The following is a 55742-nucleotide window of genomic DNA, read 5'->3' as shown; positions in this document are numbered from 1 at the left end:
AGCGCCTCGCTCTATATGCCGGGTAACAGCATCACCTCTGCACTGGCTAACGAATTCGCTGAAGCGGAGTCCGGGCTGCACGTTGCCGCGCTGATGGAGCTGGGGCTGATCCTGTTTGTGATCACCTTTATCGTGCTGGCGATTTCGAAAGTGATGATCCTGCGTCTGGCGAAAAACGAGGGGGCACGCTGATGGCTACGCTCGAAATGCAAACCACGACGGCGCTGGCCGAGTCGCGCCGTAAAATGCAGGCGCGTCGCCGCATGAAAAACCGTCTCGCGCTGACGCTGTCGATGGCAACCATGGCGTTTGGCCTCTTCTGGCTGGTCTGGATCCTTTTCTCCACCGTGACGCGCGGTATCGACGGCATGTCGCTGGCGCTGTTCACCGAGATGACGCCGCCGCCGAACACCGCGGGCGGTGGGCTGGCAAACGCCCTGGCGGGCAGCGGCCTGCTGATCCTCTGGGCGACCGTATTTGGTACGCCGCTCGGTATTATGGCGGGCATCTACCTTGCCGAGTACGGGCGTAAATCCTGGCTGGCCGAGGTGATCCGCTTCATCAACGATATTCTGCTCTCTGCCCCCTCTATCGTGGTGGGCCTGTTTGTCTACACCATCGTGGTGGCGCAGATGGAGCACTTCTCCGGCTGGGCAGGCGTGATTGCACTGGCGCTGCTGCAGGTACCGATCGTTATCCGCACCACCGAGAACATGCTGAAGCTGGTTCCGGACAGCCTGCGTGAAGCCGCCTATGCGCTGGGCACGCCGAAATGGAAGATGATCTCTGCGATTACGCTGAAGGCCTCTATCTCCGGCATCCTGACCGGCGTGCTGCTGGCTGTGGCACGTATCGCTGGCGAAACCGCGCCGCTGCTCTTCACCTCCCTCTCCAACCAGTTCTGGAGCACGGATATGATGCAGCCTATCGCGAACCTGCCGGTCACCATATTTAAGTTTGCCATGAGCCCGTTTGCCGAGTGGCAACAGCTGGCCTGGGCTGGCGTATTGATTATCACCCTGTGCGTGCTGCTGCTGAACATCCTGGCTCGCGTCATCTTCGCGAAGAAGAACGGTTAAATTTTGCGGCGTGGCTCCGGCCGCGCCCAGTTGAGGAAAAGAGTAAATGAGTATGGTTGACACCACCTCCGGCAAGATTCAGGTTCGCGATTTGAACTTCTACTACGGGAAGTTCCACGCCCTGAAAAACATCAACCTGGATATTGCCAAGAATCAGGTAACGGCGTTTATCGGCCCGTCAGGCTGCGGTAAATCCACCCTGCTGCGTACTTTTAACAAAATGTACTCCCTCTATCCAGAGCAGCGCGCCGAGGGTGAAATTTTGCTGGATGGCGAGAACATTCTCACCCACAGCCAGGATATCGCTCTGCTGCGTGCCAAGGTGGGGATGGTGTTCCAGAAGCCAACGCCGTTCCCGATGTCTATCTATGACAACATCGCCTTCGGCGTGCGCCTGTTTGAAAAGCTCTCTCGCACCGATATGGACGAGCGCGTGCAGTGGGCGTTGACCAAGGCCGCACTCTGGAACGAAACCAAAGATAAACTGCACCAGAGCGGGTACTCTCTCTCCGGTGGTCAGCAGCAGCGTCTGTGCATTGCGCGCGGTATTGCCATTCGCCCGGAAGTGCTGCTGTTAGATGAGCCGTGTTCAGCCCTCGACCCTATCTCTACCGGGCGTATTGAAGAGCTGATCACCGAGCTGAAGCAGGATTACACCGTGGTGATCGTGACCCACAACATGCAGCAGGCTGCACGTTGCTCCGACCATACGGCCTTTATGTATCTGGGCGAGTTGATTGAGTTCAGCAACACGGACGATCTGTTCACCAAGCCCGCGAAGAAACAAACAGAAGACTATATCACCGGCCGTTACGGTTGATCGGGAGAGCACCGTGGATAACTTAAATCTTAATAAACATATCTCCGGCCAGTTTAACGCTGAGCTAGAGAGCATTCGCACCCAGGTGATGACCATGGGTGGGATGGTAGAGCAGCAGCTCTCTGACGCGATCACCGCCATGCACAACCAGGACAGCGAGCTGGCCAAGCGCGTTGTTGCCGGTGACCATCAGGTCAACATGATGGAAGTGGCGATCGACGAGGCCTGCGTGCGGATTATCGCTAAGCGTCAGCCGACGGCGAGCGACCTGCGTCTGGTGATGGCGATCATCAAAACCATCGCCGAGCTGGAGCGCATCGGTGACGTCGCGGATAAAATCTGCCGCACCGCGCTGGAGAAGTTCTCCCAGCAGCACCAGCCGCTGCTGGTGAGCCTGGAGTCGCTGGGCCGCCACACGGTGCAGATGCTGCACGACGTGCTGGATGCCTTTGCCCGTATGGATCTTGATGAAGCGGTGCGTATCTACCGTGAAGACAAGAAGGTGGATCAGGAGTACGAAGGTATCGTGCGCCAGCTGATGACCTACATGATGGAAGACTCACGTACCATCCCAAGCGTGCTGACCGCGCTGTTCTGCGCCCGCTCTATCGAGCGTATCGGTGACCGCTGCCAGAACATCTGCGAATACATCTTCTACTTCGTGAAGGGGCAGGATTTCCGCCACGTAGGCGGCGACGAGCTGGACAAGCTGCTTGCCGGGAAAGATCCGAAAGAGTAATTCGCTGTAAAATGCCCGGTGGCGCTGCGCTTACCGGGCCTACATGACTACCGCGTGACGTCCCAGCCACGCGCTTTCCACAACGCCGGCAGCTGCGCCAGATCGGTAAAGGTGGTCACCTTCGGGTGATCGATCGGCTTGTTGTGCGGATCGGCGCAGAAGTAGAACACCTCCATCCCGGCATCAATCCCTGACTGCGCCCCTGCTGCAGAGTCATCCACCAGAATGCACTTTGTCGGATCGACGTCCAGCGCGCTGGCGGCATGGAACATTAGGGCCGGATCCGGCTTCCAGCGCTGAATATCGTAGCCGCTGAACAGCAGATCGGGGAAATAGTGCAGCATCCCGAGCTTGCCAAGCGAGTGCTGCATTTTGCTCACCGGACCGTTTGACACCACGCACATTGGTACGCTGACGGATGCCAGCAGCGCATCTGCCCCGGCAATCATCTCCAGCTCGGCATCGAACAGGCGTGCGACCTCGGCGCGGTAGATCGGCTCCAGCTCTGCTTTTTCCAGGGTTACCCCGTGCTCGGCGTTGATAATGTCGATAATTTCGTAGAGCTTAACGCCCTTAAAGCGTTTAAAAATCTCCGCCAGATCGAGCGTAATACCAAACTGCGCGAACATATGCACGTACGCGCGGGAACAGATCACCTCGCTGTCGACCAGCGTGCCATCACAGTCGAAAAAAATCGCTTCTATTTGGGACATGCCGTTTCCTGTTTTATTACAAGTTTAACGTTTACTTGCGGCAGATTCCTCCGCGCAATCGATGCCGTATAAGCAAACGCAATGAAAAAAAGTGTGTGATAACCGTCAATATTGTCGCATTTTGGTATAGGATAGCGACGAATTTTCCTTCCCTGTTCGGAAATAGATAATGAGCCAACAACACACTACCCAGGCCGCGGGCCAGGGGTTGCTCGACCGCGTGTTTAAACTGCGCGAGCATGGCACCACGGCACGCACCGAGGTGATCGCCGGTTTTACCACCTTCCTGACGATGGTGTATATCGTCTTTGTTAACCCACAGATTCTGGGTGTTGCTGGCATGGATACCAGCGCGGTATTCGTTACCACCTGTCTGATCGCCGCCTTTGGCAGCATTCTGATGGGGCTATTCGCTAACCTGCCGGTAGCGCTTGCGCCTGCGATGGGTCTGAACGCCTTCTTCGCCTTTGTGGTCGTTGGCGCAATGGGCCTGCCGTGGCAGGTCGGAATGGGGGCCATCTTCTGGGGCGCTATTGGCCTGCTGCTGCTGACCATCTTCCGCGTCCGCTACTGGATGATTGCTAACATCCCGGTGAGCCTGCGCGTTGGCATCACCAGCGGTATCGGTCTGTTCATCGGCATGATGGGTTTGAAAAACGCTGGCGTGATCGTGGCGAACCCGGAGACGCTGGTGACCATCGGCAACCTGACCTCTCACAGCGTGCTGCTGGGCGTGCTGGGCTTCTTTATCATCGCCATTCTGGCCTCGCGTAACGTCCACGCGGCGGTGCTGGTCTCCATCGTGGTGACCACCCTGCTGGGCTGGTGGCTGGGCGATGTGCACTACAGCGGGATTATCTCCGCGCCGCCGAGCGTGACCAGCGTTGTCGGCCACGTTGATCTCGCCGGCTCGTTTAACCTTGGCCTCGCAGGCGTGATCTTCTCGTTTATGCTGGTCAACCTGTTCGACTCCTCCGGAACCCTGATTGGCGTCACCGATAAGGCCGGTCTGGCAGATGAGAAGGGTAAGTTCCCACGTATGAAGCAGGCCCTGTTTGTCGACAGCGTCTCCTCTGTCGCGGGCTCCTTTATCGGCACCTCGTCGGTCACTGCCTATATCGAATCCTCTTCCGGCGTCTCCGTCGGCGGGCGCACCGGCCTCACCGCCGTCGTGGTAGGCGTGCTGTTCCTGCTGGTGATTTTCCTGTCGCCGCTGGCCGGGATGGTACCGCCGTATGCCGCTGCGGGTGCGCTGATCTACGTTGGCGTGCTGATGACCTCCAGCCTCTCCCGCGTGAAGTGGGACGATCTGACCGAAGCCGTGCCGGCGTTTATCACCGCCGTGATGATGCCGTTCAGCTTCTCGATTACCGAAGGCATTGCGCTGGGCTTCATCTCCTACTGCATCATGAAGATTGGGACCGGACGCTTCCGCGACCTTAGCCCTTGCGTGATCATTGTTGCGCTGCTGTTTGTGTTGAAGATTGTGTTTATCGACGCGCATTAACAGCGAAAAACAGGCCCGGCAGGCTCTTGGCTGCCGGGCTTTTTTTATGCCCTGACTTTCTTGATGTAATCACCAAACGCCGTCAGCTGGCCGGTCAGATGGTCCAGAGTGCTCTGATCGATAACCTCGCCCGTCTGCGGATCCACCTTGTTCTGGATCACCCCGCCCATAAACTCCGGCTTGTTCATCACCATCGCGTCGAGGAACACCAGAATCTGTCGCAGATGATACTGGCAGCGCGCGCCGCCGATAGCGCCCATTGAGCTGGTCTGGATCAGCACCGGCTTACCGGCCAGCGGCTGCGCGGGCAGGCGTGACAGCCAGTCAATGGCGTTCTTCAGGCCGCCCGGTACGGAGTAGTTATATTCCGGCGTCACAATCACCACGCCGTCAGCGTTGCGGATCTGTTCGGCAATGGCCTCAACGCTCTGCGGGAAACCCTCTTCCTGCTGGATATCGGCATCGTACAGCGGGATATCGGCGATGGTCGGCAGCGGCGCAACCGTCATGCCTTCCGGCGCGATTTTCGGCAGCGTACGGGCCACCATTGCATTGAATGAGCCTTTACGCAGGCTGCCAAGTAACGTAACGACGTGCAGTGAATCAGACATCTTTACTCCTTACCGGTAAATGTAGTGAAGCGAGTTACGCAGGCAGGCTGGTAAAACGCATCAGGCGGGTAGCGGGATTGTTCGCTCGGGTTTGAATATCTGACAGGCCGCGCCACCCCCGCTTCGTATCAAACTCCCAAATCTTGAGGCTTTCAATGGCGGGCGAAACCGCCACGGACCAGATTAGCACGTCCTCTGCGTCGCAGAGCACCTCAATCGGTGCAACCTGCGCTGCACGCAGCTTGCCGGAGCCTGGCAGCAGCTGCAGAAAGCCTGGCGCGTCCTGCGTCTGCCCGGCCATTTTCAGCACGCTCTGCCGCAGGGTCACGATCTGCGACTGGGCCTCGTTGGGATCGCTCTGGTTGTTGATCCACAGCCTTTCGTTGCTGGAAAAAACCCGTGGTTCCTGAGCGTGAGGGCTGTGAAAACCCCGCGTCGCTCGCTGTAACGCCATATTCAGACCGCACAGGCCGCTGGTGGCGATGGCGACGCCGACCATGTTTCCGACATAGGCCAATGAAAAATGGGGCAGGCTGCGATCGGCAAAGACCGGGCGGCCATTGGACTGGATGATGATTTCAGGCAGCTCGCTTAACCCGTAGAGCATAAATACCAGCTCGGCGAGCAGGGCGCGGGAAGCTAAGTAGCGGGTACGGTGGTGTTCCGGCAGCGCCCGGGCCCGATCGTGACAGGACGAGGGCAGGCGGACAGAGACCAGCTGTCCATCGGTAAGGATCCCTCTTGCAAAATGTGTCGCCATTTTTCACTCCATGATAATGGTTAGCCCGCTCGCAACGGTAGAAGCAGTATGTCGTATTGTGTGCAGGTTTTAACACGGATAAAAGGGGGTAAAAAGCACTCTGCGGGACTTTTACAATTCATGTGATAAATAGAAGGAAGGAGGAGAGGATCGTCATCCATTGCAGCTGAATATTGAGGCGTGCGTCGAGCTCCACTATGTAGCCGCAAGAAGCTGTGTTTCTGTTCCTGGCGAGAAAGAAGTGAAGATACGGGGTAAACGCGCATCAGAACCGTTGTTACGGCTTAAGCAACCTCTACCGGTACTCCTTTCATGCTGCTTTTCATTTTTAAAAAATAAAAAATGAGGGGAGAGCAATTATACAAAATATAAATTGGTAAGTGTTCACTTATATTTTTTATCGCAAGGTTTAGAGGGAACGCAATTTTAAATTTATTCGTGTAGGTAAAATTAAAAATAATCTTCCAGGATAAAAACGCATAAAAATAATTGTCATTGAAAATTAATCGGTCGTACAATGCGATTAAATAGATATCTTAAGAGGTTTTTATGGCTTTCATGTCTTTATCTACAATGGCCGCAAAAAGCGGCCGGGTGGTACAAAGTAACTACGTTACTGTTACCCAGCGCAGACGCACTGCTGGCTCTGTTGAACTAGGATTCAGAATTAGTCGGGGTGCAATGGACACCACAGGAATCGAGATAGGCGATCGTGTTGATATCCTTTACGATAATGAATCATCTGTGTGGATGATAAAGGCTGTTCTGGAGGGGGGCTTTGGCGTTGCAGGGCAGAAGAATAAATCAGGTGAATATTCATCGTGTGTAATCAGAATCACGTACAGGCCAGGATTTCCTCGTTTGTCTGACGATGGTGATATATCTGTAAAACAATTCTCACAGGACTCAGAAACTAAGATGGGGACAGGAAGGATCATTTTCAAACTCGGTGATGAATAGCGCGATAACGAAGCAAGGTGGAGGGCAACTTCACCGTAATGTTATGATGGGGCTTATGGGTTTAAGTTTTCTTATCATGCGTAAATCATTTAAAGTGCTTGGTAGTGTCACTATTTTTGCTGCCGCAGCGCTGGCCTATGTCTGGCCTTATATCGTAATGGAGTTCGCCGGGAGCGCACACTATAACGCCCGATCTTCTAAAAGAAATACCACGGATTTCTCCCCGTTATGACTTCGACTTTGCCAATATCACCGGTCCGGCATCATGGACAGCCCTAAGGCGCTATTAGTTTCGGTTATCTATAACTCCTAATCCATGTATGCCGTCTTTTTATACTCGGCGGCGCTCCGCGTACACGGGGTTGGGGTCTGGCAGGTTTGGTAGGCCGGGCAAGCGGAGCGCCGCCCGGCGTTTAGCACTTACTTCCCGATACAGAAGCTTGAGAAGATCCGTCCTAACAGGTCGTCGGAGGTAAATTCGCCGGTGATCTCGCTCAGGCTCTGCTGGGCGAGGCGCAGCTCTTCCGCCAGCAGCTCGCCTGCCCACGCGCCGAGCAGCTGGGCTTTGCCCTGCTGCAGGTGCTCTGCCGCCAGCTCCAGCGCCTGCAGATGGCGGCGACGGGCCAGGAAGCCACCCTCCATCTGCGTATCAAAGCCCATGCTCTGCTTAAGATGGTTACGCAGCACGTCCATGCCTTCGCCGGTGTAGGCGGAGAGGCGGACAAGTGAGTGACCATTCACCTCGCTGAGCCCCAGCGTTTCGCCGGTCAGATCGGCTTTATTACGTACCACGGTGATCGGCAGCTTCGCGGGCAGGCGGGCGATAAAGTCCGGCCAGATATCGACCGGATCTACGGCGTCGGTGGTGGTGCCATCGACCATAAACAGTACCCGGTCGGCCTGCTCAATCTCCTGCCAGGCGCGCTCAATGCCGATGCGCTCGACTTCGTCGCTGGCATCGCGCAGCCCGGCAGTATCGATGATATGCAGCGGCATGCCGTCGATATGGATATGCTCGCGCAGCACGTCACGGGTGGTGCCGGCAATATCGGTCACGATAGCCGCCTCGCGCCCGGCCAGGGCGTTCAGCAGGCTCGATTTCCCGGCGTTCGGGCGACCGGCGATGACCACCTTCATCCCTTCACGCAGCAGGCTGCCCTGGCGCGCTTCCGCCCGTACGGCATCGAGATCGGCCATCACACCGTTAAGCTGCGCTTCGATTTTGCCATCGGAGAGGAAGTCGATCTCCTCGTCGGGAAAATCAATCGCGGCCTCTACGTAGATCCGCAGGTGAGTGAGTGCTTCCACCAGATGATTAACACGGGCAGAGAAGGCGCCCTGAAGCGAGTTCAGCGCCGAGCGTGCGGCCTGTTCCGAGCTGGCGTCGATCAGGTCGGCAATCGCTTCGGCCTGGGCCAGGTCCAGCTTGTCGTTGAGAAACGCGCGCTCGGAAAACTCGCCAGGGCGGGCGATGCGCAGGCCGGGCAGGGTCAGGATACGCTTTAACAGCAGGTCAAGGATCACCGGCCCGCCGTGTCCCTGCAGCTCCAGTACGTCTTCGCCGGTAAAGGAGTTCGGGCCGGGGAACCACAGGGCGATGCCCTGATCCAGCGCCGTGCCGTCCGCGTCGTTAAACGGCAGGTAGTCGGCGTAGCGCGGTTTCGGCAGCTTGCCCAGCACGGCCTGCGCGACGTCGCGGGCCTTGTGACCAGAGATACGCAGAATGCCCACACCACCGCGTCCCGGTGGGGTTGCCTGGGCGACGATAGTGTCGTTATGGCTCATGATATGTCTCTATTGTTACCAATAAAAAGGGCGGTCATCTGACCGCCCTCTCTGTACTTTCCTTTGCCGGGTGGCGCTGTGCTAACCCGGCCTACAGCTTACGATTAGGAGCTTTTCTTCTCGCGGCTATGCAGGCCACGCTTCTCCAGACCGCGGTAGATCAGCTGCTGCTGCAGAATGGTCACCAGGTTGCTGACGATATAGTACAGCACCAGACCAGACGGGAACCACAGGAAGAAGACCGTAAAGATGACCGGCATAAAGGTCATGATCTTCTGCTGCATCGGGTCGGTCACGGTGGTCGGCGACATCTTCTGGATGAAGAACATCGTCACGCCCATCAGGATCGGCAGGATGTAGTACGGGTCCTGTGCAGACAGGTCATGGATCCACAGGGCGAACGGCGCATGGCGCAGCTCAATGGAGCCCATCAGCATGTAGTACAGCGCAAGGAAGATAGGCATCTGGATAACCAGCGGTAAGCAGCCGCCCAGCGGGTTAACCTTCTCAGCTTTATACAGGGCCATCATCTCCTGGCTCTGACGCTGTTTATCATCGCCCAGACGCTCACGCATGGCCTGAATCTTAGGCTGCAGCATACGCATCTTCGCCATGGAGGTGTACTGCGCTTTGGTCAGCGGGTACATGATGCCACGAACGATAAAGGTGATGATGATGATTGAGAAGCCCCAGTTACCCAGGAAGCTGTGGATCCACTTCAGCAGCTTAAACAGCGGCTGAGAGATAAACCACAGCCAGCCGTAGTCTACGGTCAGGTCCAGATGCGGCGCAACGGCAGCCATCTTGTCCTGAATTTCCGGGCCGACCCACAGGGTGCTGGTCAGCGCGGCGGTCTGGCCAGGCTGAACCAGTACCGGTGCAGATTTGTAGCCAATAGCGGCCACGCCGTTGCCCAGGTTGCTGGTGTAGAAGTTGTTCGCGACGTCGCTGCGCGGGATCCATGCGGTGGCAAAGTACTGCTGCAGCATGGCGACCCAGCCGCCGTTAGAGGTCACGTTCAGGTTCTCGTTGTCGGCGATAGTATCGAATTTATATTTTTCGTACTTCTCGTCTGGCGTAGAGTAGGCCGCACCGCGGAAGGTATGCAGCGCAAAGTTGCTGCTGCCGGTGTCGCGATGGGCTGGCAGGTTGATGGATTGCTTCAGCTGGCCGAAGGTTGCGATCTCCAGCGGCTTCGCGCTGCTGTTCGCCACGTTGTAGCCCACGTTCACCGCATACTCACCGCGTTTCAGAGTAAAGGTTTTGGTGAAGGTGTTGCCTGCGGCGTCGGTGTAGGTCAGCGGGATCGCCAGTTCGTTCTGGCCTTCGGCCATCACAAAGGTATCGCTGTTAACGTTATACAGCGGACGCGCGCCGTTTGCCGGGTTATCCGGGCCGTCGCGACCGGTCAGGCCGCTCTGTGCCTGATAGATGAACTCAGGCGTGGTTTCCAGCAGCTGGAACGGCTCGGTAGACTTCAGCTCTTTCGGGTAGCCCAACAGCAGCGCCTGCTCAACATCACCACCACGGGTGTTGATGACAAGCTCCAGCACGTCGGTCTTAACGGTAATGAGTTTCCCCTGGCCACTGGCTGGTACGCCCTGGTCTGCGGCACTACCCGCTGCGGTGGTCGTAGTCTGCGTGGTCTGCTGCGTCTGAGGCTGAGGATTTTTATCCTGCTCCCAGGCTTGCCAGATCATGAAAGACACGAACAACAAAGCGATGACAAAAAGATTGCGTTGCGAATCCATCGTTAGTGTTCTCTGGTATTAAAAGGTCCTGGCGGGACGGGGTCGTCGCCACCCGGGTGTAAAGGGTGGCATTTTAATACGCGTTTCACCGTCAACCAACTGCCTTTTATCACTCCGAACCTGCGCAATGCCTCAATTCCATATTGCGAACAGGTCGGTGTGAAACGACAGTGCGGCCCAAGCAGCGGACTGATCAGGCGCTGATAACCCCGAATGAGGGCTATCAGGAGCCGTGAGCCAGGCGACAGTGGCGGCGCCATAGTTTTTCCAACGCTTCCGTGAGAGCACGGTTATCGAGGTCAGCAACCCCCTTCTTCGCCACCACCACGAAATCCATTGCTGGCAGTTCATGCTGGCGTAAGCGGAAGCTTTCACGCGTCAGACGTTTGATCCGGTTGCGTTCATGCGCACGCTTAACATTTTTCTTGGCGACGGTAAGACCGATGCGGGGATGCCCCAGCGAATTCAGGCGGCCGAGGATGGTGATTTGCGGCGTGCCAGCCCGTTGTGGCTGCTGGAAGACGAATGTGAAATGATTGGGAGTTAACAAGCGTAACTCCCTGGGAAATGCGAGCTTAACCACTCAGGGTTAGCTTTATTACTTGGAAACGGTCAGACGAGAGCGGCCTTTAGCACGACGACGTGCCAGAACCTGACGACCATTTTTAGTAGCCATACGAGCACGGAAGCCGTGAGAACGGTTGCGCTTCAGTACAGACGGTTGAAAAGTGCGTTTCATGGCGATTTCTACCTAAACTTGAATGAATTCACTGAATTTCGCGTCGGTCCGCTGGGCAGTGCCAACGTCTTACGCCTCAGTGTTGATGATTAAAGAGGCCGGATTGTAATAATTGTACACTCCAGAGTCAATTCTCTTTCCTTATATACCGCCTAAATTCTGCTGTTTTTGCTTGAAAAGTAGACGGCAGTCGACGCAAGAAATCAAGCAGCGCGCGCCGGGTGGAGGATTATACGGGCTGAGGGGCAAAGCGCAAGGATCCTTCAGGATCTTCATTAGATCGTTTCGGCCATTTTTTATCGATCCTCATTAATTTTTCCAATATGCGGCCTAAATCGTGCCGCACCGGCACCAGGATCGTTTACACTTAGCCGATTCGGATCGTCCTGTGGATAAATCGTGAAGAATCTGTGAGAAACAGAAGATCTCTTCGGCGGTTTACGTTATGATCCGCGGTCCCGATCCTGCATCCCGGATCCGGATCGGGGCAAAAAACCGCAAATAGCGGTTCGCACGTCACCCTTCAGGGGTCTTTTCGACGTGTGTCTACAATCATTAATTTCAGCTTTCGTCTTTTATTATCGACTTTTGTTCGAGTGGAGTCCGCCGTGTCACTTTCGCTTTGGCAGCAGTGTCTTGCCCGACTGCAGGATGAGTTACCAGCCACAGAATTCAGTATGTGGATCCGCCCATTGCAGGCGGAACTGAGTGACAACACGCTGGCTTTGTATGCGCCAAACCGTTTTGTACTCGATTGGGTCAGGGACAAGTACCTTAATAATATCAACGGACTGCTGAACGAGTTCTGCGGCTCGGATACGCCGCAACTGCGCTTTGAAGTGGGTACCCGGCCGGTTGCCCATACGCTAAAGGAGCCGGCAAGCGTCGCCGCGCCTGCCCAGGTCGCAGCGGTGCAGATGCCTCGCGTCGCCCCTGCGTCGCGCTCAAGCTGGGACAACGTTCCCGCTCCGGCAGAGCCTACCTACCGCTCTAACGTCAACGTTAAACATACGTTTGATAACTTCGTTGAAGGTAAATCGAACCAGCTGGCCCGCGCGGCGGCTCGTCAGGTGGCCGATAACCCAGGCGGAGCATATAACCCGCTGTTTCTCTACGGTGGCACGGGCCTCGGTAAGACGCACCTGCTGCACGCGGTGGGTAACGGCATCGTGGCGCGCAAGCCCAATGCCAAAGTAGTCTATATGCACTCCGAGCGCTTTGTTCAGGACATGGTAAAAGCCCTGCAGAACAACGCCATTGAGGAGTTCAAACGTTACTACCGCTCCGTAGATGCCCTGCTGATCGATGACATCCAGTTCTTTGCCAATAAGGAGCGCTCCCAGGAGGAGTTCTTCCACACCTTTAACGCCCTGCTGGAAGGCAACCAACAGATCATCCTTACCTCGGATCGTTATCCAAAAGAGATCAACGGCGTCGAGGATCGTCTGAAGTCGCGCTTTGGCTGGGGATTGACCGTGGCGATCGAGCCGCCTGAGCTCGAAACCCGCGTGGCGATCCTGATGAAAAAGGCCGACGAAAACGACATTCGTCTGCCGGGCGAAGTGGCGTTCTTTATTGCCAAACGTCTGCGCTCCAACGTGCGTGAGCTGGAGGGGGCGCTGAACCGCGTGATCGCCAACGCCAACTTCACCGGCCGCGCCATTACCATCGATTTCGTTCGTGAAGCGCTGCGCGATCTGCTGGCGCTCCAGGAAAAGCTGGTCACCATCGACAATATTCAAAAGACGGTGGCGGAGTACTACAAAATTAAAGTGGCGGATCTGCTCTCCAAGCGCCGATCCCGCTCGGTAGCGCGTCCGCGCCAGATGGCGATGGCGCTGGCCAAAGAGCTGACCAACCACAGCCTGCCGGAGATCGGCGATGCGTTTGGCGGCCGCGACCATACGACCGTGCTCCACGCCTGCCGTAAAATCGAGCAGCTGCGTGAAGAGAGCCATGATATCAAAGAAGATTTCTCCAATTTAATCCGAACTCTATCGTCGTGATGCTATGAAATTTACCGTTGAACGTGAACACCTATTAAAACCGCTTCAGCAGGTCAGTGGCCCGCTGGGAGGCCGTCCTACGCTGCCGATCCTGGGCAACCTGCTGCTGCAGGTGGCCGACGGCGCGCTGTCCCTGACCGGCACCGATCTGGAGATGGAGATGGTCGCCCGCGTCGTGCTGGCCCAGCCGCATGAACCCGGCGCAACCACCGTCCCGGCGCGCAAATTCTTCGATATTTGCCGCGGCCTGCCGGAAGGCGCAGAGATCGCCGTGCAGCTGGAGGGCGACCGGATGCTGGTGCGCTCCGGGCGCAGCCGTTTCTCACTGTCGACCTTGCCGGCAGCGGATTTCCCGAACCTCGACGACTGGCAGAGCGAAGTAGAGTTTACCCTGCCGCAGGCGACCATGAAGCGCCTGATCGAGGCGACCCAGTTCTCGATGGCCCATCAGGACGTGCGCTACTACCTGAACGGCATGCTGTTTGAAACCGAAGGCGAAGAGCTGCGCACCGTGGCGACCGACGGCCACCGTCTGGCGGTCTGTTCCATGCCGGTTGGGCAGTCGCTGCCAAACCATTCGGTGATCGTGCCGCGTAAAGGTGTCATTGAGCTGATGCGTATGCTCGACGGTGGAGAGACACCGCTGCGCGTGCAGATTGGCAGCAATAACATCCGCGCACACGTGGGCGACTTTATCTTCACCTCCAAGCTGGTGGATGGTCGCTTCCCGGACTACCGCCGCGTGCTGCCGAAGAACCCGGATAAGCACCTCGACGCCGGGTGCGATATTCTCAAGCAGGCCTTTGCCCGCGCGGCCATTCTCTCTAACGAGAAGTTCCGCGGCGTGCGTCTCTACGTCAGCGAAAATCAGCTTAAGATCACTGCTAACAACCCCGAGCAGGAAGAAGCCGAAGAGATCCTCGACGTCACCTACGCCGGGACAGAAATGGAGATCGGCTTTAACGTTAGCTACGTGCTGGACGTACTCAACGCCCTGAAGTGCGAAAACGTGCGTATTCTGCTGACCGATTCCGTATCGAGCGTACAGATTGAAGATGCCGCCAGCCAAAGTGCGGCTTACGTTGTTATGCCAATGAGACTGTAATGTCGCTCACCCGCCTGTTGATCCGCGACTTTCGCAATATCGAAAGCGCGGATCTTGCTCTCTCCCCCGGCTTTAACTTCTTAGTTGGCGCTAACGGCAGCGGCAAGACCAGCGTGCTGGAAGCGATCTATACGCTCGGCCACGGCCGGGCGTTTCGCAGTTTGCAGATTGGTCGCGTCATTCGCCACGAGCAGGAGGCGTTTATCCTGCATGGTCGTTTACAGGGCGAAGAGCGTGAAACCTCCATCGGCCTGACCAAAGATAAGCATGGGGACAGCACCGTTCGCATCGACGGCACCGACGGCCACAAAGTGGCCGAGCTGGCGCTGCTGATGCCAATGCAGCTGATTACGCCCGAGGGGTTTACTTTACTCAACGGCGGCCCCAAATACAGAAGAGCCTTCCTCGACTGGGGATGCTTCCATAACGAAGCCGGGTTCTTTACTGCCTGGAGCAACCTGAAGCGGCTCCTGAAGCAGCGCAACGCCGCCCTGCGCCAGGTGACGCAATACGCCCAGCTTCGTGCATGGGACAAAGAGCTGATCCCGCTGGCGGAGCAGATCAGCCGCTGGCGAGCCGAGTACAGCACCGCTATCGCCCAGGACATGGCGGACACCTGTAAGCAGTTTCTGCCGGAGTTCTCCCTGAGCTTCTCTTTCCAGCGCGGCTGGGAAAAAGAAGCTGACTACGGCGAGGTGCTGGCGCGCAGCTTTGAGCGCGACAGGGCGCTGACCTATACCGCCCACGGCCCACACAAGGCGGATTTTCGCATTCGTGCCGACGGCGCGCCGGTGGAGGATACTCTCTCCCGCGGGCAGCTTAAGCTGCTGATGTGCGCCCTGCGCCTGGCGCAGGGGGAGTTCCTGACCCGCGAGAGCGGGCGGCGCTGTTTGTACCTCATAGATGATTTTGCCTCAGAGCTTGATGACACGCGGCGCGCGCTGCTGGCCAGCCGCTTAAAAGCCACGCAATCACAGGTCTTTGTCAGCGCGATTAGCGCTGAACACGTAATGGACATGTCGGACAAAAATTCGAAGATGTTCACCGTGGAAAAGGGTAAAATAGCAGACTAATCCAAGACAAATTGAGCGAGAAACGTTGATGTCGAATTCTTATGACTCCTCCAGTATCAAAGTCCTGAAAGGGCTGGATGCGGTGCGTAAGCGCCCGGGTATGTATATCGGCGACACGGATGACGGTACCGGCCTGCACCATATGGTATTTGAGGTGGTAGATAACGCTATCGACGAGGCGCTCGCGGGTCACTGTAAAGATATCGTCGTGACGATCCACGCCGATAACTCCGTGTCGGTCTCGGATGATGGCCGTGGGATCCCGACCGGTATTCACCCGGAAGAGGGCGTCTCCGCCGCTGAAGTTATCATGACCGTGCTGCACGCAGGCGGTAAATTCGATGATAACTCCTATAAAGTGTCCGGCGGCCTGCACGGCGTGGGCGTCTCCGTGGTTAACGCCCTGTCGCAAAAGCTTGAGCTGCTGATCCGCCGTGAAGGCAAAGTGCACCAGCAGACCTACGTGCACGGTGTGCCGCAGGCACCGCTGGCAGTGACCGGCGATACCGACGTTACCGGTACCGTGGTGCGTTTCTGGCCTAGCCTGGAGACCTTCACCAACGTCACCGAATTTGAGTACGATATCCTGGCCAAGCGCCTGCGCGAGCTGTCATTCCTGAACTCTGGCGTTTCCATTCGCCTGCAGGACAAGCGCGACGGTAAAGAGGACCACTTCCATTACGAAGGCGGCATCAAGGCCTTTGTTGAGTACCTCAACAAGAACAAAACGCCTATTCACCCGAACGTGTTCTATTTCTCCACAGAAAAAGACGGTATCGGCGTAGAAGTTGCGCTCCAGTGGAACGATGGCTTCCAGGAAAACATCTACTGCTTTACCAACAACATTCCGCAGCGCGACGGCGGTACCCACCTTGCGGGCTTCCGTGCGGCAATGACCCGTACCCTGAATGCCTACATGGACAAAGAGGGCTACAGCAAGAAAGCCAAGGTCAGCGCTACCGGTGATGACGCTCGTGAAGGCCTGATCGCCGTTGTTTCGGTAAAAGTGCCGGATCCGAAATTCTCCTCTCAGACCAAAGACAAGCTGGTCTCCTCTGAGGTAAAATCGGCGGTTGAACAGCAGATGAACGAGCTGCTGAGCGAATACCTGCTGGAAAACCCGTCCGACGCTAAAATCGTCGTCGGTAAAATTATCGACGCGGCCCGCGCCCGTGAAGCGGCACGTCGTGCCCGTGAGATGACCCGCCGTAAAGGCGCGCTGGATCTCGCAGGCCTGCCGGGCAAGCTGGCGGACTGTCAGGAACGCGACCCGGCCCACTCCGAACTCTACCTGGTGGAAGGGGACTCGGCGGGCGGCTCGGCGAAGCAGGGCCGTAACCGTAAGAATCAGGCTATCCTGCCGCTGAAGGGTAAGATCCTTAACGTTGAGAAGGCCCGTTTCGACAAGATGCTGGCCTCTCAGGAAGTGGCGACGCTGATCACCGCCCTGGGCTGCGGCATTGGCCGTGACGAGTACAACCCGGACAAGCTGCGCTATCACAGCATCATCATCATGACCGATGCGGACGTTGATGGCTCGCACATCCGTACGCTGCTGCTGACCTTCTTCTATCGCCAGATGCCGGAGATCATTGAGCGTGGTCACGTGTACATCGCTCAGCCGCCGCTCTACAAGGTGAAAAAGGGCAAGCAGGAGCAGTACATCAAGGATGACGAGGCGATGGATCAGTATCAGATCTCTATCGCGTTGGATGGTGCCACCCTGCACACTACCGAAGGCGCACCTGCGCTGGCCGGTGAGGCGCTGGAGAAAATGGTCTCCGAGTATAACGCCACGCAGAAAATGATTACCCGCATGGAGCGTCGTTTCCCGCGTGCGCTGCTGAAAGAGCTTGTCTACCAGCCGACGCTGCAAGAGGCCGATCTCACAGACGAAGCGAAAGTGACCCGCTGGGTCTCTGCGCTGATCGCCACGCTGAACGAAAACGACGTGCACGGCAGCACCTGGAAGTACGACGTGCGTGAAGACGCCGAGCTGAAACAGTTCGAGCCGATTATCCGCGTGCGTACTCACGGTGTGGATACCGACTATCCGCTGGATCATGAGTTCATTATCGGTGGTGAGTATCGTCGTCTGTGCACGCTGGGTGAGAAGCTGCGCGGCCTGATCGAAGAGGATGCCTATATCGAACGTGGCGAGCGTCGTCAGCCGATTGCCAGCTTTGAGCAGGCGCTGGAGTGGCTGGTGAAGGAGTCCCGTCGTGGCCTGGCGATTCAGCGCTATAAAGGGCTGGGCGAGATGAACCCGGAGCAGCTGTGGGAAACCACCATGGATCCGGAGAGCCGCCGCATGCTGCGCGTGACCGTGAAGGATGCGATTGCTGCCGATCAGCTCTTCACTACGCTGATGGGCGATGCCGTTGAACCGCGTCGTGCGTTTATCGAAGAGAACGCCCTGAAAGCGGCGAATATCGATATCTAATCGGTCTGTTCCCCGGCGGCAGTGACGCTGCCGGGGCTACCACTCCTGTAAATGGGGAATATACCGCTCCGCTCCTGTCCCCCTTTTCCCTCCTTGCACTTACTGTCTTTTGCGCAGAATCACGCTAGCATAAGAGTTAACTCTTTTACGCTGGGGAAACCATGGCTATTAAACTCATTGCAATCGACATGGACGGCACCTTGCTGCTGCCGGACCATACCATTTCACCTGCTGTTAAAAATGCGATTGCCGCCGCGCGTGAGCGTGGGGTCAACGTTGTGCTCACCACCGGGCGTCCCTATGCCGGCGTGCACAACTATTTGAAAGAGCTGCATATGGACAGGCCAGGCGATTACTGCATCACCTATAACGGCGCGCTGGTGCAGAAAGCCAGCGACGGCAGCACCGTGGCGCAGACCCCGCTCAGCTATGACGACTACCGCTACCTCGAACAGCTCTCCCGCGAGGTAGGCTCCCACTTCCATGCGCTCGACCGCAACACGCTCTATACCGCTAACCGCGACATCAGTTACTACACGGTGCACGAATCCTACGTCGCGACCATTCCGCTGGTGTTCTGCGAAGCCGAGAAGATGGATCCGGCCATCCAGCTGCTGAAAGTCATGATGATTGACGAGCCGGCGATCCTCGATCAGGCGATAGCGCGCATTCCGGCAGAGGTAAAAGAGAAGTACACCGTGCTGAAAAGTGCGCCTTACTTCCTTGAAATCCTCGATAAAAGCGTCACCAAGGGCACCGGTGTGAAATCGCTGGCCGATGCGCTGAACATCAAGCCGGAAGAGGTGATGGCGATTGGCGATCAGGAAAATGACATCGCGATGCTGGAGTATGCCGGTATGGGTGTTGCCATGGACAATGCTATTCCGTCGGTGAAAGAGGTCGCTAACTTTGTGACTAAAACCAACCTTGAAGATGGAGTGGCTTACGCTATCGAGAAGTTTGTCCTGAACTAAATTTCGCTCCTCCCGTCCGCTAAAAACCCGCCCACCGCTGTAATGCCAGTCAGTTAAGCCGACTGGCATTTTTTGGCAAGGGCGGGAAGAATATGAAGGGTCGCTAAGGTTTCCGTTCACCTCATGGACGGTGCTCCTTTGGGAAACCTACACACGTGAACGTGCCAGGGTGGCTCGCCGCCACCACCCTGGCGACCCGGGCTCCCGGCAGGGAAAATCGCCGCTGCGCGGGTGCCTCGGCTTATCCCTTCCGGCTTTCGGGTCGGGCGTGAGGTAACTTCCCTGTAAGGCACGCCCTCAGCCCGCATCCATGCGGGCTGCCCCGGCCAGAAGTGAACGCCCCGGCGATTTTCAGCCGGACCCAACACCTCGCTTTAATTCCGAGCCTACAGCGATGTCTTTGTCGCTATAGATTCCAGTCTCACAGCGCGGGTGTTGAGTCCCCGCTGAAACCGGCGAACCGGAGACCGGATGACAAGGACTGGACGCCAGGGAGGGCGGCCAGAGGCGAAACGAGACAGGACAAAATCGCCCGGAGCGATTTTGAACAACGCTTTGCGTTGGCCCCGAAGGGGCGAGTCCTGGGGATGGGACGAGTAATCTCGAGTCGAGCCGACCGTCGGTCAGCCGGACGGGAGGTGAGCGCAGTGCGCAGCACCGGTTTCCCTGCGGGGCCGCGGGGATCGATAAGGGGGCCGCGGTGGCCCCCTTATCACGTTCACGTGTGACACTCGTTATATGTTCTGCCCTACATGAGGTGAACGGAACACATATACCAGAGTCACATATTTCCCTTCTCCAGCAGCTTAACTGACTGGCATTAGCCCACCGCTGCGGGTTTTTTATTGCCCCCCGTTTTTTTACAGTTTATTTACCACGTGTCGTTTTTGTGATCTGGATTGTAGTACAACCCAAAGTGATTGTACTACTATATGTTCACGGTATGGCGAACGACTCGCATATTTGTACTTCAATAGTGCGGACTTTTACGCCGGTAAGGATAAAGTAATGGTAAAGCCTCTTCTTAAAGGATCTGACATGACCATTACAAAAACGGACCGCATCATCGCCACCCTCGGGCGGCAGATTGTCAGCGGCAAATACGTCCCTGGCGCAGGGCTGCCTTCCGAGACCGACCTGTGTGAAGAGTTTGAAACCTCGCGCAACATCATCCGGGAAGTCTTTCGCTCCCTGATGGCGAAGCGGCTCATTGAGATGAAGCGCTATCGCGGGGCGTTTGTCGCGGCACGCAACCAGTGGAACTACCTTGATACCGAGGTGCTGCAGTGGGTGCTGGAGAACGACTACGACCCCCGACTAATCAGCGCGATGAGCGAGGTGCGCAACCTGGTAGAGCCAGCCATTGCCCGCTGGGCGGCTGAGCGAGCTACCTCCAGCGATCTGGCGCAGATTGAGGCGGCGCTCAACGACATGATCGCCAATAACCAGAATCGGGAAGCGTTCAACGAAGCGGATATCCGCTATCACGACGCCGTGCTGCAGTCGGTGCACAATCCCGTTCTCCAGCAGCTGACGGTGGCGATTGGCTCCCTGCAGCGGGCAGTATTTGAACAGACCTGGCGCGGGGACGAGGCCAACATGCCGAAGACGCTTCAGGAACATAAGGCGCTGTTTGATGCGATCCGGCATCAGGACGGCGATGCAGCAGAGCAGGCGGCGCTGACTATGATCGCCAGCTCAACTCAAAGGCTGAAGGAAATAACATGACATCACGCTATATCGCCATCGACTGGGGTTCCACCAATCTTCGCGCCTGGCACTATCAGGGCGATGAATGCCTTGAAAGCAGGCAGTCTGAAGCGGGCGTAACCCGCCTGAACGGACGCACCTTCGAGGCGGTATTAGCGCAGATCACCGAGGGCTGGGCGCGGGAAAACACGCCTGTGGTAATGGCGGGCATGGTCGGCAGCAATGCCGGCTGGGTCAACGTCCCGTATCTCCCTTGCCCGGCCCGCTTTGACGATATTGGCCAGCAGATTACCGCCGTTGCCGACAATATCTGGATCGTTCCCGGCCTGTGCGTCAACCAGGAAGATAACCATAACGTGATGCGCGGCGAAGAGACTCAGCTGCTCGGCGCGCGCGATCTCCAGCCCGCCCAGGTGTATGTCATGCCCGGCACCCACTGCAAATGGGTGCTGGCCGATAGCGAGCAGGTGAGCGACTTTCACACCGTGATGACCGGCGAGCTGCATCACGTGCTGCTTAACCATACGCTGGTGGGTGCAGGCCTGCCCGAGCAGGAGACCTCCCCGGATGCCTTCACCGCTGGCTTAACCCGCGGCCTTGACTCGCCCGATCTGCTGCCTCGCCTGTTTGAAGTGCGGGCTTCCCACGTGCTCGGCGCGCTGGCGCGTGAACAGGTGAGCGAATTTCTTTCCGGTCTGCTCATTGGCAGCGAATTGGCGAGCATGAAAGCCTGGATCGCGCCGCAGCAGACCATCACCCTCGTTGCCAACCCCTCGCTGACCGCACGCTACCAGCAGGCTTTTGACCTGCTGGGCTATAAGACGCAGGCGCTACGCGGCGACGACGCATTTCAGGCAGGTATAAGGAGCATCGCTCATGCAGTGGCAAAATAAACTCCCGCTAATCGCAATTCTGCGCGGCATCACGCCCGAAGAGGCGCACGCCCACGTGGCGGCGGTGATCGAGGCCGGGTTTGAAGCGGTCGAAATTCCGCTCAACTCACCCCGCTGGGAAGAGAGCATTCCCGCAATGGTAAAAGCCTTTGGTGATAAAGCCTTAATTGGCGCGGGCACGGTATTAAAGCCTGAGCAGGTCGATACGCTTGCGGAGATGGGCTGCACCCTGCTGGTCACGCCAAATATTAACCCGGAGATTATCCGCCGGGCGGTGGCGTACGGCATGACAGTCTGCCCCGGCTGTGCGACGGCAACCGAAGCCTTTACGGCGATTGAGGCCGGTGCTCAGTCGCTGAAAATATTCCCCTCTTCGGCGTTTGGCCCGGACTACATCAAAGCGCTGAAGGCCGTGCTTCCGCCGGAAATCCCTGTGTTCGCCGTGGGGGGCGTCACGCCGGAAAACCTGACCCAGTGGCTCAAGGCAGGCTGTGCCGGTGCCGGACTGGGCAGCGATCTCTACCGTGCCGGGCAATCCGTTGAGCGCACCGCGCAGCAGGCAGCCGCATTTGTAAAAGCGTATCGAGAGGCAGTGCAATGAAAATTACTAAACTAACCACCTACCGTTTACCCCCGCGCTGGATGTTTTTGAAAATCGAGACTGACGAAGGCGTGGTGGGCTGGGGTGAACCGGTGATCGAAGGCCGGGCGCGTACCGTTGAGGCGGCCGTTCACGAGCTGGGCGAATATCTGATTGGCCAGGATCCAGCCCGCATCAACGACCTGTGGCAGGTCATGTACCGCGCGGGCTTCTACCGTGGCGGCCCGATCCTGATGAGCGCCATCGCCGGTATAGACCAGGCGCTCTGGGACATTAAAGGTAAAGTCTTGGATGCCCCGGTCTGGCAGCTGATGGGCGGTCTGGTACGCGATAAAATCAAGGCCTACAGCTGGGTGGGCGGCGATCGTCCGGCGGAAGCCATCGCGGGTATTACTAAACTGCGCGAAATTGGCTTCGATACGTTTAAATTAAACGGCTGCGAAGAGTTATCGATTATTGATGATTTCCGTAAAGTGGAAGCCGCGGTAAATACCGCCGCGCAGATCCGCGAAGCCTTTGGCAATGAAATTGAATTTGGCCTCGATTTCCACGGCCGCGTTAGCGCCCCGATGGCGAAAATATTAATTAAAGAGCTGGAGCCGTACCGTCCGCTGTTTATTGAAGAGCCGGTGCTGGCCGAGCAGGCGGAATATTATCCGAAGCTGGCTGCGCAAACCCATATTCCGATTGCCGCCGGGGAGCGGATGTTCTCACGCTTCGAATTTAAGCGCGTGCTGGAAGCGGGCGGTCTGGCCATTCTCCAGCCCGATCTCTCCCACGCCGGGGGCATCACCGAGTGCTACAAAATTGCCGGCATGGCAGAGGCGTACGACGTGGCGCTGGCACCGCACTGTCCGCTTGGCCCGATTGCGCTGGCGGCCTGTCTGCACGTGGACTTTGTCTCCCACAATGCGGTGTTCCAGGAGCAGAGCATGGGCATTCACTACAATCAGGGCGCGGAGCTGCTCGACTTTGTGAAAAACAAAGAGGACTTCAACATGGAAGGCGGCTTCTTCAAACCGTTGATGAAGCCAGGCCTGGGCGTAGAGATTGATGAAGAGCAGGTTATTGCCCGCAGTAAAGATGTCACCGACTGGCGCAATCCATTATGGCGACATGAAGACGGTTCCGTAGCCGAGTGGTAATTTCCTGATTCAAAAAAATAACGATAGCTAACCGCCTGTATATGAACAGAGGGATCGCCTCGTGCATATACGGCTGGGTGAGGTTTTTACTATGAATACCGACCTGTACTCTACAACCTTAAAACAGCTTAATGCGAAAATAATTCCTTTCATCATTATCTGTTATTTTGTCGCTAACCTCGATAAAACCAATATCTCTATTGCGGCATTACAAATGAATGCCGATCTCGGCCTGAGCGCCAGTATGTATGGCCTTGGCGTCGGGATGTTCTATATCTCGTATATTATTTTTGAAATCCCCAGCAACGTTATTATGACGCGGGTGGGTGCCCGGATATGGATCGCCAGGATTATGATTACCTGGGGCATCGTCAGCGCCGGGATGTCGCTGGTGCAAACGCCCACGCAGCTCTACGTCATGCGCTTTTTACTCGGTATGGCGGAAGCGGGCTTTACGCCGGGCATTATTTACTACATCTCCTGCTGGTTCCCGAAAAGTAACCGTGCGCGGGCCATGTCGTTCTTCTACATGGGCTCGGTGATGGCGTCGATTATTGGCCTGCCGATCTCTGGCTCAATTCTGAACATGCACGGCATTGCGGATATTGCGGGCTGGCGCTGGCTGTTTGCGCTGGAGGGCATTCCGGCCATCGCTCTGGGGATCATGGTGCTGTGGCGCCTGCCGCAGACGCCGGATCACGCCGCGTGGCTGACGCCGGAGCAGAAAGGCTGGCTGAAGGCGGAGCTAGAGCGCGACAACGCCGGGGTTGAGGTGGGTAAAAACCACAGCTGGCTGAGCGCGCTGAAAAACAAGACCGTGCTGCTGCTGAGCCTGGTGTGGTTCCTGCAAGCCTTTGGCTCTATCGGTATTACGCTGTTCCTGCCGCTGATCATCAAAAGTATGGCCAGTGACCAGAGCAACATCGTTATCAGCCTGCTCTCTGCCGTGCCCTTTATCGCTGCCTGCTTGTTTATGTATTTCAATGGCCGCCACTCTGATACCACCAGGGAACGTTCGCTGCACCTTGGGCTGCCGCTGATTATCTCCGGGCTGTCGCTGGCTATCGCTATCTACTCCAGCAATCTGCTGGTGGCTTACTTCCTGCTGATCCTCACCGTTGGCTTCAACTTTGCGCTGACGCCGATCTTTTGGGCCGTGACCACCGAGAAGCTGGCTGGCGTTGCTGCAGCGGCCTCTATCGCCTTCATTAACACGGTGGCTAACTTTGTCGGTCTCGGCCTCCCGCCGCTGCTGGGCAAAATCAAAGATGCCACCAACAGCTACCACTATGGACTGCTGATTGTGGCGGTAGCGCTGATCCTCGGCGGCATTATTGGCATCCTGGTCTCGCGTCCGACGCAGCCAAAAGCCGCAAAACGAACCGCTACACGCCTCTCCTGATAGGAAAACGATATGAAACAGAAAGTACTGAAACAGGCGGGTCTGCCGGATGCGCTCACCGCTGAACTGCAAACGCGCTACGACCTATACGATCTGGCTGAGATGGATACCGCTAAGCTCGCCGCTATCGCTGATGAAGTCACGGTGGTGATAACCAACGGCGAAGCGGTGGTGACGCGTGACTTTATCGCCTCGCTGCCTGCCCTGAAGCTGATCGCCGTCTTTGGCGTCGGTTACGATGGCGTCGACGTGGCGGCGGCACGGGATCACGGCGTGGCGGTGACCCATACACCGGGCGTACTGACTGACGATGTGGCCGATCTGGCTATTGGCCTGATGCTGGCAACCTCGCGCCGCATCGTGGCTGCGCAGAAGTTTATTGAGCAGGGCGACTGGTCGGCGGGTGGTTTCCAGTGGACGCGCAAGGTCTCTGGCGCACGTCTGGGTATTCTCGGCATGGGGCGAATTGGCCAGGCCATCGCGCGTCGTGCCAGCGGGTTTGATATGCATATTGCCTACACTGACCGCAAGGCACACAGCGCACTGCCGTGGGATTACGTCGCCGATCTACGCGAGCTGGCAGAGCAGAGCGATTTTCTGATGGTCTGTGCGCCGGGTGGCGCAGAGACAAAAGCGCTGATAAACCCGTCGGTACTCGAGGCGCTTGGCCAGCAGGGCGTGCTGATCAACATCTCACGTGGCAGCGTGGTGGACGAAGCCGCGCTGATCGCTGCCCTGGAGAGTGGCACGATTGCCGGTGCCGGACTGGACGTTTTTGCCGATGAGCCCAACGTGCCTGCCGCGCTGCAACAGCGCGATAACGTGGTCATCACTCCCCATATGGCCAGCGCAACCTGGGAAACGCGTCGGGAGATGTCACGCCTGGTGTTAGAGAACGTTCAGGCCTGGTTTGAGGGTGAACCGCTGGTAACACCGGTTCCCTGATAGTTTTTTTGCTGTAGATCTCTTACCCTGATGCGACATCTGCGCATCAGGGTCTCTTCATGAAACAAATCACCTTCGCTCCCCGCCATCATCAGCTGACCAATATCAATACCTGGACGCCCGACAGCCAGTGGCTGGTGTTTGACGTGCGTCCTTCCGGCGCCTCCTTTACCGGTAAAACCATTGAACGCGTCAACGTGGAGACCGGTGAGGTAGAGATAATCTATACCGCGACTCAGGGCGCGCACGTTGGCGTGGTGACCGTTCATCCCAGCGAAGAGAAGTATGTGTTTATTCACGGGCCGCAGGATCCGGACGAGAGCTGGCAGTACGATTTTCACCATCGCCAGGGGGTAATTGTGCAAGACGGCAGGGCAAGCAACCTCGATGCGCTGGATATCACCGAACCCTATACCCCCGGCGCGCTGCGCGGCGGCAGCCACGTACATGTGTTCAGCCCGGACGGCAGCAAGGTGAGCTTTACCTATAACGACCACGTGCTGCACGAGCGCGATCCAGAGCTGGATCTGCGCAACGTCGGCGTCGCCGTTCCCTTTGGGCCGGTTATGCCTGGGGGCAATCATCCGCGAGAGTATGCTGGCAGCCACTGGTGCGTGCTGGTCAGCCGCACGACGCCCACCCCTGCGCCCGGCAGCGATGAGATCAACCGCGCCTATGAAGAGGGCTGGGTAGGCAACGGCAGGCTGGCGTTTATTGGCGATACGCTGGCGTTAAACGGTGAAAAAGTGCCTGAACTGTTTATCGTCGATCTGCCCGCTGATGAGCAGGGCTGGAAGCGGGCGGGCGAGGCCCCGCTGGCTGGCACATCAACCACGATGCCGTCGCCGCCGGCGGGCGTGCAGCAGCGGCGGCTTACCTTTACCCATCAGCGTCGTTACCCGGGGCTGGTCAACGTGCCGCGCCACTGGGTGCGCAGCAACCCGCGGGGCAGTAACATTGCTTTTTTGATGCGTGATGAGGCAGGCGTGGTGCAGCTCTGGCTGATTGCCGCAGAGGGCGGCGAGCCGCGCCAGCTGACGCATAACGCCACGGACATCCAGTCGGCGTTTAACTGGCACCCCTCTGGCGCAGCGCTCGGCTTTGTGCTGGAGAACCGCATCGCCCTGTGCGATAGCGCGATGGGAACGGTCGCGTTTTTAACCGACACTCACCCTGAGCATCAGCCCTCGGCCGATGCGGTGGTCTTCTCGCCGGATGGTAAGAAGATCGCGTGGATGGCAGCCGTCGCAGGCTTCCGCCAGCTGTGGATGGCCGATACCGGCCTGTAATCGGCCAGAGCGAATTTACGGTGCGGGCATGGCCGCAGGGGGAATAACGGAGTTGGTGGCCAGGTTGGCCTCCTCCGCTTTCTCAACGCGAGATTTTACCGAGTTGTCTTTGCGGAACATATCCCAGGGCAGCAGCAGCGTATCGGCTACGGCGGTAAACGGCATATCGAGGACCACAAATGATTTCACCGCCAGGTTCGCGTCATCATCCATTAGCATTTTTGAACTGGCGCGCGTGCCGGGGTAGAGTCCCTCTTTGCCGCCGGTGTGCGACATCACGCTGGAGCAGCCGCCCAGCGTCACCATTCCGCTGACAATAGCCACTTTTAACAGAACATTTTTCATGATGGTTTTTTTCTTATCATCGTGCACTCCTTGCTTATAACGACCCTTAAGGGAAATGAATAGCTTTCGTGTGCCGCTCTGTGGCGGCAATCGCAATTTAGCGTTAAGTGTCGTAACTCAGTCTATGCCCTGAGTGAGAAAGTGCAAAAAAAAGTCAGACTTCTGCCCTTGAAAATTCTCTCGCTGCACCCATTTTTACAACGTAGTCGGAAGAACATGCCTGCGGGGTGTTCTGGTTTTAAGAGCCTGTCCATAGTGGAAGGTTCAAAAATTTCTCGCTGATTTCAGGAGCTTATTGTATGCGTAACTTCGATCTCTCTCCGCTTTACCGTTCTGCCATTGGTTTTGACCGCCTGTTTAACCTGTTAGAAAACAACCAGAGCCAGAGTAACGGCGGCTATCCTCCGTATAACGTTGAACTTGTTGACGAAAACCACTATCGCATTGCGATTGCCGTGGCCGGCTTTGCCGAAAGCGAACTGGAGATCACCGCTCAGGACAACCTGCTGGTGGTGAAAGGCGCTCGTGCAACCGAGCAAAAAGAGCGTAGCTATCTCTATCAGGGCATTGCCGAACGTAACTTCGAACGTAAATTCCAGATCGCTGAGAACATTCACGTTCGCGGCGCGAATCTGGTCAACGGCCTGCTGTTTATCGAACTGGAACGCGTGATCCCAGAAGAGAAAAAACCGCGCCGTATCGAAATTAACTAATTTCCCGGGTCGCCGTGGCGGCCCAGATCGTACCCTTGCTCGCCGTCAGGGAGCAGATGCGCGTCACACGATGCGTAGAACATTTCTTGCTTCAAAGAAGGAGAAACACCATGCGTAACTACGATTTATCCCCGCTGCTGCGTCAATGGATCGGTTTTGACAAACTGGCCAATGCCCTGCAAAACGCCAGCGAAGGCCAGACCTTCCCGCCCTATAACATCGAGAAGAGCGACGATAACCACTACCGCATTACCCTTGCGCTAGCCGGTTTCCGCCAGGACGATCTGGAGATCCAGCTGGAGGGCACGCGCCTTAGCGTTAAAGGCACCCCGGAAAAACCGGCTAACGAGCCGAAGTGGCTGCATCAGGGGCTGGTGATCCAGCCGTTCAGCCTGAGCTTCACCCTGGCCGACCATATGGAGGTCACCGGTGCCACCTTCAATAACGGGCTGCTGCATATCGACATCAGCCGCAACGTGCCGGAAGCCATTGCTCCCCAGCGCATCGCCATTAGCGAGCGCCCGGCGCTGAACAGCTAATCTGCACGATGTAAAAAGGCCCCGCATGGGGCCTTTTTTGTTTTTTGCCAGGCCATAGGGGAAGGGATACACTGACCTCAGACAAGCATTCTGGAGGCTGAAATGTTAGGCGAAAAACTGGAATTTGCAGGGCTTACCGGCGTTGGCCGTGTTCAGCTGGATCTTGAGCCAGACCAGCATATCTATACCTTTATAGGCGAAAACGGTGTCGGTAAGACCAAGACCCTTGAAGCGCTATTTCAGGTTGCTTTTGTTAGTAATAAAGCGGTAGCGCAAATATGGGATGAATTTGCAGAGCTCGACTTTAAGTTTAGCGCTTTTTTCAAGGAAGACTCCCCTGATATTTCTGTAAATCTAAGTTCCGTAAGCTGTCGTTATATTGCAAACTGGCATCAGGCATGTTTTTCCGCAATGGCACATGATCTCCCTGCTGTTTATTTAGGTGCTCAGGCCAGAGGAGTAATAAAAAATAGTGATATATCGCATAAATTACATCTCGGCACGTTAAAGCAGCGTAGAGAAGAGTATCTGTCCAATGTTATTAGTAAGATGATGACCGACTTCAGCTCTCTCAATATGGGTACCAGTATTGAAGAGTGGTTTGTCACCCTGGCCCGATCGTCCAATCCCTATCAGAAAAAAGAGGATAACCGGGACGTCGAGATTAAAACGGTCATCCGGCTGCTCTCTGAAATCGATAACCGTATCGATTCTGAGTTTATGGAAATTAGCGGAGACGATCGCGTTAGTCTGAAAATTGAAAATCAGAAGCGAGAACTGAGCCAGCTCAGCTCAGGCTTTGCCTCCATTCTCAAGCTCATCCAGGCCATTGTCTCCGGCTACGGCTACTTTACCAATGAAACTAACCTGCAGCATGTTAAAGGGATTGTGTTCATTGATGAAATAGAGAGCCACCTGCATCTCACGTGGCAGGCAAATATCATCCCGCTGCTGAAGACGCTTTTCCCGAACACCATATTTTATATCACCACCCACTCGTCGATTGTGCTGTCACAGCTTAAAGAGGGCGAGGCCTACACGCTTTACAGAGACGATTCGGGCACTGTGAAAAGCAGGAAGATTGAAGCACCGAACAAGGCGGCGTTGGTAGATATCATGAAAGACGTGTTCAAGGTCGATCTTAACCAGATGAAGCTGGAAAACAGCAATGCTGATGAGCAGCAGGAGGCGAAAAGTACTCTTCTACAGTTGCTCAAACAGCAGGAGAAAAAATGATGACAAGGAATGTTTTGCTGGACACTAATTTAATTATCGCAGCCTTTGATCCTCATGGTACAACTTCGCCAGAGATAAAAAGCCTGGCGATTAGACAGCTTTCAACGCTTTTAGAAGATCCCGAAGCTGTGCTTTTTATCACGCCTTTAGTGCGCTATGAGGTATTACGCGGGATTACGTGGCAGAGTGAGGAGCAGTTCCTCGCCATGAAAAACGTATTAAAAGTTTTTACCGAGCTGGATGTCACTCGCGATATCTCAGAGCTGTCGGCTAACCTTTTCCGCTTTGATACTTGGCTAGCCCAGCAGGCAAATGACAGAAACAGAAATGTCGATAAGCGCAAATTCGATGTGTTTCACTACTGTAGCGCCCACTGTAATAGCCTGGAGTTTTGTTCAAATGACACCGATATCGGCAGGATCAGAACGTTACATACCGCTTATGAAGAGGCGTTAGCCTCCTGAAACACCGGTGTTACGTTAACGTCAGGCCAACCACAAGGACACCGCATGAAAATTTCTCGCCTCGGTGAAGCGCCGGACTACCGCTTCTCGCTGGCAAACGAGCGCACTTTTCTCGCCTGGATCCGCACCGCGCTGGGTTTTCTGGCGGCGGGAGTAGGCCTCGATCAGCTCGCTCCGGATTTTGCCACCCCGCTTATTCGCGAGCTGCTGGCGCTGCTGCTCTGTCTTACCTCCGGCGGGCTGGCCGTTTTTGGCTACCTGCGCTGGCTGCGCAATGAGAAGGCGATGCGCCTGAAGCAGGATCTGCCCTATACCTATAGCCTGCTGGTAATTAGCATCATGCTGCTCGTCGTTGCCGCGGTGGTGATGGCGCTGGTCTTCTATGCCGGATAGCCGCAAAGCCCGCCGTGAGCAGGACCCCGGCCTGCAGCCCGAGCGCACGTCGCTTGCCTGGCTGCGCACCCTGCTGGGCTACGGCGCGTTGCTGATGCTGGCGGTAAAGCACAACGGGCAGCAGGCTGGATCGGCTTTCTGGGTGGCGATTGCCCTGCTGGCGGCGGTGGCGCTGATCCTCTGGCGCTACACCCTGAAACGTAACCTGATGGACGTCGGACGCAGCGACTTTCTGCGCCCGTCAGCGGTGCGGGACAAGCTGCTGGTCGCGCTAGGGGTGCTCTCGCTGGCGCTGCTGTTTGCCGCTACCCATTTCCAGCAGATCGCACTTTTTCTTCTCGCTGCGCTACACGCCAGTTAAAAAAGCATGCTAAAAAATAGCGGTGCGTTAACTCACCTTTTCAGGCTACCCGTGTATAAGCTTTCCATTGCTGCTGCGTTACTGCTTGCTACCCCTGCCGTTTATGCTGAGCCGCCGCTGACGGCCGCACGCTATGCGGCGCAGCTCGGTGTCGGGATGGACGTTGACTGGGCGCGCACCGAGCGCGGCATCCGCGAGTTCGATCCGTTAGTCGTGCGGGATTTTGCCGCGCAGGGGATCCGCCATGTCCGCATCCGGGTAGCAGGCGAGCCGACGGAGGCGCGGCTGATTCATCTGCGTAAGCTGGTTCAAGCCTGCGAGCAGTACGGCGTGATCCCGATTATCGCCTGGCAGGCTGATGAGTATAAAAACGATCCGAAACCCGAGAATGAAAAAGAGGTGGTGAATTGGTGGATCGCCGTTGCGCACTACTTTGGTAACAGCTCGCCGCAGTTAGGCTTCGATCTTATTTATGAACCCGCAGACAAGCTGAACCATAATCTCGTCTCGCTCAACCGCGTCTACGAAAAAACCATCAAAGCCATTCATGATATTGACCCACAGCGCATGATCTTTATCGCGCCGCGCCTGCGTGCGGCCCCGGAGGATCTCGCTAACCTGAAGCTACCCGCACACAGCCAAAATTACCTGCTGGCGGAGTGGCATATCTTCCCGTGGGGACCGCTCAAGAGTAACGGCAAGTATCCGTGGACATCGGGCACGGCGGCGGAGAGGTCAGCGATTCGAAATCGCATCAACGTCGCGCTGCGCTGGCAGCAAAAAACCGGCCACGTTAGCTGGGTGGGCGGCTGGGGCGTCGGGGAATCGAGCCATTTTACCCCCACCGCATCGCAAATGGCCTTTGCCACCTTTATGGCCTGTGAGCTGCAGCAGGCAAAAATTCCTTACGCCATCAATGCCGATTCGCAGTTTTACGATGGCGAAGAGGGGGCGTGGCGTCCCATCGCCGAACCGCTGCTGAAGACAATGGTGGCCCCGACATGTGAAAAGCCCGGCGAGAAGCCGGGCCATCATAATGTTAAACAGGCTGTTCGTGATGCGGGACACGCGACGCCAGCGGCAGCCAGCACAGTAAAATCAGCAGTCCCATCAGGGTCATCAATAAACCGAGGCTAGCCTGGCCGGTTTGCGGCATCAGGGCAGAGAGCCATGCCAGCGCGCCGGAACCGATATTCTGTAGACCACCGACCAGCGCGCCCGCCGTCCCGGCGAGGAACGGGAACGGCTCCATTGCGCCACTGGTGGCGAGTGGGAAGAGCATCCCCGCGCCAAAGAAGAACAGCGCCGCCGGGATCAGCAGGGTCCAGACGCTCATTACGCCAAACAGGCCCGGGATCCACATCATCACCCCTGCCAGCAGGCAGCTCATCACCGACTGCCACATCAGGGTGGAGAAGCGTTTATTCTGGCGTCCGGCGAACCATGCGCCAAAGAAGGCCGCCGGGATCGGCAGAATAAACAGAATGCTTACCACCATACTGCTCAGACCGAGCCCTGCGCCCAACAGTACGCCGGAGCAGGCTTCAAATACGGCGATACCCGCCAGGCCACCAATCAGCATCAGCAGATAACAGTTGAATGACCCGCTACCAAAAAGCACTTTGTAGCTGGTGAGCAGTTTTGTGCGCGGTGCGTCTGCGGGGCGGGTTTCGGGCATCCAGCGCGCCATGCTGAAGGTGACTAACACGCACAGCACCAGAAGGAAGGCGAAGCAGGCGCGCCATGACCAGAGGGTATTCAGCAGGCCGCCAATCAGCGGAGCCAGCAGCGGACTCACCAGAATTCCCATGTTTAACAGGCTGTTGGCATGACGAAGCTGGGTACCCTGATACATATCGCGCGGTAAGGTTCGCGCCATCACGCCGCCGACGCCGGTTCCGACACCCTGCAACGCGCTGGCTGCGATTAATACGGTCAGGCTATGGGTGGTCAGGGCAATCAGCGTCGCCACCATGAAGATGCTCATCCCCACTAAAATAACCGGGCGACGCCCTACGCGATCGGACAAGGGGCCATAGACAAGCTGCGAGAGCCCATAAGTCAGCAGATAGGCCGCCATCACGCTCTGCACTGCGCCGTCACGAACGTGAAAGTCCTTTGCCATGTCGGCAATGGCTGGAATGTAGATGGTTTGCGCCATCTGACCGACCGCCACCAGTAACACCAGCATCAACAATAAGTTAACGTTCCTTTGTCTTTTCATGTCGCCGAATATGTTTGCCAAATAAGAGAAATAAAGAATAAGTCACTGCGCATTCCATAAATGCGCGAGAAATCTACCACAGTACGGCGATAAGTTAAGTATCAGGCTGATGAATGGGCAAGAGCGAAAAGGCAGGATTTATGAACAATGTTGGCAACTAATATTGCCTGGGTGTTACGCCAGGCGTAACAGAATAGCTCCGCAGGCAATGCCCAGCGCAGCAGCGATGCGTACGCCAGCAACCCGCTCTTTTAAGAGTAGAAAAGCGATAAGCGCGCCGAAAAGTATCGACGTTTCGCGCAGAGCCGCGACCACGGCCAGCGGAGCTTGGGTCATGGCCCACAGGGCCAGGCCGTACGATCCCATGGTTCCCGCCCCGCCAAACAATCCTTTTTTCCAGTGCAGGCGCAGATAGTTGGACGCTTCGCGGCGGCGCGCCACCATCGCCCAGCAGAGCAGACAGAAGCCGTTCATAAAGAAGGTCCACAGCGTATAGCCCAGCGCGGTGTCAGACAGACGCACGCCGGTGCCATCCACCAGCGTATACCCGGCGATAAAGCAGGCGTTCAACAGCGCCAGCCAGATGCCCTTGCGTGACTGCATGCGGCCATTCAGCGCCATAGCCAGTATCGACAGACAGATGACGCCGATCCCACCCCAGGCGAGCCACGAAAGTGTATCCTCTAATGCCAGGACGCTAATCAGCGCGACCAGCAGCGGGGCCGTGCCGCGCATCAGGGGATAGGTTTGGCTCATATCAGAAACCTGATAGGTTTTTGCCACCAGCACCGTGTACACCACCTGTAACGCGCAGGATACCGCTAAAAAAGGCCAGCTGGCGGCGGAGGGCTGCGGCGAGAAGGGTAGCAGGATCAGGGCGATAAGCGCCGCGGAGCCGCTAACGCCGATCGCGGCGTAGAGTTTATCCGTTCCGGCTTTTACGATGGCGTTCCAGCTGGCATGCAGCAGGGCGGCGAATAATAGAATGCAGAAAACAGAGAGCGTCATAGCGAATCGGGTGATGAATTGTCATACAACTGTAACACTTAACCCTGTTTTAGCCGCGTTTTTGTTTGGCGTTGAAACGTGATCGGTCACACATTTTTATCGCCGCTGCGATAAAACGATTGTCATGCTGCACCGGCTGTGTTTGTATAAATTCAGCTAATAAATAAACAACACAACATACATACAGGTCCCTAATGAACCCAGCCATGCTGACATCGACTCTACTACGCACCGCGCCATCTGCCGCGGTCGTCGTCGTGCGTGTGGTGGTGGTCGTCGGCATAGCGCCGTAGGGTCCGGAACACACGATTCCAAAACCCCGCCGGCGCAAACCGGGCGGGGTTTTTCGTTTAGACCGCCCGGCAAGCCGGCCCAGAAGAAAAGGACTGGAGCATGGGCACAACTTCGCAGGCAAGGCGCTTTACGGGCGCGCAGCTGATCGTTCATTTACTGGAGCGCCAGGGCATCACCATCGTCACCGGCATCCCGGGTGGCACGGTGCTGCCCCTGTATGACGCCCTGAGTCAAAGCACGCAGATCCGTCACGTACTGGCTCGCCACGAGCAGGGCGCAGGCTTTATTGCCCAGGGCATGGCGCGCACCCAGGGGAAACCCGCCGTCTGTATGGCCTGTAGCGGGCCGGGGGCCACCAACCTGGTGACCGCCATCGCCGACGCGCGCCTCGACTCTATTCCGCTGGTCTGCATTACGGGCCAGGTACCCTCGTCGATGATTGGTACCGACGCCTTCCAGGAAGTGGACACCTACGGCATCTCTATCCCCATCACCAAGCATAATTATCTGGTGCGCGACATCCGCGAGCTGCCGCAGGTGATCGCTGACGCGTTCCGCATTGCCCAGTCAGGCCGTCCCGGCCCGGTGTGGATAGATATTCCTAAGGATATTCAGACCGCAGAGATCGAGTTAGACACCCTGCCGGAGCCGGGTGGCGCTGCGCCCGCCCCGGCATTCAGCATTGAGAGCGTGCATGAGGCGGCGGCGATGATTAACCAGGCCCAGCGCCCGGTACTCTACCTGGGCGGTGGGGTGATTAACGCTCCTGAGCAGGTGCGGACCCTGGCGGAGAAGGCCAGCCTGCCCACCACCATGACGCTGATGGCCCTTGGCATGCTGCCGAAACAGCATCCGCTGTCGCTGGGCATGCTGGGGATGCACGGTGCGCGCAGCACCAACTTTATCCTGCACGAAGCCGATCTGCTGGTGGTGCTGGGGGCACGTTTTGATGACCGGGCGATTGGCAAGACTGAAACCTTCTGCCCGAACGCCAAAATTATCCATGTGGATATCGACCGCGCAGAACTGGGTAAGATCAAGCAGCCGCACTGTGCTATTCAGGGCGACGTCGGCGAGGTGCTGGCTCAGCTGATCCCGCTGATTGCAGAGGAGACACGTGACGCCTGGCGCGATACCGTGGCACAGCTGCAGCAGGAGTTTCCGGCTAACATGTCGGGCGCGGACGATCCGCTGAGCCACTACGGGTTAATTAACGCCGTTGCGGCCTGCGTTGATGACAGCGCGATTATCACCACCGACGTCGGGCAGCACCAGATGTGGACCGCTCAAGCCTATCCGCTCAACCGTCCGCGCCAGTGGCTCACCTCCGGTGGGTTAGGCACTATGGGCTTTGGCCTGCCGGCGGCGATTGGCGCAGCGTTGGCCAATCCCGATCGCAAGGTGCTGTGCTTCTCCGGCGACGGCAGCCTGATGATGAACATTCAGGAGATGGCAACCGCCGCTGAAAACCAGCTCGATATCAAAATCATTTTGATGAACAACGAGGCGCTGGGGCTGGTGCATCAGCAGCAGAGTCTGTTCTACAAGCAGGGCGTGTTTGCCGCGACCTATCCGGGCATGATCAACTTTATGCAGATCGCCGCCGGGTTTGGCCTGCACACCTGTGATTTAAACGCGGCGACCGATCCGCACGCGGCTCTGCAGGAGATCATCTCCCGGCCGGGTCCGGCGCTGATCCACGTCCGTACCGACGCCGAGCAAAAAGTCTATCCAATGGTTCCGCCGGGCGCGGCCAATACTGAAATGGTGGGGGAATAAGCCATGCCACACTCAACACATGACAACGTTATTCTGGAACTCACCGTGCGCAACCACCCTGGGGTCATGACCCATGTCTGCGGCCTTTTTGCCCGACGCGCCTTTAACGTGGAGGGTATTCTCTGCCTGCCGCTACCGGGCGGCGAGCAGAGCCGCATCTGGCTGCTGGTGGCGGACGATCAGCGACTGGAGCAGATGATGAGCCAGATCGACAAGCTAGAAGATGTGGTAAAAGTGGTACGTAACCAATCCGATCCCACCATGTTCAACAAAATTGCCGTGTTTTTCGAGTAGGTTATTCGCTTTCAGCGTCAGGGGTGATCGCCTTGACCGAGCCGTTCCGGCAGTGGAGAGCGTACTCTGCCGGTAGCGGGCGGTCACTGATTAGCACATCAAACTGTGCCAGCGGGGCGATACTGGCGGGGGCGACCTCATCGAAGAGGGCGTAGCGTGCCAGCAAAATCTTGCGGATGCCGTGCTCCATCGCTTTGCGCTTCACCGGCAGATCGTCGAGGTTGAACCAGGTCACACCGTAGTGCTCGTGTACGCCGCTGGCCGAGATAAACACCTTGCGCGGATTGAGCGAATCCAGAATCGACGGGTTATTGGGATCGTAAAAGGCGTCGCTCTTGGCGCGGTAGGTGCCGCCGCAAAGCATGGCCGTGGCGTTAGGCTTGGCGTTCAGCGCCATAAAGACCTGATGCGAGTAACAAATTCCGGTGAAGGTAATCTCGTCAGGGATCATGTCGATCACCAGCGGCATCTCCGGGCCGTTGTCGAAAAACACCAGATCGTTCTCGCTCACCAGCCCTGCGGCGAGGATCGCAATCGGCGTATCATCCCGATGATGGCGGCGCGTGGCTGCGGCAGGCTGGCTGGTGGCCGGGCTGGCGGGCTTGTTAACCATTACGATATAGCCCCCGAGCAGCGCCAGCGGCAGCGGCTCATCCTCCTGGCTAAAGTCGCGGCGAATGGTCATCACAGAAACCTCCAGCATCCGCGCCGCATCTTTAAGATGGATGCGGTCGGTCTTTTTGAGCAGCTCCGTCAGGCGACGAATACGCTCTTTCTGCTTGGTTTCCATTTTCTCTCTCCGCTTTACCAGCCTAATCATCTTCTTATGTTCCTAAAGTAACATTTTCCACCCAGAGCGGGAACGCTGCGGTATCAAATGTTGCTGTAATCGCGAGCGGAGTCACAAATGATACTAAAATAACATGATAATGTTACTTTAATATCATTGTTAAGCGTTTGTTTCTGAGAGGTAGGAAAATGGATATCGCAGTCATCGGCTCCAACATGGTGGATTTAATCACCTACACCCACCAGATGCCGAAGGAGGGTGAAACCCTTGAAGCCCCGGCGTTCAAGATTGGCTGCGGCGGTAAAGGTGCCAACCAGGCCGTTGCCGCAGCGAAGCTCAACTCCAAAGTATTGATGCTGACCAAAGTGGGCGATGACATCTTTGCCGACAACACCATCCGCAATCTCGAATCCTGGGGTATCAATACCACCTACGTTGAGAAAGTGCCGTGCACCAGCAGCGGCGTCGCACCTATTTTCGTTAACCCTAACTCCAGCAACAGCATCCTGATTATTAAAGGGGCGAACAAATTCCTTTCGCCAGAGGATATCGATCGCGCCGCTGAAGATCTGAAGAAATGTAAGCTCATCGTTTTGCAGCTCGAAGTGCAGCTGGAGACGGTCTATCACGCCATTGAGTTTGGGAGAAAGCACGGTATCGAGGTGCTGTTAAATCCGGCTCCGGCGCTGCGCGAGCTGGATATGGCCTACGCCTGCAAATGTGATTTCTTCGTGCCGAATGAAACCGAGCTGGAAATTCTCACCGGCATGCCGGTCGACAGCTACGACAATATTCGTCGCGCCGCCCGCAGCCTGACTGATAAAGGGCTGAACAATATTATCGTCACCATGGGCGAGAAGGGCGCGCTGTGGATGACCCGTGATACGGAAGTGCATGTTCCAGCGATCAAAGTGAATGCCGTCGACACCAGCGGCGCGGGCGATGCCTTTATTGGCTGCTTTGCGCACTACTACGTCCAGAGCGGTGATGTAGAAACCGCCATGAAAAAAGCCTCGCGTTTCGCGGCCTTCAGCGTAACGGGCAAAGGCACTCAATCGTCCTATCCCAGTATTGAGCAGTTCAATGAGTTTCTGGCGATAAACGAATAATAAAAACCCCTGCACTGTAAAAGGTAGCACTATGAACGATAAAAACATCGTTCAGATGCCCGATGGGTATCTGAATAAGACCCCTCTGTTCCAGTTTATTTTGTTATCGTGCCTGTTCCCATTATGGGGCTGCGCCGCAGCGTTAAATGATATTTTAATTACGCAGTTTAAGAGCGTATTTTCGCTCAGCAACTTCGCCTCTGCCTTAGTGCAGAGTGCGTTTTACGGCGGCTATTTCCTGATTGCTATTCCGGCATCGTTGGTGATTAAAAAGAGCAGCTATAAGATTGCGATTTTAATTGGCCTGACGCTCTATATTGTCGGCTGTACGCTCTTTTTCCCGGCGTCGCACATGGCTACCTACACCATGTTCCTTGCCGCCATTTTTGCGATTGCCATTGGTTTAAGTTTCCTTGAGACCGCTGCCAACACCTACAGCTCAATGCTGGGGCCAAAATCCCACGCTACGCTGCGCCTCAACGTTAGCCAGACCTTCTACCCGATCGGGGCGGCGGCGGGCATTCTGCTCGGCAAGTACCTGGTCTTCTCTGAAGGCGATAGCCTGGAGAAGCAGATGGCGGGCATGACGCCGGAGCAGATCCACGACTTCAAGGTGCTGATGCTGGAGAACACCTTAGAGCCGTATAAGTACATGATCATGGTGCTGGTCGTGGTGATGGTGCTGTTTATGTTGACCCGCTTCCCGACCTGCAAAGTTGAGCAGACGGCCAACCGTAAACGCCCGTCGGCGATGGACACCCTGCGCTATCTGGCGAGCAACGCCCGCTTCCGCCGCGGCATTCTGGCCCAGTTCCTTTATGTCGGCATGCAGGTCGCCGTCTGGTCGTTCACCATCCGTCTGGCGCTGGAGCTGGGTGATATTAACGAGCGGGATGCCTCCAACTTTATGGTTTACAGCTTTGCCTGCTTCTTTATCGGCAAGTTCATAGCCAACATTTTAATGACGCGCTTCAACCCGGAGAAGGTGCTGATCCTCTACGCTGTCATCGGCGCGCTGTTCCTGGCCTACGTGGCGCTGGCGCCAAGCTTTAGCGCGGTCTACGTGGCGGTGCTGGTGAGCGTTCTGTTTGGGCCATGCTGGGCCACCATCTACGCTGGCACGCTGGATACGGTGGACAACGAGCATACCGAGATGGCGGGAGCGGTGATCGTGATGGCAATTGTCGGCGCGGCGGTGGTGCCAGCGGTGCAGGGCTACGTGGCGGATATGTTCCACTCGTTACAGCTGTCGTTCCTCGTTTCCATGCTCTGCTTCATTTACGTCGGCATCTACTTCTGGCGTGAAAGCAAAGTGCGTCGCGAACTTACCCCAGCAACCGCTTCCTGAGGAGAATGGCTATGAAAACCTGTTTGCCACTGTGGCGTGAGCTTTTTACCACGCAGCCGCGAACGCTGCTGGAGAACGCAGAATTTACGGTCAGCGCCTTCCGCTATCCGAGCGGCGTTGAGGGCCTGAGGGTGGCAAACGCCCGCGGTCATCTGGTGATCTTACCCTGGCTGGGGCAGATGATCTGGGACGCGGAGTTTGACGGCCACGAGCTGACCATGCGTAACATGTTCAGCCAGCCGAAGCCGGCGAGAGAGATTGTCGCAACCTATGGCTGCTTCGCCTTTCACTCGGGCCTGCTGGCAAACGGCTGCCCCTCGCCGGAGGACACCCATGCGCTACACGGAGAGATGGCTTGCGCAGAGATGGACGAGGCCTGGCTGGAGATCGACGGCGACACGCTGCGCGTCGGGGGTCGCTACGAGTATGTGATGGGCTTCGGCCACCACTATCTGGCGCAGCCTGCGGTCACGCTGCGTAAGGCCAGCGCGCTGTTCGACATTGATATGACGGTAACCAACCTGGCCTCGGTGGCAATGCCGCTCCAGTACATGTGCCATATGAACTACGCCTATGTACCCGAGGCGACCTTCAGCCAGAACCTGCCGGACGAAGCGCTGGCGCTGCGGGAGTCCATTCCGGCACATGTGAAACCTACCGAGCAGTGGCTGGCGTTCAACCAGCGTATCCAGCAGGGTCAGACCACGCTGAAGACGCTGAGCGAGCCGGAATATTACGATCCTGAGATTGTCTTCTTTGCTGACAGGCTGGATCGCTACACTGCGACGCCGGAGTTTCAGATGACCGCCCCGGACGGGACCACCTTTGTGACCCGGTTCTCCAGCGCAGAGTTCAACTATGCGACGCGCTGGATTTTATACAACGGCGATCAGCAGGTCGCAGCGTTCGCGCTGCCGGCTACCTGCCGTCCGGAAGGGTTCCTGGCCGCGCAGGCTAACGGCAGCCTGCTGACGCTGGCCCCGCAGGAGAGCCGCAGCTTCACGGTAACGACCGGGATAGCGCACTAAAGAGACTGTATGCGTCGCCGCGTTTACCCGTATGATAAGCATTCTGAGATTGGGCAGGAGCTTTCATGATTTGGTTAACGCTGGCGACGCTGGTTGTTGTTTTTGTAGTGGGTTTTCGGGTTTTGACCTCCGACTCCCGGCGGGCGGTACGCCGTCTGAGCGAGCGGCTGGGCACCACGCCGATGCCGGTTGAATCGATGATCGATCAGCTGGGCAAAGCGGCGGGTGCGGAGTACATTCAGTACCTCTCCCGTCCGGACGAGGCGCATCTGCAAAACGCGGCGCAGACGCTGCTGATCTGGCAGGTGTGCATTGTCGACAGCAGCGAGCAAAACCTCCACTACTGGCACCGGACGCTGCAAAAAGCGCGCCTTGCCGCGCCGCTGACCGACGCCCAGGTGCGTCTGGCGCTGGGCTTCCTGCGCGAGCTGGAGCCGGATGTAGCGGAGATCAACAATTTTCAGATGCGCTACAACGCCTTCTTTATGCCCGACGAGGGCGTGCACTGGCTACATTGAGTACCGTAGCGCCGGATGGCGCTGCGCTTATCCGGCCTACGATATATCCCACGCTCAATTGTTGAATAGTTGCTAAAACGTTAAATGCGTCACACTGAGAATGTTACACTGCGCGACTTTACCGCAATGTGACGTTGCCTGGAGGCAAAATGAGTGAGCATTTACAGGGAAAACCCCACCCGGAACTGGCTCGGCCAAACTGGTCAGCCGTCTTCGCCGTCGCCTTTTGCGTGGCCTGCCTTATCACCGTGGAGTTTCTGCCGGTCAGCCTGCTGACGCCGATGGCGCAGGATTTAGGTATTTCTGAAGGCACCGCCGGGCAGTCGGTCACCATGACCGCCTTTGTGGCCATGTTCGCCAGCCTGTTTATCACCCAAACCATTCGCACCACCGACCGCCGCTATGTGGTGCTGATCTTCTCGGTGCTGCTAACCCTCTCTTGCCTGCTGGTGTCGTTTGCCAACAGCTTTGCCCTGCTGCTGGTAGGGCGCGCCTGCCTAGGTCTCGCCCTCGGCGGTTTCTGGGCGATGTCCGCCTCGCTGACCATGCGCCTGGTGCCAACGCGCGTAGTGCCCAAGGCGCTGTCGGTAATTTTCGGCGCGGTGTCGATTGCGCTGGTAATCGCTGCGCCGCTGGGCAGCTTCCTCGGCGGTATCATTGGCTGGCGTAACGTTTTTAACGCGGCGGCGGTGATGGGGATCGTCTGTACGCTGTGGGTCTGGAAAGCGCTGCCGTCCTTGCCGGGCGAGCCGATGCAGCACAAGCAGAATATGTTTGGCATCCTGAAGCGTCCGGGCGTGCTGGCGGGAATGATCGCCATCTTTATGGCTTTTGCCGGTCAGTTTGCCTTCTTTACCTATATCCGCCCGGTTTATACCAGCATGGCGGGCTTTGACGTCGATGGCCTGACCCTGGTGCTGCTCAGCTTTGGTATTGCCAGCTTTATTGGCACCTCAATGTCGTCCGCATTCCTGAAAAAATCGCTGAAAACGGCGCTGGCCGTTGCCCCCCTGGTGCTGGCCCTGAGCGCTCTGACGCTGATCCTCTGGGGCAGCGATAAAATCGTCGCCTCTGTGGTAGCGGTAGTGTGGGGATTAGCCTTTGCGCTGGTGCCGGTGGGCTGGTCGACGTGGATCACCCGCTCGCTGGCGGATCAGGCGGAAAAGGCTGGATCGATCCAAGTGGCGGTGATCCAGCTTGCCAATACCTGCGGCGCGGCGGTCGGCGGCTACGCACTCGATAACCTCGGCCTGCTCTCGCCGCTGGTGCTCTCCGGCAGCCTGATGCTGCTGACGGCGCTATTGGTGGCTGCGAAAGTACGCGTAAAAGGGTAATTGCTCTCTGCCCGGCTGGCTCTGCGCCGCCGGGCATGACGCTTTAACTACATCAGAACCACGCTTCCCACATCGCGCCGACGTTGAACGAGTCCAGATTGCTCTCTTCCGTACCGTTTACCCGCGCGGTGCGATCGTTATCTACCTGACCGCCAGTGACGTAGAAGCGCAGCATCGGACGGAACTCCGGTCCCATCGCAATCGAAATGTTCTGCGACAGGGTCAGCTTCCAGCCGTGGTTATCCCCGCCCTGATCGAAATCAACCCGCTGATAGCCCGCTTCCAGCCAGGTAGAGTGCACGTCGTTCCACCAGTACATCGGACGAACAATCGCGCCGTAGTTGCGTCGGTTATCCACGCTATTGGCATCATTATCGTAGTCGTGGAAGGCGAGCAGGTACTCGATCTGTGCCTGCTGGGTAAACTTGTAGTTCCCCTCAAAGCTGGCGTAGATCGCCGTCAGATCGTCGGTTTTGTTGTAGACGCTGTTGTCTGAGTTGTCAGAGTAGCGGGCAATCACTTTGTTCACCCCTTTCTCACCGGTGTGGCTCAGCACTACGCCGCCCTGCCAGGCATTCTTACGCTCGTCGGTATCCACCGCCTTCGAGTCGAAGCCGTAGTTAGCATACAGCTCCAGATCCAGCGGGCCGACCTTCATGCCGTGCACTTTAGAGGTAATGGCGTAGTTGCCTTTATCGCCGGTGCCGGAGCCGCCGGTACAGGTGATACGCGACGGGTTACCCTCATCGTTCATCACTTCCGGACTACAGGACTCCACCGCCGCCACCGCTGCGACGTCAAACTGCACGCCGCCGATGTCGAAGTTTTTCACCCCTGCGCCCTGGCCGTCGTGGTTCATCCAGAAGTAGTCGTTGATCCCCTGCTGCGGACGCTGGTGGAAGTCACGGCCTGCCCACAGATAGGCGTTGGGATTGGATTCAAGAATATTGGTCACCCCGGCGTAGGCTTTTTTCAGGTTCACCTCGTCGCCCCAGTGATCGAACATCACGTTGATGTCCCAGATAGCGCCGTTATTGCCTTTAAAGGCTTTCGAGAGCTGGAATTCACCGCCGTTGCCCTCGTTGCCCAGACGACCGATGGCGGAGGAACCGTTATAGGAGCCGTCAACACCAACGAACTTCTGATCGCCGCCCTGGAACTGCGCCCCGTAGCGGGCATAGCCGGTAAACTTCACGCCGAAGGGGATCGCCATATCCGGCGACTGGGCCGCGGTTTGTGGCTCGGTAATTACATCGGCTTTCTTATCGATCGCCACATCCATTTTTTTCTGCCGCTCCGCAAGGGCTTTATCGACCGCTTTTGCCACAATCGCGTCGATCTGTTCCTGAGTAAACTCCTGGGCGCTGACTGAACCAGAGCAAAGGGCAGCCATCACCGCCAGCGCGACTGGAAGTTTTTTATTGATATTCATTTTTTGTCTCAATCTAATATATTATTTTTAGACAATAACTATCCCGCCGCCGAGTGCGGAACAGTTGCGCTATCACCATTAATAGTGAGGTACTGACGTAGGTACAGACTATTTAAAAATGGGCTATCGGTTTCTCCGTAATAAATTAACGTTGATAGAGACGAATAATCTCTTCGGACAGTTCACGGGCCAGCAGCGACGTCATTAAGTGATCCTGAGCGTGAACCATAATTAAGGTCATCGGCTGACGGGCTTCCCCGGCGTCCTGCTCGATCAGTTTGGTCTGCATATGGTGCGCCTGGCGAGCGTAGCCGTCCGCCTCGCGCAGCAGGCTGTTTGCCTCGTCAAAGTTGCCTTCGCGCGCGGCGTGCAGAGCCTCGAAGCAGAGGCTGCGCGACTGGCCAGCGTTGACGATAATCTCCATGACGGCCTCTTCCAGTTCAATCATCTTATTGCTCCTCGTTAAATCCGTTATTGGCGGCGGTAGCGGCAAACCACTCTCCGCTGCGTTTTATTGTCCGCGTCTGGGTGGCTAAATCGAGCTGTACAAAACCGTAGCGGTTTTTATAGCCGTTACACCATGACCAGTTATCAATAAACGTCCACATATGGTAACCGAGGCAGTGACAGCCCTCCTGAATACCCTTATGCAGCCACTTCAGATGGCCGGAAACAAACTCAATCCGGTATTGATCGTTTATTTGGCCATTCTCAATAAAACGCTGCTCGTTTTCGACCCCCATGCCGTTCTCTGAAATAAAGCAGCGTGGGTTGCCGTAATTAACGCGTAAATTAGTGAGAATGTCGTAAATACCCGGCTCGTATATTTCCCAGCCGCGATAGGGGTTCATTTTCCGGCCCGGCATCTCGTAATAATCAAACAGCCACTCCGGCATAAACGGCGAGGCCGGGTTGACCGCGCTGTCGCGACACTTCACGCGTCGCGGCTGGTAGTAGTTGATCCCCAGCAGGTCGATTTTACCGTCGGCAATCAAGGCGCTGTCCTCCGGGAGGCAGGCCGGCAGCTGATCGTACTGCTTGAGCAGCGCCACTAAGTCTGCCGGATACTCGCCAACCAGCACCGGGTCGAGGAAGCTGCGGTTAAACAGCAGATCGGCATGGTGCGCGGCAGTGAGATCCGCCGGATTGTTTGAGCGCGGATAGGACGGCGTCAGGTTGAGAACAATGCCGATCTCCCCTGGGTAATGCCCGGCGCGGTAGGCGCGAACCGCCGAGGCGTGCGCCAGCACGGTATGGTAGGCCACCGTCGCCGCGCGTTTAAAATCCACCACGTTGGGGTAGTGGAAGTCATACAGGTAGCCGCCTTCCACCGGCACAATTGGCTCATTGAAGGTAAACCAGTGCAGCACCCGATCGCCAAACAGGTCGAAACAGATCTGCGCGTAGCGGCTAAACGCCTCTACCACCTCACGGTTCTCCCAGCCGCCTTTCTCCTGCATCACCATCGGCATATCAAAGTGGAACAGAGTGATAAAGGGGACGATCCCCTGGGCCAGCAGCTCATCAATAACGTTGTTATAGAACGCCACCGCCTCAGGATTGACCTCGCCCACGCCGTCCGGGATCAGCCGCGACCAGCTTAGCGACGTACGGAAGCTGTTGTGGTTGAGCTGCTTAAGCAGGGCGATATCCTGCCGCCAGTTCTGGTAAAAGGTGGAGGTGTCCTGCGGGCCGACCTGCTGGTGAAAACGGTACGGCTGGCTCGCATACCAGTGGTCCCACGTTGTGGCACTTTTGCCGCCCTGCTGACTCTGCCCTTCGGTTTGCAGCGCGGAGCTGGCGCTGCCCCACCAGAAATGCTCTGGAAATGCGTATTTCATCTCTTTTCTCTCCCGTTAATTACTGACGCACGGTGCCAGCCAGCGGCGTCACGTCCTGCGCTTTCTGCTCTTCGGTTTTCATCAGCGAACGCTCATAGGCCCGCAGGAAAGGCAGGTACATCAGGGCGGACAGCACCATGCAGATCCCGCACATAATGACCGGGCTCAGCGCCCAGTTAGCGGCCCAGGATGCGCCGATAGGGGCAGGCGTTGTCCACGGCGTTAGCGAGACCACCTGTGCCAGCCAGCCCAGTTTCGTTGCGGCATAGGCGAGGCAGGCGTTAATCATCGGCACGAAGACGAAGGGGATAAACAGCATCGGGTTCATGATGATCGGCGCGCCAAACAGAATCGGCTCGTTGATATTAAAGAAGCTCGGGACGATGCCCATTTTGCCGATGGTGCGCAGATGGGTAGCACGGCTACGCAGCAGCAGGAAGGCCAGCGGCAGGGTAGAGCCGACGCCGCCAATCAGCAGGTAGTGATCCCAGAAGCCTTGCAGATAGATGTGGGGCAGCACCGTGCCCGCTGCCAGCGCGGCCTGGTTAGCGGAGAGGTTCGCCATCCAGAACGGGTTCATAATGCCGGTAACGATCAGTGACCCGTGAATGCCGGCAAACCAGAAGATCTGGCACAGCAGCACAGAGAGCAGGATGGCAGGCAGCGAATCCGACGCCGAAACCAGCGGCTCCAGCAGGTGCATGATCGCCTGGGGCAGGATCATGCCGGTTTGCGCCTCGATAAACAGGTTCAGCGGGTGCAGCGTGCCGATAATCACCACTACCGGGATCAGGATCTCAAACGAGCGCGCCACACCGGTGGGGACCTCTTTCGGCAGGCGGATAGTGATGTTGTTCTGCTTCAGCCACGCATAGACGCGGGTGGAGTAGATCGCGGTGATCAGCGCGGTAAAGATCCCCTGGCCAGAGAGGTACTGGGTGGAGATTTTGCCGTCGGCATAGGGTGCAGCCACCAGCAGGAAGGCCATAAACGCCAGCAGCCCGGACATCACCGGATCGAGATTAAACTGCCGACCAAGGCTGGCACCGATCCCGACCGAGATAAAAAAGGTCATGACGCCCATGCTCAGGTTAAAGGGCAACATCAGCTGTTCGCGATAGGTCTGGGAGAAGTCGAGCCAGCCGCGCGCGAAGCTGTTGGTGGTGTCGGCGGAGAAGGGCGGGAAGATAAATACCAGCATGAAGGAGCCGATGATCATAAACGGCAGCGCGGCGGTAAAGCCATCGCGGATGGCGATGACATACTTCTGTTGCCCCAGACGTCCCGCCAGCGGCGTAATGGACTGCTCGATAACGGCAACCATGGATTGATATAACGAACTCATAGGAACACCCTTTTAGTGTGCCGCTTCAATGAGCGACAGAGCAAAGTCCAGCACCTTATCGCCGCGCTGCATACCGTAGTCCATTGGATTAATGGGCTGAACGGGAATGCCGTGGGCGGCAGCCTTTTCTGACAGCGAGTTAAGCATGTATTTTACCTGCGGTCCCAGCAGCACCACCTGGTAGCGTGGAAACTGAGTATCAAACTCCGCTACGCCGTACGCATCGATCTCAACCGGTAAACCTCTCTCATCTGCCGCTTCGACCATTTTTCTGACCAGCAGACTCGTAGACATTCCTGCAGAGCAGCACAGCATGATTTTGTTCATCATCCCCATCCTCTAAATGTTAAAAGTTATTACAATGATGATTGGATATCATATGGAAACCGGTTTCCATCACTCAGGCATCGAAGTGTGATACCCATCAAAGTCCGCAGGATATAGGGTAATTTTCCTGGATTTACATCACAGGTTTTATGGCTCACTACCCGCAATAAGGGATAAACGGAAAATCGGTTTCCATGGGAAATAGAATGCAGCTATACTGCTGCTGGCGATATTATGCTCCATGTTTTGCTTGTTTTTCGGGCTGTATATTCGGCCTGACAGGGGAAAAAGATGTCTACAATCAACGATGTATCACGTCTGGCGGGAGTATCTAAAGCAACCGTCTCACGGGTGTTGAGTGGGTCACGCGGCGTCAAAGAGGCCAGCCGGCAGGCGGTATTAAAAGCCGTCGAAGAGCTAAACTACCGGCCCAACGTCATTGCTCAGTCTCTGCTCAGTCAGACCACCGGCTGCATTGGCGTCATCTGCGCCCAGGATAATATCAACCAGACCACTGGCTACCTCTACGCGCTGGAGAAGCACCTCAGCCAGCATCAGAAGCACCTGCTTTTGCGCTTTGCCAACAGCCGGTCAGAGGTGATTAGCGCTCTCGACGAGTTGACCTGCGGTCTCTGCGATGATGTCCTGATTATCGGCGCGCGTTTTCCGCTGAATAACCTTGGCTATGATGATGTGATTCTGGTGGACTGCGCGGAAGCCGATATGCCGAACAGTATTCAGTTCGATCACGCTTTCGCGGCGGAAACGGCCTGCAACTATTTGATTAGTCAGGGTCGGCGCCAGATAGCGCTTATCCACCCGGACGTGAGCGGCTCCGCTGAGCGGGTGCTGCTGGGCTACAAGCACGCCCTGGAAAACAACTTCCTGCCCTTTAACCGTAACCTGGTGTTTATGGATTCTACCTCGGCCTCGGTTGCGCTCCAGGTGCTGCTTAACAACGCCACCACGCTGAACTTTAATGCCCTACTGGTCGCCGATGAGCAGGAGGCGCAGCGGGTGATTACCCAGCTGCAGGCGTTTAATAAATCGGTACCGGGTGACATCATGGTCTTTAGCCTTGCTGGCTCCGTGCACCTGCCGGGGATCCCAACCATCCCGGCTATCGAATACTCAATGGACGCGATGGCGGCCCGCATCGTCAGCTGGCTGAGCGAAAAAACCCAGGACGTGCTGGGCGCATGCGTACTGCGCGGGGATCTCATTATTCCGGATATGCGCCAGCGCTAACCTACCCTACGGTCGGAGAAGCCGGGCAAACGCAGTGCCGCCCGGCATTTTGCTTAGTTCACCTTCGGGAAATCCACGACGGTGTCGTTCACCCGGTTAATCATATTGGTGAACAGAATGGCGCTGACCGCGCTGATGGTCTCCACGACCTGACGATCGCTAAAGCCCGCGTCGCGGAAGCGAGTAACGGTCTCCTCCGACAGCGTGCCGCGCGTCGTCACCAGCACTTTCACAAATTTCACCAAGGCATCAATGTGCGCATCTTCCGGATAGTCGGCCCGGCGCAGCTGCTCGGTCTGCTCAACGCTGTAACCCGCCATCTTGCCGGTCAGGGTATGGGCTGCCAGGCAGTAGTCACAGCCAGAGGCTTCGCTGACGGCAAGGTTAATTGCCTCCAGCTCGCGTTTGTTCAGACTGCTTTTCGCCAGTGTGGCATTGTGCTGCAACGCCTGGGCGAGCATATCCGGCGCGTTGCCGATGGTCTGGTAGGCGTTGGGCACTTTGCCCATCGCACGTTTAATGGCGCTAAAGAGTTCAGCAGTCTGGCCAGTGGCGCTATCGGGCTGGATGGTGGTTAAACGGCTCATGATCTTCTCCTGTCAGTTTATGGGTTCCGCCGTATCGGCGATGGACTCATAATAGGGCGTCCGCGGCAGGGCCATTGCCGCTTATCGTCTCGATTTTTTGTCCTGTCGTCTCAGGAGAAGTTATGGATAGCCTTAGCCAACTGCTTGCTATGCTGGCCCCGGCGTGCGCCGTTAACCTGCACTGCCGCTTTGCCGGGCGCTGGGAGGCCGACCATCCGCAGCTTGCCGCTGGCACCGTACCCTGGCACGTCATTCTGCGTGGCGAAGCCCGGCTGGTGATGGCGGGCAGGACCCTTGACGTGCGCGCCGGAGATATTCTTCTGCTGCCCCACGGATCGCCGCATCTGCTGCAGGGGCTGGTGGAGTGGGGGCAGGTCGCACCCGTGGCGAAGCGCCATAACGGCACGCTAACCGAAGTAGAGACCCGCGGGCCGGGTCCTGCGGTAGAGGTGCTGTGCGGCGAGTTCCATTTTGGGCCGGGGTATAGCTGGCTCTTTGCCGAAAACGCGGCGCTGATCCATCTGCAAACCCACGATCGCGAAGATTGTCCGGAGCTGGAGCTCCTGCTGACGATGCTGGTACGGGAGAGCCTGACCCCGCAGCCGGGCGCGGCCACGATTGTCAAAAGCCTGGCCGCGACGCTGCTGGCGTTGCTGATGCGGATTTTACTCTCCCTGCATGAACCTCCTGCCGGGCTGCTGCGCCTGATGAGTGATAAACGGCTGGCCCCGGCGCTGCTGGCGGTATTGGCCGATCCGGCCCACCCATGGACAATGGAGATCATGGCCGAGCGCTGCTTCTTATCCCGCGCCACCTTTGCCCGCCACTTTGCCCGCAGCTATCACCAGACGCCCCAGGCCTGGCTCTCCCAGCTGCGCCTGGCCCTCGCCTCGCGCCTGTTGCTGGAGGAGAAGCAGTCAACCGTGGATGCGGTCGCCGGACGCTGCGGGTTTCTGTCACTGGCCTCGTTTACACAGGCCTTTAAGCGCCTGTATGGTATGACTCCAGGCCAGTATCGAAAGAGAACAAAAGCATGATTCGCCTTGAAGATGTGACGCTGTTTGTGCGCGCGGCGGCGCTGGGAAGTTTCTCCAACGCCGCACGGGAGGCCGATCTGCTCCCGGGTCAGGTAAGCGCTGCCGTTCACCGGCTGGAGCGCGATCTCGATAAGCGCCTCTTCGCCCGCTCTACCCGCAGCCTGCGGCTAACGGCAGAGGGGGAGACGTATCTGCCGTTCGCCCAGGAGCTGCTGGCCGTGATGCAGGCCGGTGAGGAGAGTCTGCACAGCGGTAATGACGAGCTACAGGGCGAGCTGAAGGTAGCGATGCCGTCGGATATCGGGCGCAACGTCCTGCTGCCGCCGATCACCCGCTTCTGCGACCAGCACCCGAAAATCACGCTGCGGCTCTCTCTCTCCGATCAGGTCAGCGATGTCTTTCGCGATCCGATAGACGTTGCCATTCGCTACGGCGTGCTGGATAACAGCAGCTACGTGGCGCTGCCGCTAGCAGAGAACAACCGTCGCGTGCTGGCCGCTTCCCCGGCCTACCTTGAAAAGTACGGTCGGCCCGCCAGCCTTGACGAGGTGACGCAGCACCACTGCCTGCTGTTTACCATGAACAGCCACGTCTACGACAAGTGGAGCTTCCCTGAGAACGGCGCCCGCCGCCAGCTAACGGTCAAAAGCCGCCTACTCTGTGACGACGCCGACGTAGCACGACGCTGGGCCGTAGAGGGCATGGGCATTGTCTATAAATCGTGGATAGACATCAGCGCCGACGTGCAGGCCGGACGGCTGGAGATACTGCTGCCCACGCACCCAGGGGAGGCCGCGCCGTTGAATCTCATCTGCCCGCACCGCAAACAGTTCTCTCCGGCTATTCGCCAGCTACACAGCACGCTGCGAACACATCTGACCGCGATTACCCAACTGCTACCCTGACACGAAGATGTCCTGAATCACTACCCTCTACGTCATTTAAGACATCACGAAAGGGCATAAGATGATTTCACCAACCCAATAACACAAGGTGAACATCATGAAGCTGACCCATAACACTGTTTTTATCACTGGCGGCACCTCTGGCATTGGCCGGGCGATGGCTGAGCAGTTCCACAGGCTGGGCAACCAGGTGATCATCTCCGGTCGCCGCAAAGCGCTGCTCGATAGCGTCACCGCTGCCAACCCGGGGATGGATTCGGTAGTGCTGGACGTTACCGATGCGGCAAGCGTTCAGGCGGCGGCCGAGAGCGTACTGTCTCGCTACCCGACGTTGAACGTCGTCATCAACAACGCGGGTATCATGCCTTTTGATAACGCCGCTGGCGTGCAGGATGACGCGATGGCCGTCTCGTTGCTCAATACCAACCTGCTGGGGCCGGTACGCGTTACCTCAGCATTTATCGAGCATCTGAAAAAGCAGCCGGATGCGGTGCTGATCAACAACAGCTCCATCCTCGCCTTTATCCCGTTGGCGAGTAACGCGCTCTACTCTGCCACCAAGGCGGCGATCCACTCCTACACGCTCTCCCAGCGCTTCCTGCTGCGTGATACCGGCGTGAAGGTAATTGAGATCTCCCCGCCGTGGGTCGATACCGATCTGATCTACCGCAGCGGTGACGACCGGGCCATGCCGCTGGATGCTTTCATCAGTGAGACGTTCGAGAAACTGGGTACGGATAATATCGAGGCTATCGTTGACCGCGTGCTGCCTGCCCGCGCCAATCCAGGGGCGAATGAGCACACGGTAGTGAACCAGTTCAACCAGGCGATGGTTGAGAATCCAATCCCCGTTGCGTAACCGCTGGCTGGCTCCGGCCTGAAGAGATCAAGGCGATGAAAACTGACATTACCCTATCCCAGCGCCGGGCGCTTTGGGCTCTAAGCCTGGCCTATTTTGTGCAGGCGACCGGAGCGCTCTCCGTGGCGGGGAGCCTTGGACCGATTTCCCACGCCTGGGGACTGACCGATGCCCAGAGCGCTCGCCTGCTGGCCATTTTCGGTCTTACCTTTGCCGTGGGTGCCCCGCTGGCACAGGTCTTTTTCGGCCACGTCAGGCGTCGCCAGCAGGTGGTTGTCGGGATGATTGTCTTTGGTTTGGGGGCATTTCTGTTTGCCCTCGCCCCGAGCTACCGCGAGCTGCTACTCTCGCGGGTAGTGATGGGCCTCGGCGCATCGCTGATCGGACCGGTGCTGGTGGCGCTCGGCTCGGAGTTGGTTAAAGAGAAGGAGCGGGGTAGCGCCATCGCCACGATCCTGCTGGGCGTGTCGATGGCCAGTATGGTCGGCATTCCGCTGGCGGCCTGGGCTGCAAACCTGCTGGGAGCGCGAATGCTGTTTACCCTTGTTGGCATAATGAGCGCATTGTCGGTCATCAATATTATGCTGAGCGTGCCGAACAGCGTTGCCGGGGTGAATGTACGTCTGCGCCAGGTCGGGCAGGTACTGGCGCAGCCGAAAGCTCTGATGGCGTTTCTGGTTGTGTTTTTTATTACCGCCGGCGTCTACGACATGTACGCTTTTATCTCGCCGATTGTGCGTGATACCTGGCATGGGAGCAGCAGCAGCGTGTCGGTTGCGCTGGCGGTAATTGGCGTGGCAGGGATCCTTGGAAACCTGTATGTCTCGCGGGCTGCCAGGATCTATAGCGCTGAGCGCCTGTTGAGCGCTGGCATCGTGCTACTGATAGCGGATATGGTGGTCATAACTCTACTGACGGGCAAGCTCGCGCTGCTCTATATTGCGCTGGTGTTCTGGGCCTTTGCCACCGACCTGCTGTGGCCCACGCAGCAGCGCAGGATCGTGGAGATAGCCGATCCGCAGACACGGGGCATCTCTCTGGCCCTGACCAGCGCATTTATGTTCTGTGGGATAGGTTTTGGCTCCGCCGTCGCCGCGTGGATCTATCCGCTCTATGGCTTTTATGGCGTAATGGTCAGCGCAATACTCTTTCTGCTGCTGGCACTGGTAAGTCTTTGGCTCTCAGAGCATTTTCGCGCGCAGCCCCGCCAGGCGGTAAACGTCTGAATTTTCATTCTCGGTAAGGTGACACGATGCACAGGATTGGTTTAATTATTTCCGATAATTTTCAGATGCTGGCCCTCTCAACGCTCACCGTTTTTGAGTTTGCCAATATTGTGGCGGGGGAGAGTTTCTACCAGACGGCGGTCTATTCCGAACATGGAGGAACGGTGCGCTCATCGTCGGGTATTGGCGTCGATAGTGCGCCGTTATCCGCTGAGGTGCAGATGGACACCTGGCTGCTGGCGGGCGTACTGATGCCTACCGAGCAGCCTGCCACGCCGGGTCTTATCGCTTTTCTCCAGACCTCCGCCCATCAGGCGCGGCGAGTTGCAGGCATATGTACCGGTGCGTTCGTGCTGGCCCAGGCGGGCCTGCTGGAGAGACGCCGCGCCACCACCCACTGGGCGCATGCTCCCAGCATGAAGCGGCTGCATCCGGCCGTGCAGCTTGATGATGACTGCATCTTTATTATCGATGAGGCGTTCTGGACCTCGGCGGGTCTCACCGCCGGACTGGATATGGCGCTGGGAATGGTAGAGAAAGATTTAGGGGCAGACGTGGCCCGTGGCGTGGCGCACCGGCTGGTGATGAACCAGCGCCGCTCCGGCGGTCAAACCCAGCACTCGGAGATGCTGGCCCTGGCTCCCCGCTCTGACCGGCTGCAAAGTGCGCTGGAGTATGCTCGTAACAACCTGCGCAAGCCGCTGACGGTGGATGATTTAGCGGATGCCGTGCATCTCAGCGCCCGTCAGCTGACGCGTCTGTTTCGCGCCGAGACAGGTAAATCTCCCGCCAAGGCGATTGAGGGGCTGCGCCTTGAGGCGGCCCGACTGATGATCGAGCAGGGTCGTTTAACCCTCGATGCTATCGCCCGGGAGTCTGGCTTTCGCGACCGTCGCCATATGCGCGAAGTTTTCGTTCGCGGCTACGGCGTGCCGCCGCAGGCGCTGCGTCAGGGGCGATCCGCATCGCGGGCGGCGTGAATTTTTCCGCGGAAGATCCAGAAGCCCCAGCTATTGTAGAGAAGCGTAATCGGTACAAATGTGCCGAAGGCGATAAGCATCAGCTTTTGCGTGGCGGGCGGGGCGGCGGCCTGGGTCAGCAGCAGGCCGGGCGGCAGAATGAACGGAAACACCGCCAGCAGCATGGCCCCAAACGCGGCGCAAAAGAGCGTGAGCGCCATAGCCAGCGGCAAGAATTCACGTTTGTGGCGTAGCGCGAGGATAAATCCCGCCAGCGCCAGCAGGGCGATAAGCGCCAGCGGCCCGCTGTAGCGCCATGCCAGCAAATGTAGCCGATAATTCTCATGAAGCTGCGTTGTCCAGATAACCAGCCCGGCCAGCAGCGCGGTGGTAAACAGCGCCAGCCGTATCGCCTGGCGTCGGCTCCATGCGGCCAGCTTGCCTTCGCAGCGCCACACCAGCCAGCAGGCACCGAGCAGCGCATACCCCACGGTGAGTGAAACCGCGCAGTAGAGCGAAAACGGTGAAAGCCACGCCAGAGGGCCACCGGTGAACTGTTCGCCGTTATGCGCTACTCCCTCAATCCATGCCCCCATTGTCGCACCCTGGCTCAGCGATACCATCCAGGAGCCGCCGATAAACAGCGCGTCGAACAGCGCCGGGTGCTGATGACGGAACTCTATCGCCATGCCGCGCACGATCAGCGCCAGCAGCATGATATAGACCGGTAGATAGAGGGCGCTGTAAAGGATGCTGAAGGCGACCGGGAAAAGCGCCAGCATCGCGCCTGCGGTCAGCACCAGCCAGGTTTCGTTCCCGTCCCATACCGGCAGAAGAGAGATGTTCATCTGCTGGCGCGCCTGCGGCGGCTGAAACGGCGCGAGGAGGCCGACGCCGAGATCGGTGCCGTCCAGCACCACGTAAACCAGCACACCGAAGGCCAGAGCGATGGCACTAAGCAGCGTTAACGGTGGCATAGAAAGGATGGCCTCAAGCATCGTAGCGTCCCCTTATACTCTGCGGCGTGATACCGCGTCCGGTCTGCTCCGCCACTTCCGCATTCGGCTCTCTTTCATCGTGCGACGGCGGCCTGCCAAGCAGACGCAGCAAAAACCACAGCCCGATGGCAAAGATAAGCAGATACACGAT

Annotated in this window: 60 protein-coding genes and 1 other annotated feature (2 of these 61 cut by a window edge); of the genes, 39 read left to right on the top strand and 21 right to left on the bottom strand. The window is 57.2% G+C overall.

Annotation, left to right across the window (positions count from 1 at the left end; translation table 11 throughout):
- The 4 genes in view from pstC to phoU are tightly spaced (at most 46 nt apart) and all read left to right on the top strand, a layout consistent with a single transcriptional unit that may run on beyond the window.
- Window positions 1-192, top strand: the 3' portion of a protein-coding gene (pstC, locus tag WFN61_RS18725) for a phosphate ABC transporter permease PstC (protein ID WP_144818264.1). The gene continues 768 nt to the left of window position 1, outside the view; only the last 192 of its 960 coding nucleotides appear in the window; the start codon falls outside the window, past its left edge; the stop codon is at window positions 190-192.
- Window positions 192-1079 (top strand): phosphate ABC transporter permease PstA, encoded by an 888-nt coding sequence (gene pstA, locus WFN61_RS18720; RefSeq protein WP_144818265.1) that lies wholly within the window; start codon window positions 192-194, stop codon window positions 1077-1079. The genes pstC and pstA overlap by 1 nt, the downstream gene beginning before the upstream one ends.
- A 46-nt stretch (window positions 1080-1125) precedes the next feature.
- Complete coding sequence (gene pstB / locus WFN61_RS18715) at window positions 1126-1899, top strand: phosphate ABC transporter ATP-binding protein PstB (RefSeq protein WP_144818266.1); 774 nt, start codon at window positions 1126-1128, stop codon at window positions 1897-1899.
- A gap of 13 nt (window positions 1900-1912) precedes the next feature.
- Window positions 1913-2638: a phosphate signaling complex protein PhoU gene (gene phoU, locus WFN61_RS18710; protein ID WP_042393573.1), complete on the top strand. Its 726-nt coding sequence runs from the start codon at window positions 1913-1915 to the stop codon at window positions 2636-2638.
- Window positions 2639-2685: 47 nt separating this feature from the next.
- On the opposite strand, the gene yieH is transcribed toward phoU, so the two are convergent.
- Window positions 2686-3351, bottom strand: a complete 666-nt coding sequence (yieH, locus tag WFN61_RS18705) for a 6-phosphogluconate phosphatase (RefSeq protein ID WP_144818267.1) — start codon at window positions 3349-3351, stop codon at window positions 2686-2688.
- A gap of 169 nt (window positions 3352-3520) precedes the next feature.
- On the opposite strand from yieH, the gene WFN61_RS18700 reads away from it, so the two are divergent.
- Window positions 3521-4858 carry an NCS2 family permease gene (locus WFN61_RS18700; protein WP_257758853.1) on the top strand — a complete coding sequence of 446 codons (1338 nt, stop codon included), beginning with the start codon at window positions 3521-3523 and terminating at the stop codon, window positions 4856-4858.
- 44 nt (window positions 4859-4902) lie between these two features.
- On the opposite strand, the gene WFN61_RS18695 is transcribed toward WFN61_RS18700, so the two are convergent.
- Together WFN61_RS18695 and WFN61_RS18690 are read right to left on the bottom strand one after the other, a co-directional pair.
- Window positions 4903-5469 carry an NADPH-dependent FMN reductase gene (locus WFN61_RS18695; protein ID WP_042393482.1) on the bottom strand — a complete coding sequence of 189 codons (567 nt, stop codon included), beginning with the start codon at window positions 5467-5469 and terminating at the stop codon, window positions 4903-4905.
- 34 nt (window positions 5470-5503) lie between these two features.
- Complete coding sequence (locus WFN61_RS18690; protein ID WP_312178412.1) at window positions 5504-6229, bottom strand: 4'-phosphopantetheinyl transferase family protein; 726 nt, start codon at window positions 6227-6229, stop codon at window positions 5504-5506.
- 549 nt (window positions 6230-6778) lie between these two features.
- Here WFN61_RS18690 and WFN61_RS18685 point away from each other — a divergent pair.
- A complete protein-coding gene (locus tag WFN61_RS18685) occupies window positions 6779-7189 on the top strand; it encodes a hypothetical protein (RefSeq protein WP_257758851.1) in 411 nt (136 codons plus the stop codon).
- Between the two features lie 420 nt (window positions 7190-7609).
- On the opposite strand, the gene mnmE is transcribed toward WFN61_RS18685, so the two are convergent.
- The 6 genes from mnmE to WFN61_RS20995 form a co-directional block, all read right to left on the bottom strand.
- Window positions 7610-8974, bottom strand: a complete 1365-nt coding sequence (gene mnmE, locus WFN61_RS18680) for a tRNA uridine-5-carboxymethylaminomethyl(34) synthesis GTPase MnmE (RefSeq protein ID WP_337039078.1) — start codon at window positions 8972-8974, stop codon at window positions 7610-7612.
- Window positions 8975-9078: 104 nt separating this feature from the next.
- A complete protein-coding gene (gene yidC, locus WFN61_RS18675) occupies window positions 9079-10725 on the bottom strand; it encodes a membrane protein insertase YidC (protein WP_312235660.1) in 1647 nt (548 codons plus the stop codon).
- Window positions 10726-10727: 2 nt separating this feature from the next.
- A complete protein-coding gene (yidD, locus tag WFN61_RS18670; protein ID WP_312777735.1) occupies window positions 10728-10985 on the bottom strand; it encodes a membrane protein insertion efficiency factor YidD in 258 nt (85 codons plus the stop codon).
- Entirely contained in the window at window positions 10949-11308 is a 360-nt protein-coding gene (gene rnpA, locus WFN61_RS18665) for a ribonuclease P protein component (protein WP_042393473.1), read from the bottom strand. The genes yidD and rnpA overlap by 37 nt, the downstream gene beginning before the upstream one ends.
- A gap of 15 nt (window positions 11309-11323) precedes the next feature.
- On the bottom strand, window positions 11324-11464 hold the full coding sequence (gene rpmH / locus WFN61_RS18660) for a 50S ribosomal protein L34 (protein WP_003849659.1): 141 nt from the start codon (window positions 11462-11464) through the stop codon (window positions 11324-11326).
- A 229-nt stretch (window positions 11465-11693) separates the two neighbouring features.
- Window positions 11694-11774, bottom strand: coding sequence for a hypothetical protein (locus WFN61_RS20995; protein ID WP_436880908.1), 81 nt, complete (start codon window positions 11772-11774; stop codon window positions 11694-11696).
- Between the two features lie 298 nt (window positions 11775-12072).
- Here WFN61_RS20995 and dnaA point away from each other — a divergent pair, with 298 nt between their 5' ends.
- The 12 genes from dnaA to WFN61_RS18600 all read left to right on the top strand — a co-directional run bounded on the left by dnaA (window position 12073) and on the right by WFN61_RS18600 (window position 27050).
- The gene (gene dnaA / locus WFN61_RS18655; protein ID WP_042393469.1) at window positions 12073-13470 is read left to right on the top strand and encodes a chromosomal replication initiator protein DnaA; all 1398 of its coding nucleotides are present in this window, start codon (window positions 12073-12075) and stop codon (window positions 13468-13470) included.
- Between the two features lie 4 nt (window positions 13471-13474).
- On the top strand, window positions 13475-14575 hold the full coding sequence (gene dnaN / locus WFN61_RS18650) for a DNA polymerase III subunit beta (RefSeq protein WP_042393465.1): 1101 nt from the start codon (window positions 13475-13477) through the stop codon (window positions 14573-14575).
- Window positions 14575-15648, top strand: a complete 1074-nt coding sequence (gene recF, locus WFN61_RS18645; protein ID WP_144818274.1) for a DNA replication/repair protein RecF — start codon at window positions 14575-14577, stop codon at window positions 15646-15648. The genes dnaN and recF overlap by 1 nt, the downstream gene beginning before the upstream one ends.
- 28 nt (window positions 15649-15676) lie before the next feature.
- A complete protein-coding gene (gene gyrB / locus WFN61_RS18640) occupies window positions 15677-18091 on the top strand; it encodes a DNA topoisomerase (ATP-hydrolyzing) subunit B (protein WP_144818275.1) in 2415 nt (804 codons plus the stop codon).
- Between the two features lie 161 nt (window positions 18092-18252).
- Complete coding sequence (gene yidA / locus WFN61_RS18635; RefSeq protein WP_238082274.1) at window positions 18253-19065, top strand: sugar-phosphatase; 813 nt, start codon at window positions 18253-18255, stop codon at window positions 19063-19065.
- Window positions 19066-20103: 1038 nt separating this feature from the next.
- Window positions 20104-20793, top strand: a complete 690-nt coding sequence (gene dgoR, locus WFN61_RS18630; protein WP_103820568.1) for a D-galactonate utilization transcriptional regulator DgoR — start codon at window positions 20104-20106, stop codon at window positions 20791-20793.
- Window positions 20790-21668, top strand: a complete 879-nt coding sequence (locus WFN61_RS18625; RefSeq protein ID WP_144818279.1) for a 2-dehydro-3-deoxygalactonokinase — start codon at window positions 20790-20792, stop codon at window positions 21666-21668. Before dgoR ends, WFN61_RS18625 begins: the two co-directional genes overlap by 4 nt.
- On the top strand, window positions 21652-22269 hold the full coding sequence (locus tag WFN61_RS18620) for a 2-dehydro-3-deoxy-6-phosphogalactonate aldolase (protein WP_238082277.1): 618 nt from the start codon (window positions 21652-21654) through the stop codon (window positions 22267-22269). The genes WFN61_RS18625 and WFN61_RS18620 overlap by 17 nt, the downstream gene beginning before the upstream one ends.
- A complete protein-coding gene (dgoD, locus tag WFN61_RS18615) occupies window positions 22266-23414 on the top strand; it encodes a galactonate dehydratase (protein WP_337039076.1) in 1149 nt (382 codons plus the stop codon). Before WFN61_RS18620 ends, dgoD begins: the two co-directional genes overlap by 4 nt.
- Window positions 23415-23505: 91 nt before the next feature.
- On the top strand, window positions 23506-24816 hold the full coding sequence (locus tag WFN61_RS18610) for an MFS transporter (RefSeq protein ID WP_312926077.1): 1311 nt from the start codon (window positions 23506-23508) through the stop codon (window positions 24814-24816).
- A 12-nt stretch (window positions 24817-24828) separates the two neighbouring features.
- Window positions 24829-25761 (top strand): 2-hydroxyacid dehydrogenase, encoded by a 933-nt coding sequence (locus tag WFN61_RS18605; RefSeq protein WP_144818287.1) that lies wholly within the window; start codon window positions 24829-24831, stop codon window positions 25759-25761.
- 59 nt (window positions 25762-25820) lie between these two features.
- The gene (locus tag WFN61_RS18600; protein ID WP_337039074.1) at window positions 25821-27050 is read left to right on the top strand and encodes a DUF3748 domain-containing protein; all 1230 of its coding nucleotides are present in this window, start codon (window positions 25821-25823) and stop codon (window positions 27048-27050) included.
- Window positions 27051-27065: 15 nt separating this feature from the next.
- Here the strand turns inward: WFN61_RS18600 and WFN61_RS18595 are convergent, their stop codons facing one another.
- Complete coding sequence (locus WFN61_RS18595) at window positions 27066-27398, bottom strand: YceK/YidQ family lipoprotein (protein WP_144818522.1); 333 nt, start codon at window positions 27396-27398, stop codon at window positions 27066-27068.
- Between the two features lie 228 nt (window positions 27399-27626).
- Window positions 27627-27701, top strand: a sequence feature (ROSE (Repression Of Heat Shock gene Expression) occurs in the 5'-region of heat shock genes and acts as an RNA thermometer to modulate expression.).
- On the opposite strand from WFN61_RS18595, the gene ibpA reads away from it, so the two are divergent.
- The 7 genes from ibpA to WFN61_RS18560 all read left to right on the top strand — a co-directional run bounded on the left by ibpA (window position 27695) and on the right by WFN61_RS18560 (window position 32238).
- Complete coding sequence (gene ibpA, locus WFN61_RS18590) at window positions 27695-28108, top strand: small heat shock chaperone IbpA (protein WP_042393452.1); 414 nt, start codon at window positions 27695-27697, stop codon at window positions 28106-28108. Its footprint overlaps the feature before it by 7 nt.
- A gap of 110 nt (window positions 28109-28218) precedes the next feature.
- The gene (gene ibpB / locus WFN61_RS18585; protein WP_042393451.1) at window positions 28219-28647 is read left to right on the top strand and encodes a small heat shock chaperone IbpB; all 429 of its coding nucleotides are present in this window, start codon (window positions 28219-28221) and stop codon (window positions 28645-28647) included.
- Between the two features lie 102 nt (window positions 28648-28749).
- Complete coding sequence (locus WFN61_RS18580) at window positions 28750-29883, top strand: AAA family ATPase (protein WP_337039073.1); 1134 nt, start codon at window positions 28750-28752, stop codon at window positions 29881-29883.
- Entirely contained in the window at window positions 29880-30347 is a 468-nt protein-coding gene (locus WFN61_RS18575; RefSeq protein ID WP_312235537.1) for a PIN domain-containing protein, read from the top strand. Before WFN61_RS18580 ends, WFN61_RS18575 begins: the two co-directional genes overlap by 4 nt.
- Before the next feature lie 45 nt (window positions 30348-30392).
- Window positions 30393-30740, top strand: coding sequence for a YidH family protein (locus WFN61_RS18570; RefSeq protein WP_144818294.1), 348 nt, complete (start codon window positions 30393-30395; stop codon window positions 30738-30740).
- On the top strand, window positions 30730-31101 hold the full coding sequence (locus WFN61_RS18565) for a DUF202 domain-containing protein (protein WP_257758840.1): 372 nt from the start codon (window positions 30730-30732) through the stop codon (window positions 31099-31101). Before WFN61_RS18570 ends, WFN61_RS18565 begins: the two co-directional genes overlap by 11 nt.
- Window positions 31102-31152: 51 nt before the next feature.
- Window positions 31153-32238, top strand: a complete 1086-nt coding sequence (locus tag WFN61_RS18560) for a glycoside hydrolase family 5 protein (RefSeq protein ID WP_312632883.1) — start codon at window positions 31153-31155, stop codon at window positions 32236-32238.
- Here WFN61_RS18560 and emrD read toward each other — a convergent pair.
- Together emrD and WFN61_RS18550 are read right to left on the bottom strand one after the other, a co-directional pair.
- The gene (emrD, locus tag WFN61_RS18555; RefSeq protein WP_144818300.1) at window positions 32141-33325 is read right to left on the bottom strand and encodes a multidrug efflux MFS transporter EmrD; all 1185 of its coding nucleotides are present in this window, start codon (window positions 33323-33325) and stop codon (window positions 32141-32143) included. The genes WFN61_RS18560 and emrD overlap by 98 nt on opposite strands.
- Window positions 33326-33499: 174 nt before the next feature.
- Window positions 33500-34333 (bottom strand): EamA family transporter, encoded by an 834-nt coding sequence (locus WFN61_RS18550; protein ID WP_144818302.1) that lies wholly within the window; start codon window positions 34331-34333, stop codon window positions 33500-33502.
- Between the two features lie 194 nt (window positions 34334-34527).
- Here WFN61_RS18550 and ivbL point away from each other — a divergent pair, with 194 nt between their 5' ends.
- The 3 genes from ivbL to ilvN all read left to right on the top strand — a co-directional run bounded on the left by ivbL (window position 34528) and on the right by ilvN (window position 36700).
- Window positions 34528-34626 carry an ilvB operon leader peptide IvbL gene (gene ivbL, locus WFN61_RS18545; protein ID WP_144818304.1) on the top strand — a complete coding sequence of 33 codons (99 nt, stop codon included), beginning with the start codon at window positions 34528-34530 and terminating at the stop codon, window positions 34624-34626.
- A 100-nt stretch (window positions 34627-34726) separates the two neighbouring features.
- Window positions 34727-36406 carry an acetolactate synthase large subunit gene (gene ilvB, locus WFN61_RS18540; RefSeq protein ID WP_337039072.1) on the top strand — a complete coding sequence of 560 codons (1680 nt, stop codon included), beginning with the start codon at window positions 34727-34729 and terminating at the stop codon, window positions 36404-36406.
- A gap of 3 nt (window positions 36407-36409) precedes the next feature.
- Window positions 36410-36700 (top strand): acetolactate synthase small subunit, encoded by a 291-nt coding sequence (gene ilvN / locus WFN61_RS18535; protein WP_144818309.1) that lies wholly within the window; start codon window positions 36410-36412, stop codon window positions 36698-36700.
- 1 nt (window position 36701) lies between these two features.
- On the opposite strand, the gene WFN61_RS18530 is transcribed toward ilvN, so the two are convergent.
- Entirely contained in the window at window positions 36702-37490 is a 789-nt protein-coding gene (locus WFN61_RS18530) for a DeoR family transcriptional regulator (protein WP_144818311.1), read from the bottom strand.
- Between the two features lie 188 nt (window positions 37491-37678).
- On the opposite strand from WFN61_RS18530, the gene rbsK reads away from it, so the two are divergent.
- From rbsK to nepI, 5 genes are all read left to right on the top strand, one after another.
- Complete coding sequence (gene rbsK, locus WFN61_RS18525) at window positions 37679-38599, top strand: ribokinase (protein ID WP_144818313.1); 921 nt, start codon at window positions 37679-37681, stop codon at window positions 38597-38599.
- A 31-nt stretch (window positions 38600-38630) separates the two neighbouring features.
- Complete coding sequence (gene fucP, locus WFN61_RS18520; protein ID WP_144818315.1) at window positions 38631-39947, top strand: L-fucose:H+ symporter permease; 1317 nt, start codon at window positions 38631-38633, stop codon at window positions 39945-39947.
- Window positions 39948-39958: 11 nt separating this feature from the next.
- Window positions 39959-40975 carry an aldose 1-epimerase family protein gene (locus WFN61_RS18515; protein ID WP_257758837.1) on the top strand — a complete coding sequence of 339 codons (1017 nt, stop codon included), beginning with the start codon at window positions 39959-39961 and terminating at the stop codon, window positions 40973-40975.
- A 65-nt stretch (window positions 40976-41040) separates the two neighbouring features.
- A complete protein-coding gene (locus tag WFN61_RS18510) occupies window positions 41041-41493 on the top strand; it encodes a DUF1198 domain-containing protein (RefSeq protein WP_257758836.1) in 453 nt (150 codons plus the stop codon).
- A 149-nt stretch (window positions 41494-41642) separates the two neighbouring features.
- Window positions 41643-42827: a purine ribonucleoside efflux pump NepI gene (gene nepI, locus WFN61_RS18505; RefSeq protein ID WP_144818321.1), complete on the top strand. Its 1185-nt coding sequence runs from the start codon at window positions 41643-41645 to the stop codon at window positions 42825-42827.
- Between the two features lie 52 nt (window positions 42828-42879).
- Here the strand turns inward: nepI and WFN61_RS18500 are convergent, their stop codons facing one another.
- The 5 genes from WFN61_RS18500 to WFN61_RS18480 all read right to left on the bottom strand — a co-directional run bounded on the left by WFN61_RS18500 (window position 42880) and on the right by WFN61_RS18480 (window position 47772).
- Window positions 42880-44259, bottom strand: a complete 1380-nt coding sequence (locus WFN61_RS18500) for a carbohydrate porin (RefSeq protein ID WP_144818323.1) — start codon at window positions 44257-44259, stop codon at window positions 42880-42882.
- Window positions 44260-44404: 145 nt separating this feature from the next.
- On the bottom strand, window positions 44405-44707 hold the full coding sequence (locus tag WFN61_RS18495) for a PTS lactose/cellobiose transporter subunit IIA (protein ID WP_042393431.1): 303 nt from the start codon (window positions 44705-44707) through the stop codon (window positions 44405-44407).
- A gap of 1 nt (window position 44708) precedes the next feature.
- Complete coding sequence (locus WFN61_RS18490) at window positions 44709-46100, bottom strand: glycoside hydrolase family 1 protein (RefSeq protein WP_312177135.1); 1392 nt, start codon at window positions 46098-46100, stop codon at window positions 44709-44711.
- 19 nt (window positions 46101-46119) lie between these two features.
- Window positions 46120-47445 (bottom strand): PTS sugar transporter subunit IIC, encoded by a 1326-nt coding sequence (locus WFN61_RS18485; protein WP_042393428.1) that lies wholly within the window; start codon window positions 47443-47445, stop codon window positions 46120-46122.
- A gap of 12 nt (window positions 47446-47457) precedes the next feature.
- Window positions 47458-47772, bottom strand: coding sequence for a PTS sugar transporter subunit IIB (locus WFN61_RS18480; RefSeq protein WP_144818524.1), 315 nt, complete (start codon window positions 47770-47772; stop codon window positions 47458-47460).
- Window positions 47773-48063: 291 nt separating this feature from the next.
- Between WFN61_RS18480 and WFN61_RS18475 the strand changes: the two genes are divergently transcribed.
- Window positions 48064-49020, top strand: coding sequence for a LacI family DNA-binding transcriptional regulator (locus tag WFN61_RS18475; protein ID WP_238082314.1), 957 nt, complete (start codon window positions 48064-48066; stop codon window positions 49018-49020).
- 53 nt (window positions 49021-49073) lie between these two features.
- On the opposite strand, the gene WFN61_RS18470 is transcribed toward WFN61_RS18475, so the two are convergent.
- The gene (locus WFN61_RS18470) at window positions 49074-49607 is read right to left on the bottom strand and encodes a carboxymuconolactone decarboxylase family protein (RefSeq protein ID WP_144818329.1); all 534 of its coding nucleotides are present in this window, start codon (window positions 49605-49607) and stop codon (window positions 49074-49076) included.
- A gap of 122 nt (window positions 49608-49729) precedes the next feature.
- On the opposite strand from WFN61_RS18470, the gene WFN61_RS18465 reads away from it, so the two are divergent.
- The 5 genes from WFN61_RS18465 (at window position 49730) to WFN61_RS18445 (ending at window position 54614) form a co-directional block, all read left to right on the top strand.
- The gene (locus WFN61_RS18465; RefSeq protein WP_144818331.1) at window positions 49730-50644 is read left to right on the top strand and encodes an AraC family transcriptional regulator; all 915 of its coding nucleotides are present in this window, start codon (window positions 49730-49732) and stop codon (window positions 50642-50644) included.
- Entirely contained in the window at window positions 50641-51549 is a 909-nt protein-coding gene (locus WFN61_RS18460) for a LysR family transcriptional regulator (RefSeq protein ID WP_312177124.1), read from the top strand. Before WFN61_RS18465 ends, WFN61_RS18460 begins: the two co-directional genes overlap by 4 nt.
- A 97-nt stretch (window positions 51550-51646) precedes the next feature.
- Complete coding sequence (locus tag WFN61_RS18455) at window positions 51647-52408, top strand: SDR family oxidoreductase (protein ID WP_337039065.1); 762 nt, start codon at window positions 51647-51649, stop codon at window positions 52406-52408.
- 35 nt (window positions 52409-52443) lie between these two features.
- Window positions 52444-53634 (top strand): MFS transporter, encoded by a 1191-nt coding sequence (locus tag WFN61_RS18450; RefSeq protein ID WP_337039064.1) that lies wholly within the window; start codon window positions 52444-52446, stop codon window positions 53632-53634.
- Between the two features lie 26 nt (window positions 53635-53660).
- Window positions 53661-54614 carry a GlxA family transcriptional regulator gene (locus WFN61_RS18445; protein ID WP_337039063.1) on the top strand — a complete coding sequence of 318 codons (954 nt, stop codon included), beginning with the start codon at window positions 53661-53663 and terminating at the stop codon, window positions 54612-54614.
- Here WFN61_RS18445 and WFN61_RS18440 read toward each other — a convergent pair.
- Window positions 54584-55591 carry a cytochrome d ubiquinol oxidase subunit II gene (locus tag WFN61_RS18440; protein ID WP_312282871.1) on the bottom strand — a complete coding sequence of 336 codons (1008 nt, stop codon included), beginning with the start codon at window positions 55589-55591 and terminating at the stop codon, window positions 54584-54586. The two genes, WFN61_RS18445 and WFN61_RS18440, sit on opposite strands and share 31 nt — an antisense overlap.
- On the bottom strand, window positions 55584-55742 hold the end of the coding sequence (locus WFN61_RS18435; RefSeq protein WP_312282870.1) for a cytochrome ubiquinol oxidase subunit I. Its footprint extends 1254 nt past the window's final position; 159 of the gene's 1413 nt are visible here — the last part of the coding sequence; the start codon falls outside the window, past its right edge; it ends in the stop codon at window positions 55584-55586. Before WFN61_RS18435 ends, WFN61_RS18440 begins: the two co-directional genes overlap by 8 nt.

Origin of the sequence: Pseudescherichia sp. AS216, assembly GCF_037152055.1 — a bacterium.
Classification (GTDB): domain Bacteria; phylum Pseudomonadota; class Gammaproteobacteria; order Enterobacterales; family Enterobacteriaceae; genus Pseudescherichia.
Note: the sequence above shows the minus strand (reverse complement) of the source record. Positions and strands in the feature narration are given on the sequence as shown.

Bases quoted from the DNA above. Each gene is read 5' to 3' on its own strand.
- pstA (WP_144818265.1), top strand. From the start codon at position 192: ATGGCTACGCTCGAAATGCAAACCACGACGGCGCTGGCCGAGTCGCGC.
- pstB (WP_144818266.1), top strand. From the start codon at position 1,126: ATGAGTATGGTTGACACCACCTCCGGCAAGATTCAGGTTCGCGATTTG.
- yieH (WP_144818267.1), bottom strand. From the start codon at position 3,351: ATGTCCCAAATAGAAGCGATTTTTTTCGACTGTGATGGCACGCTGGTC.
- WFN61_RS18700 (WP_257758853.1), top strand. From the start codon at position 3,521: ATGAGCCAACAACACACTACCCAGGCCGCGGGCCAGGGGTTGCTCGAC.
- WFN61_RS18695 (WP_042393482.1), bottom strand. From the start codon at position 5,469: ATGTCTGATTCACTGCACGTCGTTACGTTACTTGGCAGCCTGCGTAAA.
- WFN61_RS18690 (WP_312178412.1), bottom strand. From the start codon at position 6,229: ATGGCGACACATTTTGCAAGAGGGATCCTTACCGATGGACAGCTGGTC.
- WFN61_RS18685 (WP_257758851.1), top strand. From the start codon at position 6,779: ATGGCTTTCATGTCTTTATCTACAATGGCCGCAAAAAGCGGCCGGGTG.
- mnmE (WP_337039078.1), bottom strand. From the start codon at position 8,974: ATGAGCCATAACGACACTATCGTCGCCCAGGCAACCCCACCGGGACGC.
- yidC (WP_312235660.1), bottom strand. From the start codon at position 10,725: ATGGATTCGCAACGCAATCTTTTTGTCATCGCTTTGTTGTTCGTGTCT.
- yidD (WP_312777735.1), bottom strand. From the start codon at position 10,985: ATGGCGCCGCCACTGTCGCCTGGCTCACGGCTCCTGATAGCCCTCATT.
- rpmH (WP_003849659.1), bottom strand. From the start codon at position 11,464: ATGAAACGCACTTTTCAACCGTCTGTACTGAAGCGCAACCGTTCTCAC.
- WFN61_RS20995 (WP_436880908.1), bottom strand. From the start codon at position 11,774: ATGAGGATCGATAAAAAATGGCCGAAACGATCTAATGAAGATCCTGAA.
- dnaN (WP_042393465.1), top strand. From the start codon at position 13,475: ATGAAATTTACCGTTGAACGTGAACACCTATTAAAACCGCTTCAGCAG.
- recF (WP_144818274.1), top strand. From the start codon at position 14,575: ATGTCGCTCACCCGCCTGTTGATCCGCGACTTTCGCAATATCGAAAGC.
- gyrB (WP_144818275.1), top strand. From the start codon at position 15,677: ATGTCGAATTCTTATGACTCCTCCAGTATCAAAGTCCTGAAAGGGCTG.
- yidA (WP_238082274.1), top strand. From the start codon at position 18,253: ATGGCTATTAAACTCATTGCAATCGACATGGACGGCACCTTGCTGCTG.
- dgoR (WP_103820568.1), top strand. From the start codon at position 20,104: ATGACCATTACAAAAACGGACCGCATCATCGCCACCCTCGGGCGGCAG.
- WFN61_RS18625 (WP_144818279.1), top strand. From the start codon at position 20,790: ATGACATCACGCTATATCGCCATCGACTGGGGTTCCACCAATCTTCGC.
- WFN61_RS18620 (WP_238082277.1), top strand. From the start codon at position 21,652: ATGCAGTGGCAAAATAAACTCCCGCTAATCGCAATTCTGCGCGGCATC.
- dgoD (WP_337039076.1), top strand. From the start codon at position 22,266: ATGAAAATTACTAAACTAACCACCTACCGTTTACCCCCGCGCTGGATG.
- WFN61_RS18610 (WP_312926077.1), top strand. From the start codon at position 23,506: ATGAATACCGACCTGTACTCTACAACCTTAAAACAGCTTAATGCGAAA.
- WFN61_RS18605 (WP_144818287.1), top strand. From the start codon at position 24,829: ATGAAACAGAAAGTACTGAAACAGGCGGGTCTGCCGGATGCGCTCACC.
- WFN61_RS18600 (WP_337039074.1), top strand. From the start codon at position 25,821: ATGAAACAAATCACCTTCGCTCCCCGCCATCATCAGCTGACCAATATC.
- ibpA (WP_042393452.1), top strand. From the start codon at position 27,695: ATGCGTAACTTCGATCTCTCTCCGCTTTACCGTTCTGCCATTGGTTTT.
- ibpB (WP_042393451.1), top strand. From the start codon at position 28,219: ATGCGTAACTACGATTTATCCCCGCTGCTGCGTCAATGGATCGGTTTT.
- WFN61_RS18580 (WP_337039073.1), top strand. From the start codon at position 28,750: ATGTTAGGCGAAAAACTGGAATTTGCAGGGCTTACCGGCGTTGGCCGT.
- WFN61_RS18575 (WP_312235537.1), top strand. From the start codon at position 29,880: ATGATGACAAGGAATGTTTTGCTGGACACTAATTTAATTATCGCAGCC.
- WFN61_RS18570 (WP_144818294.1), top strand. From the start codon at position 30,393: ATGAAAATTTCTCGCCTCGGTGAAGCGCCGGACTACCGCTTCTCGCTG.
- WFN61_RS18565 (WP_257758840.1), top strand. From the start codon at position 30,730: ATGCCGGATAGCCGCAAAGCCCGCCGTGAGCAGGACCCCGGCCTGCAG.
- emrD (WP_144818300.1), bottom strand. From the start codon at position 33,325: ATGAAAAGACAAAGGAACGTTAACTTATTGTTGATGCTGGTGTTACTG.
- WFN61_RS18550 (WP_144818302.1), bottom strand. From the start codon at position 34,333: ATGACGCTCTCTGTTTTCTGCATTCTATTATTCGCCGCCCTGCTGCAT.
- ivbL (WP_144818304.1), top strand. From the start codon at position 34,528: ATGAACCCAGCCATGCTGACATCGACTCTACTACGCACCGCGCCATCT.
- ilvB (WP_337039072.1), top strand. From the start codon at position 34,727: ATGGGCACAACTTCGCAGGCAAGGCGCTTTACGGGCGCGCAGCTGATC.
- ilvN (WP_144818309.1), top strand. From the start codon at position 36,410: ATGCCACACTCAACACATGACAACGTTATTCTGGAACTCACCGTGCGC.
- WFN61_RS18530 (WP_144818311.1), bottom strand. From the start codon at position 37,490: ATGGAAACCAAGCAGAAAGAGCGTATTCGTCGCCTGACGGAGCTGCTC.
- rbsK (WP_144818313.1), top strand. From the start codon at position 37,679: ATGGATATCGCAGTCATCGGCTCCAACATGGTGGATTTAATCACCTAC.
- fucP (WP_144818315.1), top strand. From the start codon at position 38,631: ATGAACGATAAAAACATCGTTCAGATGCCCGATGGGTATCTGAATAAG.
- WFN61_RS18515 (WP_257758837.1), top strand. From the start codon at position 39,959: ATGAAAACCTGTTTGCCACTGTGGCGTGAGCTTTTTACCACGCAGCCG.
- WFN61_RS18510 (WP_257758836.1), top strand. From the start codon at position 41,041: ATGATTTGGTTAACGCTGGCGACGCTGGTTGTTGTTTTTGTAGTGGGT.
- nepI (WP_144818321.1), top strand. From the start codon at position 41,643: ATGAGTGAGCATTTACAGGGAAAACCCCACCCGGAACTGGCTCGGCCA.
- WFN61_RS18500 (WP_144818323.1), bottom strand. From the start codon at position 44,259: ATGAATATCAATAAAAAACTTCCAGTCGCGCTGGCGGTGATGGCTGCC.
- WFN61_RS18495 (WP_042393431.1), bottom strand. From the start codon at position 44,707: ATGATTGAACTGGAAGAGGCCGTCATGGAGATTATCGTCAACGCTGGC.
- WFN61_RS18490 (WP_312177135.1), bottom strand. From the start codon at position 46,100: ATGAAATACGCATTTCCAGAGCATTTCTGGTGGGGCAGCGCCAGCTCC.
- WFN61_RS18485 (WP_042393428.1), bottom strand. From the start codon at position 47,445: ATGAGTTCGTTATATCAATCCATGGTTGCCGTTATCGAGCAGTCCATT.
- WFN61_RS18480 (WP_144818524.1), bottom strand. From the start codon at position 47,772: ATGAACAAAATCATGCTGTGCTGCTCTGCAGGAATGTCTACGAGTCTG.
- WFN61_RS18475 (WP_238082314.1), top strand. From the start codon at position 48,064: ATGTCTACAATCAACGATGTATCACGTCTGGCGGGAGTATCTAAAGCA.
- WFN61_RS18470 (WP_144818329.1), bottom strand. From the start codon at position 49,607: ATGAGCCGTTTAACCACCATCCAGCCCGATAGCGCCACTGGCCAGACT.
- WFN61_RS18465 (WP_144818331.1), top strand. From the start codon at position 49,730: ATGGATAGCCTTAGCCAACTGCTTGCTATGCTGGCCCCGGCGTGCGCC.
- WFN61_RS18460 (WP_312177124.1), top strand. From the start codon at position 50,641: ATGATTCGCCTTGAAGATGTGACGCTGTTTGTGCGCGCGGCGGCGCTG.
- WFN61_RS18455 (WP_337039065.1), top strand. From the start codon at position 51,647: ATGAAGCTGACCCATAACACTGTTTTTATCACTGGCGGCACCTCTGGC.
- WFN61_RS18450 (WP_337039064.1), top strand. From the start codon at position 52,444: ATGAAAACTGACATTACCCTATCCCAGCGCCGGGCGCTTTGGGCTCTA.
- WFN61_RS18445 (WP_337039063.1), top strand. From the start codon at position 53,661: ATGCACAGGATTGGTTTAATTATTTCCGATAATTTTCAGATGCTGGCC.
- WFN61_RS18440 (WP_312282871.1), bottom strand. From the start codon at position 55,591: ATGCTTGAGGCCATCCTTTCTATGCCACCGTTAACGCTGCTTAGTGCC.